The organism is Pseudoalteromonas sp. SR43-2, assembly GCF_014163885.1.
Lineage (GTDB): Bacteria > Pseudomonadota > Gammaproteobacteria > Enterobacterales > Alteromonadaceae > Pseudoalteromonas > Pseudoalteromonas distincta.
In genome coordinates, this window is the sequence record NZ_JACJED010000017.1 from 1 (window position 1) to 57,671 (window position 57,671).

Here is a 57,671-nt window from a genome sequence, read left to right on the forward strand (position 1 = left end):
ACTGTAAGTCGGGCCTTGCTGGTATCAGCCAGTGCCTCATCTCCCCAGTTTGGTGCCAACGGTTTAACAGGCCTAAAGAATAATATCCTTTATCAAACATAGTCAGTGAATTATCTGGTGTACGTCCAATTAAACGCTCAGCTAATTTCAACTCGTTGGTTTTATAGTTATCAAACTCGCTACTGAGCAGTTGATGGCTGGTCAATTCCATATGACAGACCATGCGTATTTGAGGAAAGGCTGTATCACCGTATTGGTTGCTACCAGAAGAGAAGGCTTTACGATTATCGGGCGTGTCGGCTGTTCGCCACACAACACCGTCAACAGCTAATAGGTTCAAACCATTCCATGTTTCGAATGACTGTTGCTTATACATTGATTGAGCAGACTTATTGAAAACGTGTTTAACGGGATCATCACCTAACCTTTGTCTCGCCTGTACCATCGCACTTGGAGCAACGAGTGGGTTCTTGCCTGGTAACATGATATCTAGCTTATTAGCGATATTCCAAACTGATAATGCCATGCCAATAACTGACCACAAAACGGCTTCAAGCGGTAATCTTCGCTTACGGACGGTTGCAATCCCTGCTTGTTGAAAACCTTGTTCAATGATTTCAGGGCCAAGAATTTCTGATAATTTTTCAAAGGTATGGTATCGGCTGCTTTCTTCAAGTGTTGCTTGCAGTGCTTGTTCTATATTCACAAAAGAATCCGTAGTTAGTTTCCTAGCTACGGATTTTGCATGATCGTTTGGATGGGTCATTTTCTTAACTGATCGGCATTAGGCCAGCGCCTTCTTTACAAAAGAAATAAAGTAAAATTTAATTAAAAAACAGTCTATTCAGTTCCCTGTGACATTGCTTTGTCGCATGATGCAAGTAAGCAAATCAGATTATTATGACTGGCTAAAATGCCCACCAGTAATAATCAGCATTGATGCGCTAAAGCTGTACCGACGTATCCGCCAGCTTTTTGAAAAGAGCGGAGGGAGTTTAGGTAACCGAGAAATGGTGAAGAGACTTTGCAAGGAAGGCTATCAAGTTGGTCGGTACCTTGTTCGTAAGATTGTACGCCGTGTATGTTTAAAAGTTACACAGCACTAGGCATAAACACTCAGACTCTGTTTCAGCTAACTTACTTAACCAGAACTTCAATCCAATGGGTGCTAATCAAATTTAGGCTGGTGATGTGACTTATTTAAAAACAGGTGAAGGCTGGATGTATTTGGCTGTAGTGATGGATTTATATTCACGCTGAATCGTAGGATGGCATATCGATAAATGTATAACAACGGGCTTAATAAGTAAGGCGTTATCAAAGCCTAAAATTTGCGACAGCCGCCGATTGGGCTCGTTATCCACACCGAGCGAGGTTCACAATATACAAGTTTACAATATAGTAAACTGCTCGCTAGTTATAGCATAAGAGCAAGTATAGGGGATGTGGGAGCTTGCTGGGATAATGCTGTCGTTGAGCACTTTTTTAGTAGTTTAAAGCATGATTGGTTATTCAAAGTAAACCAGCCAATGAGAGTATTTATGAAAAAATAAGTGGTTGTATACATTAAATATTACAACTTAGAGCGTCTGCATTCAGCGAATAATGATTTATCGTCTGTGGAGTTTGAAAATTATCAAATTAAAGTGTCTAGTTTTAATTGACCAGAACAATATATGGTACTACTGCTAGAAAGGGGAGATTAAGTTGGGAAATATTATTAAATATTCATGTGATAAAACGTATTTATATTATTCGTAGGCAAGTCTAATTTTAACAATATGCCTTTTCCACAATGTGGAAAAGGCATCTAAAATAAAGGTTATGTTGGTAAAACTAAGAGTTAAAGCTGGTTAAAAGCATTTCTAATATATCTGGACTTATCTTAGATTCATCTATAGAAATATTTACACCATTTTTTGTCGTCGTAAATTTTACACCACTTACGTTGCTTTTAATAAGCTCTTTGAACTTACCGTCATAAGCAGTTTTATCTTGAGCTTTGTCATTTTTAATTTTATTTAAAATATCACGTTGTAACTTTTTAGATTCCTTTTCTAAAAATTCGTCTATTTCTAATAATTCTTCTTTAGACTCTTTACCAGTAAGCTGTGATGTTTCGATCGCTTTAAAATGTGAAGCTAAATTATCGAGATAATTATCTTTATTATATTTAACTAATTCTCGTAGAAATGGAGTAGATATAAATTTTAGGGCAGGGAACAGCTTTATAATATCGTTAGGTATATTTGAAAAGCTTAACGCGTAGTAGACGTTGCTTTTTTTCATCCCCAAAATTTCACAAAGTTTTGTCCCTGTTAGCTCCATACCATTTCTTTTTTCCAGTTTATCCTTTAACTCACTAATGGAGCGTGCTTTATCCATATAGCTAGGCTCTGAGTATTCATCCATTACTAAGGCGAAATGAGCGCGTTCTTCTTCCGTTAAATCTTTGGCAACAACTAAGGTTAATTTTGTATCTGGTAAAAGAGAAACAGTGTAAGCACGACGAAGACCACCTAGGATTTCATACTTTCCATCAACAAGTTCGGCTCTAACGGCTTCAGTATTACCACCTGTAGATTTTATTGAATGATAAATATCGAGCACAGATGCTAAAGACAAATCTTTAAAAGATCGCTTATTATAAATCGACTTTATACATTCATTTAAAACATCCTGACTTTCAATTTCAACGCGTTCCCATTCAATGTCTCGTTCAGAAATAGGTGAACGTTCAACTATATTATTTCCACTATTTTTTGTAATAAGCTCATCAAGATTAGTAGTTGTAATTTTACGTCCGATCACGGCTCTTTTTTTGGTATTCATAGTGGTCTAGCCTTTGTTTTTTCTATTAAACGTAATTGTGTCAAATACTGAACGTGTGAATTCTTCAGCTTTTAGACGCGCTTTTTTTAAAGCATCTCTATCACCAGGATAAAATTTTGGATTAGTTGAAAAAACAGTCCCAAAACTCTCACCACAACGTTCAAATGCTGTTGATAACGGTAAAGACGTATCTAGCATATCTGCACCACAGACCTCCCGAAGTAGGCTTTGGGCATCAGCATGATCAGACTTCCTCGCAATCTTAGCCATATATCCGAATATTGAACTAAGTTTAATTTCGCTGCCTGCCGTTTCGGTCATATCGAAAAGTTCAGGAAGTCTTTGCATAAATTTTAGAGTCGAATGAAAATCAACTTGAGCAGGGGGGACTGGTATTAAAAATGTATCGGCTGCAACAAAAGAGTTTAATAGAAATGCATCCAAATGAGGCCCTGAATCAATAAAAATAAAATCATAATCATGTTTTAGCTTATCAATTATATTTTCTTGCAGGACATCATATATATTTTGTCCAGGTAAATGCTCATTTGCTAACTTTTCGAATTGAGAGGCTATAAATGCGTCTTCAATAGAGGCAGGTATAATATCTACTCCAGATACGTTCGTTGGTTTTACGAACTCATCCAATAATTCTTCGCGACTTACATTCTGTAGCATTGCCTGGGCAACAGTTTCATCTACAACGCCAATAGAAAGATCGTGTTTCATAAACATTGTTGCACTTGCCTGTGGGTCTAGGTCGAGCACTAGGATTCTCAAATCATGGTGAAGTAGGGCAGGGGTGCACCTTAAGCCGTGAGCGAGAGTCACGCTGGAGACCGTCTTCGCAACGCCGCCTTTAAGGTTTGTAAGAAAAATTGTATGGGCTTCTTTAAATTTATCACGGTATTTAGGAACACCTCTGTGTTCATAAATCGCAGTAATATCTTTATGTCCCATGCTATAAACATTATTTAATCCGGCCTGCTTTTTTTGGAACTGATATCCCTCCTGCTCCATCTCAGCTACAGCTTTATCTACTTTTGCCTTAGCTAATTCTGGTAAACTTGCGACTGCAGACTTTGAGTATGTAGGTTCATACTTTTCAGCATTAAATTCTATCTGAGAATTAGTAATTTTCTCTGACAATGCCTCCAGGGTTAGTTTCGCCCTAGTGGCTATTTTTAGTATTCTGTCATCCATCAGCTTACCTTGAAATATGCAGCATTTTATAAAGTTAACATATAATGCTGCATATTAATGAGTTTGTAAACACTAAATGGAATAATTAGTTTCTTGTTTAATTGCTATGTATTTCAATGTTATGCACTTATACACAGATACTATAAATTATATTATTTCTATTAAGGAATATAGAGACTATTAATATATAGACTTCTTATCTAATTGAAAAATAACGATTTTTAACTTGTTTTAGATCAGTTTAATGGTGTTTATGATCACTTTAATGGTATAGATGATCATATTGATGGTATTAGTGATCACTAAAATGGTATTGCTGATCATATAACTGGTATTGTGATTACACATTTATGGTGTGTTTAGTAGTCGATATCTTTTGTTAACTCTATTAAAGAATTAACTTCATCCCTTAGCTGTTTCTCTTTTTCATTTACTGTATTTTTATTTAGAGCCATGCTTCTATTTAGAGCTTTTTCAACTTTATCCGCCTCATCATCTTGGCCAAGGTAACGATAAGCAAACATTAGCTGTGTTAGTTCTGCAGGAGATAGCTTTTCCTTTTGAATTAATTGTTTAGAAATTAATTCTTTCACTGTATTTAGCGCATCATGAGTATTTAATTCTTCTGTAGTACCTTTATTTAGCCATCTAATAAGAAATTTTATTTCAGAAATTTTCTTACCTTGTGTTTTTAATTCATAACCAATGTCGTTATTTTCGCTTTCTAGAAATAAAAACTCCTTACGAGCAATAGGGTGTTCACGTAAGATTTCGATGCTATCTCTAACGCAGCGTTTCATGAATACGCCGTTGTTTTTAAATGAACTTTTATTTTTTTTCAGTCGCCCACTTTCATCGAGTAAACCAAAAAGTCCCTTAAGCTCTTCAATTGCAATATAATGCATTTCATAACCGTCTTTTTTGAATCGACTTAAAATTTCGTACAACCTTTTTGCGTATTCTTGTTTTATATCTAAATATGTTCTTGTTGTTATTAATGCAAACCCTTGTTTATATTCAATATATTCACTTTCGAGCATATCATTTGGCACCATTGTTAACACGCCTCGTTTATACTTAATATTTTTAAATAGAGGTTTGTAATCAAATTCAAAGTCGCCGGAGGTTCCTTCAACTTTTATACCTATTTTGTAGCTTGCAAGTCGTTCAGCAGCAGGAGATAAAATACTGCCAACATGCTTAGAGCTGATATTCAGCCATTCTGATAGCTGGCTTGCTGTATATGTATACTGTGGTGTGCTTTTTTCCCAGTCGGAATCTTTCATCTGCGCCATCATCAGTGCAAACAGGTCCGCTTCTCTTTGCGACAAGTCCTTGCGGCTGAATACAAGTTTATGCCCTTGTTTTATATGTTTAGGTAAATTTGAACGAGAAATTGGGTTTGGGTTTAGTTTTTTTTCCATTTGCACACCAGAAAACTGTAATCAATAAGCTTAAAATACACAATACTGGTCAACAACACCAGTTTTGTGTATTCGAAACGATTGTTTTACATAAAGCTGGTGTTTTTTACCAGTTACATGTAATCAATAAAATTCATTTTTTATTAAAAGTAACTAAATTTCAATGTTTTGTCTTTTTTTGGTTTTTATAAATAACAAAATAATGGTGTTGATATGCCACTATTGTGTTATCTAACATTATAAAACACCATTTATCTGTATCTAACATGAGTCATTTGATGAAAAATACCATAATTGTGTTATCTCAATTTGTTTATTAAGCCTTTAAACTAAGTCTTACTTGAATATAGAGTACAAAATAGTGGTGTTTTTAGTGTAATTACCATAATTATGTAAAGTTAATAGCTAAAATAACACATTTATGGTGTGTTTAAGGAGGTATTCGATATTGAATACACAATTCTGGTGTATTTAACCAGAATTATGTATTGTTAACCCTGTTTCCACAATGTGGAACGCATTTCTATATCTACTATTTATATGGGAGGCGGCTTTGAGCTATAACCGGTCAGTGAGGTGAGTCTTCATTAGTTTGGTAAGAATAAGAAGAAACATTCCTCTTTTTTACATGTTTAAATGAGTTACAGAAAGCATAATATTTATAGCTGGCAATCACTTACACTATTTGCTATTAATGTAGGTTCACAAAATAAGGACGTCTTCGCGCTAAAATAGGGAAAGTGTCCTCTGGTAAAGTTGTTAGGCTTCTCAAGGATGCAGTGCATGGAATCTATTATCGAGTTAATTTCTAAAGTTCCAAACGTTGTTTGGAGTGGCGTCGTTGCTTCTTGCCTAACTTTCTTGGGTGTTTTGTGGACAAATAAAGGCAATGAAAAAAGACAGACAGCGCTGCTTGAACATGAAAAACAAAAATACCAATCCGAACAAAAACTAGCATTAAAGAAGGAGGTCTTTTTAAACGTAGCTAGCTCTTTCGCCGATGTATTAGAATTAGTTCCCAAATTAATGAACTTAGATTTCACGCAAAAAGGTATTGAAACTCAAATGGCTGGCCATAGTGGGATTGTTGCCAAATCCTACCTTGCAGCCAAAGAAGACTCCGTAGCTGCTATTTTAAATTATTCAGCCGAAACGGCTGAATCTATGATTAAATTAATGAAAGATAGAGCTGTAGTTTTAGATCACAAGGAAGCTATTGAAATATTCCAGTCGACAATAGACTCTGCTAACGATGAGAAAGATCGTATCATTTCAATTATGAAAGAATTAAACCTTCAAGGGCACAATAATCAGGCTACATTTGATTATTTAAATAAAAATTATGAGATTCAAGAGGATATTGTTAAACGGAGTAAAGTGAGTTTAGAAGAACAGCAGTCAATCTTAGACCCTTTATTTCAGACTTTTGCAAAAAAATGTTTGAGTGAACATAGTCGCCTTTTATCATTATTACCACCTATGGCTATCGCTTTACGTAGTGAGCTTGAAAATGATCAAAATTCTCAAATATTTGTTGATGCTTTAAATGAAAATATTGAAAGGATGAATTTAGCATTTAATAGTCTATTCGAACGCAAAGAAGCCTAACAAAGGTTTTCAAGTCGGACTCGTAACAGCTTGCTCGGTTCCACTTCGTTTCACATTTTAGCAAGCTACTACTCGCCGCTTAAAACGGCGTTAGGTGTATATGATAATCGACAAGCTCGCAGGATTTAACAACCCATACAGCCTGATGGCAGAAAGAGATGTTAGAGCGTCCGCGTGGGTTTACCTAAAAAGAAGTACAATTACCGAAGTAGGAGCGCTGCTTTTATGGTGGCGTTTCCAATACGAAATTACTTTAGATTTCATCAACAAAGGACGACAATTTTACGACACCTCATCATTTAATGGTGGAGAATTAGTCTCATTTAAAGAAAGGCTTAAGCTTTATCGTGAAAGTGGTGAAAAGCATCCTGTTGAATTACCTTTGCATTACAGCTCGTACTGGCAAGACAATCACCTTTAATTCACTTAACAAGGTTGTAACCGGCGTTACGAACGTCCGGAAATGGCACACAAGAGCCGTTCGCTAGTAAAACTTGAAAGGCAGCAATCCGCGGTAATAATTACCAATCGGTAAAAGCTCTTAGTGCGCTCCAAAAGTAGACGGTGCGCTGTCTCAGTAGACACTCTGGAAACTATCAACCTAGATACTCTTTACTTAGTAAGTTAGTTCAATGATCTTCCTCAGAATAACTAATCTAACTCTCACTTCAAAGCACTTACTTTAATAGACGTTTCAAACAATTTCTCGTTGTGTTTGAAATTTATCTAATAAAAAAACATAATTATTTTTAGAGCGTAATTACGATAATAGATTTCAATATGGGCGCTATATTTAATCATAACTCAATAGCTTATCAATGTTTTGGGGATTCTCAATTTAAGTAAGTGGTACTGTTCAAGTAAAGGCTACAAAGACAATAAATTTAACTGTCTTTATCGTGTGTGAGAACAAGTTTTATCAAAATTAGTGTCAATACTATCGCTGGTATTAGCCAAATAAAATCAGTCATATTGTTCTGCCTTAAAGTTGGGTGTTCTTTTTCAACCTTAATGATTTTTATTATTTTTGCAAATTTAGCCAACAAAACGCAATTCTTCATTTTTACCCATCGCATGGCCCTAGTTAATTTCAGGACAATTAACGAGGACAAATCATGAAAAGTACTAAATCTCAATTTATTCGCCAATACGTTCGAGCCAGTAAATCGCCTTGGGATGACTGCTCTACAATTTTATTGCTAGCAGATGTAGTTGACGAACAAAGTTTGGAGTTAAATTTCAATAATTACATATATTTACATAGAGATAGCGTTGGAAAAATACTTGGGATTAGCATTTCAAATAGTATGTTAGAAAAAAATCCGAGTTTCGAGAATCGATATTTAGAGGGAGTAGATATGACGCTTTTTTTACTTATCTACATAGAGCAAATAACGCAGTTTTGTGAGTTTTTCTCTGAGGAGTTTCAGCAAATATTTATGCAAACGCCAACTACATTTTTTGCAGCAGCAGAGAGTGATTGGGTCGATATTATCGACAATGCATAACCCCCTAAGCGAACATTTGTTCGCTTTTTTTTATAATTTTTTTCGTAAATAGATTTAAATTCCCATGCCTGATTATTACCTAATAATGAGTTATCGATTTTGATAACAAATCATACAAGGAAAGTTAAGTATGGAAAGCACATACGTATCAACATTGGATTTTTTAAAATTATTACAGACATTTAGTCGAGTAATCACCGCGAATGACCACCAAATAAACCTATTAGAATTACGCAGTGATAATTTTAATTTACATGAGCTCTGGGAGGTCATTGGCCCTGAAATTACAGCGAATAAAGCACTAAATGAGTTTGCCATGCGAAAGTTTACTTACGAGCTTATGCATGCTCTGATTAGCGACCCAATAGAGCGTGTGGAGCTGCCATGTGACTTCGAGGATGATGTTTTTTCTTAGGGTTAAATTGGAAATAATTGGCGATTGAAACTGAGGTCATAATAGTTATTTTCAAAATCAAAGTAACAGCCTGATCATGTCTCCCAAAATATGCCGTGAATCATTATTTGCTGATTCGCTGCCCTAACTGCAATAGCGTTTAATAGGGCATTTTACTCAGTTACTGAGTATCAAACCTGGGAGGAGGTCCTGCGCAAATACAGGATTTCGTTACGGTGGCTCAAAAGCGCAGTCATTGTAATCATGTTTGGCAGGGCGCATAGGTCAAATGCAAAGGGGAGGTAGATACGTCTACCTCCCTTTTGCGTATTTCAGTTAGTTCACTCAGTAGCCTCATTACAAATCATAGTGGCGTGGTAAAAAAATAAAAAATAATTAATTTATTTTTTAACCGTCAGAAATGAATTAATAAATTTATAAAAGTGGCAAATGCGCCTGTATTTTTATTTTTTCTATTTTAATACTTTTAGAGGGGGTTATCTTATTGAAATTAAATAAAATATTTACTGTTTTGGTGGGCAATTTATATGTTTATTGTGGCATTTTATACGAAATGAGTGGGCAATTTATACGGTTTAGGAGGACACTTTACCGTGAATAAATAAAAATTTTATTTACCAAAAAACTTACCGAAATTTCTTTTATTGGTTGAGCCGCGGTTAGCATAACTGCATCAACTAGAAATAAGGTAGTGACATGAGCAGTAAAAATTCTCCAAAAATTGTTTTCGCCAATAAGCTATTACATGCGGGATATTCGCTAGAGATTAATGAGCAGCGATTAATAAATCTCGCGCTGTCTAAGGTTAATTCAAAAAAACCTAACCCAGGAAAAATCGTGATTTATCCAACGGAATATGCCAAGTGTTTCGGCCTCAATAAAAGCAGTGTCTATGAGCAGCTGAGCGCAGCTGCAGAGTCACTAAGAGATAAATTTGTCACTATTTTAGATGATAAAGATGAAGCGTTTTCAATCCCTTGGGTGAGCAATACCACATACGAAAAGCTGAAAAACCAAGGGTCGTTTATTACACTGGAGTTTTCAGAAGCCATCGAGCCGTATATTTTTAATATAAAGGGTGATTTCACAGAGTTATTTTTTCATAACACAGTAAAATTAAACAACCTAGCATCATTTCGGCTCTACGCACTTCTAAATAGGGTGCGAAATTATAAAAATTACAAACGGAAGGGCGAGGTAGTTGTGAATTTTCAGTTGCCAGAGATGAAACAGAAATTATTTTTATCCGAATCATATGGAGCATGGCGGGATTTTAAAAATCGCGTACTGCTACCTGCTATTGAAAAAATCAATGCCCACACAGATATATGCGTAAAGTTTAAGCCAAAAAAAATGGGCAATTGTATTACTGCGATTGAGTTTGCGTACAGCACTCAATGCCCTAGTAAAAGTGAACATATAGCAAGGCCGAATCTATTTCGCCGCCCTAAAGTCAAAAAAGGGTCAGCTAAAGAGGGCGAGTGGGCTCGTGAAAACCTCACGTTATTACGAACCTATGAGATGTTAAAACAGAATCAAAATCCTACTTTTAAGCTGAAAAAAGCAGATGTAAGGCGTTGCGTGGAATATGCAAAAATACTTGGTGACGATGAATCTAAGATTTTTTACTCTAAACAATTGAATGAAAAAAAACCATAACGCCTTAATGTTTATACTACTGCATTACGAGTAAAACATTTTTTCAATTTCAGAGCATAGTTTAGTTCGGTATATTATTGAGGCACGCAGCAGCTCAGCATCGCTCTCACTGAGAAGTGGTGCTCGTGTTCTTTTGTCGTAACGTTCAGGTAACTCCGTAAATAGCTGCTCATGTAAACGTTTAATGTCATCAAAAATTTTGACCGACTGAGAGAATAAAAAAATCTTACTGTAATCGTTATTTTTTAACGAGGCCAAATATTTTAGTAAAATAGCCTGCCGTGCCGTTTTATTTTTAAATGAGTGCTCAATTTCAACTGCTGCAATAGAGCCATCTAAGAGTCGCACAGCACCATCCACAGTTCGTGTATCAGATAGGCCGTTAATACGTTTAAATTCAGGCTCAGTAATAAGCCCATTCCACATGGGTGCGTATGTTTCATCACTGTGATAATTATGTATACCGCGCAACATTACAAATGCGTTTATAAGATTATGTACTACATTATTTTGGTTGAACTGCAGAGCAGGGTTTTTATTACTCCTAAAATACACGTCGATGCCCATTAATTCCTCGGCAAATTTGGCAGCAGTATAGGTAGGAACATAGACGCGTCCGTCTGGACTGCGGTGTGTTTTTACCACACGCAGTAAACCATCTTTTTCTAGCCGGTTTAAATGCTCTAATGCTAACCGATGATTGATGGAATATAGCCAACGAATAATCCCTGGTGTAACAATAGAAAACCGAATTGCAATAAGAACCGAGAGCTTGGTCCTGTTAACCCCTTTTTGATGGTTATTTGCGCCTGCACAATACCGCATATCAATATCAAAATAGCGGGGGTAGTGAGTATGAAGAGTGTTTTTCGTTTCTAAATTTTTTGATGGCTGCTGAGTCAATTCAAAAATCCTTTTGATGAGTTAATTAGTAAAATTAACTAGCATCGCAACACAAAAATTATCATCATTTTATAAATGTATTTCCGTTTTTCATTCCGAGATACTCTGACAGCATGCACGGAATCATTGTCGCGATAATTATCGCAACAAAAAGCAGCTTTCAGCTGATGGCTTCTCAACTTCGTTGTTCAACCATAGGGCCTAAAACGCCCGCCAGCTCTGGTGTTGCTCCGCAACGAGCTGGCTCAACGCGCTATCGCGCTAGCGTTGTAGACCCTGCGCGAATGTACCGTGCTCCGCCCTGTACCAACCGCCATACTGCCGCTACAGACAATGCGATGGGTGCCCCATTATCCGCATTTTTCTTCGCTTTTATTTTCTACGAAAATAGATGGTTCGATATCAATTTTTGCAAAATTTTAATCGAATTTCGCTGATGCGAAACACTATCGCGGTTGGTACAGGCCAGCCTGTACATTCGCGCAACTCCATGTGTCTGCGGCTTCGCCTACAACACATTACGCGCTTGTTGGTCTCATTCTGAGACGCTATTTTTGCAGTTTGTCGTGCCGAAAAATGCGTTTTAAAAAACCTGTCTTGCAGACAAAAGCCGCCTCCAAATTAAACTAATTAATGTGTTTTTTTAGAAAAGAATAAAAGGTTTTTACTTAATAAAATTAGGTGGAGTAAGGGAAGGGCTAATTGCTTAATTCAAACTGTTTGTTGCTGAGCTGCGCAGTCAAACGAGTTTGATTTTTATCACGAAATTATTAAATTTGAAAGCATAAATTAATAATTAAGAAGGTTTAAAAAATGAAAAATAATGACGCTAATGATATTGCTATTAATCCCTCAACAGGATTACCTATCACAAATGCGAGCGCTAGCATCGTTGATGTTGGCGGCAATGTAGTGGGCCAATCTAATCGAGTAATGACCGTTTATGAAATTGAAGAGTCGATAGGAGACTCTATAGAGCACGATTGTTTTGATGCTTTTGACTCGTTTGATGACGGCTTTTAATGCCCAAAATTTTGAAAGCTATTAGTCGATATCGAATAGAAATTATCTATTCGACTATTGCTTTTAGTGGCTCAGGGTTACTGTTTTTACAGTACCAATCAACTCAAAATTTTGCCTGGTTTATTACGCTGACCTTATTCTGTACCAAGATGGCTATTGGCATAATCAACTACGAGAAATATTGCCAAAGTAATAAGCATAGTATGAAAGCTATGCTGCTATATTTGTTATTTAAATTTGTATAACCCTCGTTTATTTGTCCTAAACGCAAAGCGCCCTGATTTTTAGGGCGCTTTTTTTGTTGAAAGCATTAATTAGACTGTCACCATATAAAAAAGATTAAGGTGTATATAAAAATGAGTTTTTAAAACTATTAAATACGACTGAATAGGAGGAAGTAACTTAGAGGTAGATGGTTCAATGAGTCGATAGATATGTAAAAATACATACCTACCAACCACAAGGAATATACAAATTAGTTTTCATATACCTCTGCTTACGCAAAGGGTAAAAATTAGTAGTTACAATTGCTAACTAAATTTTTTTGCTACAGCGTTTTGCCGTTCACCCCCGCCAAAGCGGGGAACCCAACTTAGTAGCACAACAGGCTGACTAATTTTTTATGAACTAATTGTATCTTTTGATTCTTCTACATTTACCACGGAGATTGCAGAGGAATAACATTGCTAACCAATAGCTTATTTTTGAGTGTCCCACATTAAAATCTGGCTTAATTTTTGACTTGCTTTAGCCGGTTGGTTAAGAGCCTATTAGCTTGATGAAATGATTAAACTTTTGCATGCTGGTTAAGTAAAACAGCTCAGCCTTGATCATGATTTAGGAAATGATAATAAGGCTATGACGTTTTACTCTAGATTGAGCGGGCAGTGTTTATTGATGGCTTTTACCACCAACAATAGCCGTTTACTCGGCGAATAGCTCGGCACGAACTAAAATTGAAGGCGCAATTACACAAATTAATTTACTGGCTAGGCATTATTACTTAGTGATACCCAAAGTAAGCCAAGCTTTATCGTAGTTGTTATTAAGCCAAAAGCTTCTGATATTTTTGAAATTCCTACCTTTATAAAAAATCAATCCACGCCATCTTGTAAAAGCTCTTTATAGATTTTGTAAGTAAAGACAAAACTGTATAGCTATATGTAAATGCTACCCTAGTATTTGTAAAGGGCGACTACTTTCTAAGTAGTAAAATTAAAATTATTAATATTTATAGCCGCTTAAAAAAATAAATCTCGTTTTATTCCACCATAAAAACAAAGTTTCATTCAAACAACTAGGATGGGTTCTGACTCTTATTGATAACTTGGTGATTGAAAATGATTTAAAATGCTTGACTGTGTTTGTTCTGTCTGTAGTATTACGTGCAATGTATTTAAAAGTTATTAAAAACTAATTAACAGCTGGAGTTGAACGGAAGATGCCAAGCAAACTAGACGAATATAAACACGTAAATTATAGCTGGGATGACTCTGTTGCAGATGAGTTAACCCCAATTGATAGTTTGGTTTACCGCTCGAATATTTTAGGCGCTGACCAACGCATTACTAATACAGGTGGTGGTAACACTTCTGCAAAATTAATTGAAACCGATCCACTAACCGGTGAAGAAGTCGAAGTGCTGTGGGTTAAAGGCTCAGGCGGAGACTTACGAACAGCTAAAAAAGAAAATTTTTCATCATTATATCAAGGTAAATTAAACGCACTTGATGCTACATACCAAGCGCGTGATGATAAAGGTTATAAACAAGCTGGTGAAGATGCAATGATTGGCATGTACAAGCATTGTAATTTCTGTTTGAACCCACGAGCTTCTTCAATTGACACGCCATTACACTCAATGATTAATGAAAAGCATGTTGACCATTTACACCCAAATGCAGTCATCGCAGTTGCTTCTTGTAAAGATCAGAAAGAGCTTACAGAAGTTATTTGGGGCGGAAAAATGGCTTACGTCCCTTGGATGCGTCCAGGTTGGGAAGCAGCTAAGGTATGTGAAGAAGCATATGCAGAGAAACCTGATAGTGTAGGTATTTTGTTAGGCCAGCACGGCCATACTAACTGGGACAGTGAAAGTAAGAGCTGTTATGAAACATCGTTATGGGTAATAGAAACTGCTGCTCGTTATATTGAAGAGCATGATAAAGGTGAGATGACTTTCGGTGGAGCGAAATATAATAGCTTATCTGAAGAGGACAGAAACGATTTATTAGCTAAGTTTTTGCCTGTTGCACGTGGTCTTTTATCAAATAAAGTGAAGTTTATCTCGACAGTGCAAACTGATGAAACAGCCCTTCGCTTTGTAAATAGTGTTGATGCACCTCGATTAGCAAAACTTGGTACTTCTTGTCCAGATCACTTCTTACGTACAAAAATTCAACCTCTTTATGTTGATTTCAATCCTCAAGAAGATGGTTTTGACACCTTAGTTGAAAAATTAAATGAAGGTATAGAGCAGTACCGTGTAGATTACGCTGAGTATTACAATAATTGTAAACGAGATGACTCTCCTGCAATGCGAGATCCAAGCCCGACAGTTATTTTAATACCGGGTGTAGGTATTATTGGCTGGGGTAAAAACAAGAGTGAGTCTCGGGTTACTACTGAATTTTACAATTGTGCCATTGAGGTTATGCGTGGTGCTGAAGCGATCAGTGAGTACACAGCACTGCCTCAACAAGAAGCATTTGATATTGAGTACTGGGCTTTAGAAGAAGCTAAGTTACAACGTATGCCAAAAGAAGCACCACTAGCACGTGATGTAGTAGTTGTAATTGGCGCTGGTGATGGCATTGGTAAAGAAACAGCATTTAGAGTAGCTAGAGAAGGTGCCCATGTTGTATGCGCTGACTTACGTGAAGAAGCTGCTCAAAAAACAGCTGATGAATTGACAGCTATTTATGGCCAAGGCATTGGTGTAGCCGGTACGGGTATTTCAAGCTGTGGTCCAGCTATTGCTCAAGGTGTTGATATTACTGACCGCGAAAGCGTTAAGAAAATGTTCAAAGAAGTCACGTTGGCTTATGGTGGCATTGATAAAGTAATAGTAACTGCAGGCGTGTTCTTAGCACCTGGCCAACCAGGTATGACGAATGATCAACAATTTGATGTTAGCTTTGCCGTTAATGTTAAAGGTGGTTATATAGTAGGTACTGAGGCCAATGAAATCTGGAAAGCACAAGGCCTTAAAGGCTCTCTTGTTCTTACTACAAGTGTAAATGCTGCGGTATCGAAGAAAGGCTCATTAGCCTATGACACCTCAAAAGCCGCGGCAAATCACTTAGTTCGTGAATTAGCTGTTGAACTATCTCCACTTGTTAATGTGAATGGTTTAGCGCCTGCAACAGTTGTTAAAGGTAGTACTATGTTCCCGCGTGACCGTGTAATAGCATCTTTAACTAAATATAAAGTTGAATTTACAGAGTCGGATTCTGATGATGAACTTCGCGATAAACTCGCTAATTTCTATGCTCAGAGAACGCTCACTAAACAACCTATCACGCCAGAAGATCAAGCAGAAGCTGCTTACTTAATGGTGTCAGGACAGTTGAGCAAAACAACTGGTCAGATTATTAGTGTTGATGGTGGTCTGCACGAAGCCTTCTTACGCTAGAACTGCACTTTTTAGAGCGCTTTTTTAAAAGCGCTCAATTATAGACTGATAAAATACACAAAATAAGAATTAGGAATAAGTTATGACACAACGTATTGATAAATCACTGATAGCTGATGAAAATGCTCAGTTATTGAGCGACTTAAATGAAGATTACCAAGCATTAGGTAATAAACTTGCGCGTAATGATATTAATATCGAAGATATTACAGAGAAAGCTCAGGCTTTCCAAATCGCAGTGCCATCTTGGGGTACTGGTACCGGTGGTACTCGTTTTGCACGTTTTCCTGGTGAAGGCGAGCCTCGTAATATCTGGGAAAAATTAGAAGATAGCGCGGTTATTAATGATTTATCTCAGTGTACAGAGCGTGTTTCACCTCACTTCCCTTGGGATAAAGTAGATGATTTTACTGAGTTAAAACAATTCTCAGATGAGTTAAACCTAAGCTGGGATTCGATCAACTCAAATACATTCCAAGATCAACCAGGCCAAGAGCATAGCTTTAAATACGGTTCTTTAAGTAATACAAGTGCTGAATCACGCGACCTTGCAATTGCACACAATCTTGATTGTATTGAATGGGGCAAAGCGCTGGGTTCTAAAACATTAACAGTTTGGGTTGGCGATGGCTCTAACCATCCAGGTCAACAACATTTTCAAAGTGCTTTTGAGCGTTATTTAGAAAGCATGAAAACAATTTATGCTGGTCTTCCAAGTGATTGGGAACTACATATTGAGCACAAAATGTTCGAACCTGCATTTTACTCAACCATAATTCAGGACTGGGGCAGTAATATCCTTGCGGCTATGGAGCTTGGTCCTCAAGCTAAGTCATTAGTTGATTTAGGGCACCACGCACCAAACGTGAATATTGAAATGATTGTATCTCGTCTAATTCAATTTAAAAAATTGGGTGGTTTTCATTTTAATGATAGTAAATATGGTGATGATGATCTTGATAGTGGCAGCTTACACCCTTATCAGCAGTTCTTAATTTTTAATGAGTTAGTTGATGCGCAATATCGAAATCAAGAAGGCTTTAACCCTAACTACATGTTAGATCAATCACATAACGTAACCGATCCAATTGAAAGCTTAATGAACTCTGCTGCAAGTGTTCAGCGCTCTTTTGTATCAGCTTTGTTAGTTGATCGTGAAAAGTTATCGCAATACCAGCAAGATAATGATGCATTGATGGCTAGTAACACACTGAAAAATGCATTTAATACAGATGTTAGCCCTATCTTAGCGATGGCTCGTTTACGTAAAGGTGGTGCAATTGACCCAATAGCGACTTATCGTAAAGCGAACTATCGTTCATCAGTTGCATCTAAACGTCCATCAAGCGGCGGAAATGGTTCTGGCATTGTCTAAAAACTCGCCTTAATAAAAAATATAAACATGCAGAGGTATTTAATCGTCTCTGCATGTTTATTGGTTAACACACACTTACACACATAAGAATAAAGAACGTCGATTCATTTGTCATAATAAGAACAAAAATTGGCGCAATGGAGGCAGTATGTCGACAGCAGAAGAATTTGAAACACAACCCGTTTCCCCTAATAAATTACAATCAGCCAATACGTTTGCGGGCAGTTATGCTGGTGAGCACGTAGCAGGAACTGAATTTGTAATAGGTGCATTATTTGTATCATGGGGGGTAGGGGCCAGTGATATATTATTAGGTTTACTACTGGGTAACCTATTAGCCGTTTTAACTTGGGGTTTGATCACCGCGCCAATAGCCACCGATACGCGATTAACTCTCTACGCCTACCTTGAAAAAATAGCAGGGCCGGGCACTATAAAACTCTACAGTGTGATAAATGGCATATTATTTTGTGTGCTTGCTGGTGCAATGATTACAGTTTCAGCATCAGCTGTTCGTGTTCTTTTTGATATTCCACCGCAAGTAGATTGGTATCCGACAGATTTGAGGTTTGTGCTAGTAGCACTTGGCGTAGGTGCTGTAGTTGTTTTTATGGCCGTAAAAGGTTTTGAAAAATTAGCTGCGTTTGCTGAAATCTGTGCTCCTTGGATGATTCTAATGTTTATTGTAGGCGCCTTAGTACTTTTGCCAACAATTGTATCAGCTACCAACGGTGTTAATTCAATTAGTAGCTTTACCGACTTTTTAAATATTGCTAGTCAATCAATTTGGGTTGATACAGATAGTGGAATAGGCTTTTGGCATGTAGCTGCTTTTGCTTGGGTTGCTAACTTAGCAATGCACGGTGGGATGGGAGATATGACGCTATTACGTTTTGCCCGTTATTCTCGCTATGGTTATTTCTCGGCATTGGGTATGTTTATCGGTCACTATTTAGCGTGGATTTGTGCCGGTATTATGGGTGCAGGCGCAGCTATTTTACTTAATACAACTATTGTTGCGTTAGACCCTGGTTCAGTTGCGTTTCAAGCACTGGGAACTTGCGGGATTATTGCTGTTATCATTGCCGGTTGGACAACCTCAAACCCTACCATTTATCGTGCAGGCCTTGCGTTTAGTTCAGTTAATCATAAATGGGGCCGCACAAAAGTGACCGTTGTTGTGGGTATTGTTACCACTATTATTGCGTGTTTCCCGTTTGTATTTTCTCAATTGTTAGGCTTTGTTGGGATCATGGGTTTAATGATGGCTCCTGTAGGTGCGGTTATTGTAGCTGAGCACTGGCTTTTCCCACGTATTGGTTTCACTCGTTATTGGTCAAAATACAAGGGTAATACTACAAATTACGCTGCTATTATCACGTGGTTAAGTTCTCTAGCAGTGAGTTACTTACTTGAAACATCTGGTACCTTACACCTTTTCTTCATCTTAATTCCTATTTGGATTTTCGCGACGTTATTGTATTGCGGATTAGCTTATGCAATGGGAGCAAAGAAAACATATTCAGAGCAAGCTATTGCAGAAAAAGCAGAAGCTCAACGTAAAGCGATTGAATCTGACTATTTGAAGGATTTTGAAAGTAATAAAGGGTCACAACAAAAGGAATCTTTACCCTTTATTATTCGTACAGCGTCAGTAGTGTCTTACTTATCGTTAATTGTGTGTGCGAGTTTAGGCTTGGTTTCTTATCTCACACAAGATATTGAGCTTGTGAGAACGTGGCTACTATTGCCTACGCTTGTTTACTTTGTAACTGCGACTTATGCATATTTACAAAAAGCAAAAATAGGTGAATCGCTAGAATCGACAGACCATATAGAACAAGATTTGGCTGCTGTTAAATAAAGCCACCAATTTTGATTTCGTAAGGATAACTAAGCTACTCAGGTAATAACACTATGTTCTGAGTAGCTTTTTTACGGCTAAAGATAAATTATATAGTTAATAAATAGGAGTTTTAATGACTGATTTACGTGACCTAATACCTGTAGGTGTTGTTAATGCAAACCAAATGAAGGTCTTATTCGACTATGCTAGAGAGAATAGCTTTGCATACCCTGCAGTTAACGTTGTTAGCACTAACTCAATAAATGCAGCACTTGAATCAGCAAAAGAATGTAGTTCTCCTATTATTATCCAACTTTCTTACAGTGGTTCAGCATTTTTCATAGGTAAAGGGGCGGGTATATCTGGGCATGAAGCATCAATTGCAGGGGCCACTGCTGCTGCTCATTACGTACATGCTGCGGCAAAGGTTTATGGCGTTCCAGTTATTTTACATACCGACCATGCTTCTAAAAAGCTACTTCCGTGGATTGATGGCCTATTAGACGAAGGCGAGTCGTATTATAACGCCACTGGAAAGCCGTTGTTTAGTTCACACATGCTTGATTTATCAGAAGAGAGCCTAGAAGAGAACACCGCAACGTGTAAAGAATACTTAGCACGAATGATTAAGCTGGATATGGGTATTGAAATAGAGCTTGGTTGCACTGGTGGTGAAGAAGATGGCGTTGATAACTCAGGCATTGATAGTTCGCTACTATACACACAACCAGAAGATGTTGCTTATGCTTATGAACATCTAATTGAAGTGAGTGATGCCTTCACGATTGCTGCGTCGTTTGGTAATGTGCACGGGGTATATAAGCCAGGAAATGTTAAACTAACGCCTCTCATTCTTAAAAACTCACAGGCATATGTTCAAGATAAGTATGAACTTGCACATAATAGCTTAAACTTTGTTTTTCATGGTGGCTCAGGGTCTTCAGCAGAAGAAATTAAAGAAGCCATCAGTTACGGCGTCATAAAAATGAATATAGATACCGATACTCAATGGGCTTGCTGGCAAGGCGTACATAAGTACTATGAGGACAACGGCGACTATTTGCAAACTCAGATTGGCTCACCGAATGATCCTGATTCACCAAATAAAAAATACTATGACCCTCGAGTATGGCTGCGCCAAATAGAGCTATCTATGGCCAAAAGACTTTGCCTAACCTTTAAAGAGCTCAACTGTATCAATAGATACTGATAATAAAAAGAGCCTGAGCATCCTCGGTGATGTTCAAGCTTCCCCACACACTCTGAACTTCATCCCACTTAACACAATATAGAGATTGATTATGGATAATATAAAAAGTCATTTCAAAGTTTTATTTTATACTTTGTTTTTGTCGTTTGTTATAAGCCCTGTCTACGCAGATGAATCCCCCCCTAATATTGTGCTGATCCTATCAGACGATCATGCTTGGTATGATTATGGATTTATGGGTCACCCTGTTGTCAATACGCCTACACTCGATAAATTAGCCCGAGATGGTCTGACATTTAAAGCTGGATATGTACCCACTGCATTATGCAGACCTTCTTTGGCTACAATAGCCACCGGATATTACGCGTCAACAATCGGGATCACCGGTAACACACCTGCCTTCGATGTGTATGGCAAGAAAGGATCAGCAGAACATAACTTACATCGTGAGAAGTTAATTTCTAAAATTGACAATGTTGATACATTACCTCAGCTTTTAAAGTCAAAGGGTTATGTATCTTTTCAGTCAGGTAAATGGTGGGAAGGAAGTTATAAGCGAGGCGGTTTTGATGAAGGAATGACCCGTGGTTTTCCTGAACCAGGCGGTCGTCATGGTGATGATGGGCTTAAAATTGGCCGTGAAGGTATGGAGCCTGTGACCTCATTCATAGACAAAGCGGTTAAAGACAAAAAACCTTTCTTGGTATGGTATGCACCTTACATGCCGCACTCACCTCATAATCCCGTTGATAGAATTTATAAAAAATACAAGTCGTTAGACTTGCCCGAGTCAGTAAAAAAATACTATGCGATGATAGAGTGGTTTGATGAAACAAATGCCACGCTAATAAACCACCTCGAGGAGAAAGAAGTTAAAGATAATACTATCATCGTGTATGTCTCTGATAATGGTTGGATATCAAACCCTGATAGGTTAAACAGCTTTTTACCGCGCTCAAAACAAAGCCCGAGTGAGGCGGGAGTGCGAACACCTATTATTTTTTCATGGCCAGATAAGCTTAAGCCGCAATCACGACATGACTTAATCAGTAGTATTGATATAGTCCCGACATTACTTGGGGCGGTAGGCTTACCTATTCCAAAAGATATGCCTGGTTTGAATTTGATGGATAATATGCTGTCTGAAACCCCTATTGCTCGCAAAGCTATTTTTGGGGAAGGTTTTGCACATGATATTGCTGATTTAGATGACCCTGAAGGTTCACTCATGTACAGGTGGGTTATTGATGGCGATTGGAAGTTAATATTAAGCTACGATGGAAAAACTGATAAATATCGTAAACGTCATACCACATTAACGAGCCCGCAGTTGTTTCACCTTGCGACGGATGAGCATGAGCAACATAACTTATTTGAGCAGTACCCTGAGGTGGCTGCGAGGCTTGCGAAAAAAATTGAGCAATGGTATCCATTAAAAAAACGTAAAATCATTCAATAGACTCCCAAAATTTGTGACATCAATTTGGTTAAATCTACTTTAGGCATTAGTCACAGAGTATCTTCCTTTAATAAAAGCCTCCAATGAGGCTTTTATTGATATCGGTAGTATCATTTTAATAGCAAAGCCTTATCCGATTTGAATCGATGTTTCGGGAAATTTAAGTGGCTGTAATTTAGGCTGAGTAAAACAATATGCAAAAGTAAAAAGTTAACCCTGCTAACCCGGCACATATTCTAACTGAACCTGCAGTGGGGTATAGATTAGTAGAGTGAAAATTTTTAAATATAAAGTGTATGAAATAACATCGTGGTTTAATAAAAGTTAAGTTATTAGTCGCATTTAAGAAACAGTCTTTTTTATTATTGCTAATATACAGGCAATATTAAGTGGCGTATATTTATCCAATACACAATAACTATATGTTCTATTGGAAGTAAAATGATTATTTCAGCCTCTACAGATTACCGCAAAGCTGCTAAAGCTAAACTACCTCCTTTTTTATTTCATTATATTGATGGAGGCTCATACAAAGAACATACACTAAATAGAAATGTACAAGATTTATCTGATGTAGCCTTAAGGCAGCGTGTTTTAAAAGATATGTCTGACTTAGATTTAAGTGCGGAGCTATTTGGGGAGAAGTTAGACCTACCTTTAATTTTGGCGCCTGTAGGCTTAACAGGCATGTATGCACGGCGTGGGGAAGTACAAGCTGCTAAGGCTGCTGAAAATAAAGGGATCCCTTTTACAATGTCTACCGTGTCAGTGTGTCCAATAGAAGAAGTTACTCCTAACATTGACCGCGCAATGTGGTTTCAGTTGTATGTTTTGAAAGACCGAGGCTTTATGAAAAATGCGCTAGAAAGAGCAAAGGCTTCTGGTGTAAAAACCCTTGTATTTACAGTAGATATGCCTGTACCAGGTGCGCGATACCGAGATATGCATTCTGGCATGAGTGGCCCATTCGCAGCGTCGAAACGAATATTACAAGCTATGACACATCCTCGCTGGGCTATGGATGTGGGTTTAATGGGTAAACCTCACGATCTTGGAAATATTTCTGCATATCGTAACGAAAAAACGTCTTTAGCCGATTATATTGGTTGGCTTGGTAACAACTTTGACCCATCGATTAGCTGGAAAGATCTTGAATGGATAAGAGATTTTTGGGATGGTCCAATGATCATTAAGGGTATTTTAGATGAAGAAGACGCGAGAGATGCCGTCCGATTCGGTGCTGATGGTATTGTAGTCTCTAATCATGGTGGTAGGCAATTAGATGGAGTTATGTCGTCAGTAAGAGCATTACCTAAGATTGCTGATGCGGTCAAAGGAGATATTAAAATTCTCGTAGACTCAGGTATCAGAAATGGACTTGATGTAGTAAGAATGCTGGCTTTAGGCGCTGATTCAGCAATGCTAGGCCGCTCTTATATATACGCCTTAGCAACGAATGGCCAAAAAGGCGTTGAGCATTTGCTAGACCTGTATGAAAAAGAGATGAGAGTAGCGATGACTTTGACTGGCGCAAAGTCAATAAATGATTTGGGTCCGCAATCTTTGGTTTCATATTAATAGTTGTTCTAAGTTATAGGAAAACCTATTTATTGGGGGTCTTATTAGTTATATGGAAAACTAAATGCGCTCATTACACCATATTTTTTATTAAATATGGTTCACGCTATCCTAGGTATTTCTTTTTGCACTGAATAATTCAATGAAGACGTTCAAACATAGAACTCTTTAACCAAACACGAATACTGTCTAGTAGACCAAGCATGAATCAGACATATTATTTTTTTGTAATTGAAGCTTAGAAAATTATTAGACCTTTCACCTTATGTGAAAGGTCTAATAATGAACACGCTATTCATTGTATTAAAGCTTATTACAATATGCTTTTCATGACGTGCCTATTAGGAATCGCTTATAAATCACTGCTAATACATTTGTATACCTATATTTTTCAGTAAAAAGCCACAATTTATATTGTGTCAGTTTCGGGAACGATTTTCCTTGTTAAATATTTCCTAATTTTGTAATATTCATTATCACTCTTATTTAATCATATCACTCAATATTCGGTCACTATTAATCAAGTTATGCAAGGTATAAAAATGAAAAAAACAAAACTCTTTGGACTTTTTAGTATTGCTCTAGCGCTGTCAGCAACATCGGGTTTAGCTCAAGCTGTGCAAAATAGTTGCAGTAAAAAGCCATTTAATCCCGCCAGCGGAAATTATTCACAACTTGTTGAGGCGCTGCAAAGAGCCACTAATACCGGTGTTCCTGTTACAATCACTGGTGATTTTACTATATCTAAACCTATTACGATCGTTGTCAGAAAAGATTTAACGGTAAATGCATCAGGAGCTACCTTTACTTCGGCTACAGGGCTTGATGGTGACATGTTTAGTATTGATGCAGTGAAAAGTGCTTCTGATCAATGCCGTTATTCTAATAAGCGAAACGCAAATGTAAGTTGGAAAGGAGGGTATTTTGAATTTTCAAAATCTGATAACTCAGCCGTTGTACCAATTCAAAGCCTTGTACCATCTTCTAGGCAAGGAGTTCAGAAAACAGGTGATGCATTATCTATAAGAGGTGCATGGACAAATGGGCCGCAGCGAATAGATAACGCACTTGTTGATGGTGTGCTCATGCGCGGAACGTTAGGCTCTGATAAGGTTTTTTCGGACGCGGGCGGTGACAGTGGTGTATTTATGAGCTCCGTAAAACGTGGTGAAGTTAGAAACAGTGAGTTCTATGGTATTCGCGATGCGGGTATTTATGTTTCTGCTAATGGTCAAAATGCGAATATGCGAAGTGAGTACCACTTAATAAATAATGTTATTAAGCGTGCATTTGACGGTATATCATCTAAACGTGGTGCTGATGGCATAGTGATGAGCGGTAACGAGATTGTAGACACTGCAGTTGGGCTTAGCATCAAGCAAAACTTGCCTGGGCGTGTAGCGTCAAATATCACAATTGAAAATAACGAAATCAATCGCTCTGTAAGAGCGATATTATTAGAAAATACGCGTAACTCAAAAGTAAACAACAACGCCATTGTAAATTTAGGTGGTAAGGTTGCTGGTTCAGAGAGTGCGTTAGGCGGAGGCGGTAAATATAGAGGTGTAACTTTTGAGAACCTCGATGGTACTTTAAACCAAATGAAGAATAATAATTTCAGTGCTGATGGTTCAACTTCGCAAAGACGTAATAAAACAGTGATTGCATTGTCCAAGCAAGGTAACGCACCTATTAGTATCACAGGGAATACTTATAATAATTATATTGATATTCGTTCTGTAAACGAATAATGGTTTCCTATTGGTGTTAATAATAACATTACGTAAAGTTACACTTTTAATCGGTGTAACTTTATTTGTATTACTCTGCGTGCAGCAAATACTGCTATTAGAAGATGATACTCCAGATGCTTTGAAAAGACTGAGTGATGATGACTCAAAAAGCACCTTTCCAAAAAAAGAGGAATTGGTAGAAAAAGACTTTACTATTTCCTCGCCTCTTTCACATAAACAAAATCCCAGAATTAACAGACATACTAAAGATATACATAGCTGGATAGAAAGGTTAGGTCACCCCATGTCAAATGACGATATTATTTCATCGTCAGAAGCCATGCTAAACAAAGTTGCTCAACTAGCATCATCTGATTCAGTTATTTATTATCAATTGCTTAGTACCTTTGCCGATTTAGCGCATGGTGAGCAACGTATCTATCTGCGAAGAATTTTAGCCCTTGGATCAACATCACAAATAAAAGCGGCAATAGATGAGCTGTTGTATCATCATGACCTCGAAAATCGTATCGATGCGATAAAACTAATATTTTCGCTAGAGGATAAGTCTACACAGGTAGAAACTATAGATACTATTTTTAATTTATACCTATCAGAGTATGAATATGCGGTATTACTTAATTTTCTAGCTGATGAAGATCAGTATGAATTAGCCAATTTATATCAGACTCCTATTCATTTGATATACCAGTACTCGTCGGATAAAAACGTTAAAGCATTAGCTTTAGATGTGCTCTTGTCAAATACCACTTATAGAGGTGTTTCGATTTATAAATTGTTAGAGGAAGCCGACGAGGATAATAAAGAAGATGTTCTCAAACTATTACGAAATTTAGTAATATCTAAACGGTCAAAATTAGGAAATGTCTCAGCCTTAGTAAGGTTACTCGTTTATATGAAGGAGGATCCAACTGAAACTGTCGAAAACAAAATGATTATCTCGGATATTCTTACTTCATTAGTAGCTGAATAAGTGTCTTATTCCAATGAACTGAGATATCTCAATAGTTTACTACGTACAAGGAAAAGTGCTTCACAATTACTTCAGCTTGCTGAGGATTACTCAGATGTTTGGTGCAACATCTAAGTAATCAACACTCTCGCCTTACGTTTGAATAAGCTCATTAATCTACAAAATTATTACTATTTCATTATTGACTTATTTAACTCTCTAAGTATGCAAAAAATAAGCTGCCTTACTTAGAAAGTGTTTGTATAACAAGAATATATTTAAGCAGCACACTTTTATAAAGCCTCAATATTCCAAGTACCACCTGTTACTTTAAATTTTAAGTATTTTTTATCAGCTTCTATAAATGTTACCCCTTCAATCTTTTTTGGTTTAGACCAAAATGAGGTGTCTTTAAGCCACGCTTTATCGCCATTAAAACTGACGCTTTCTATATTAAAAAACTCTCTAGGAATGCCGACTATTGCGTTGGTATTTTGTGGGGACTTAAGAGATATGTTGATCGAATTATCATTACGATTTATTTCATAATCGATATCGCCTCTGACTGAAGGTACCCTTTGTTTAATATTCTTTAAATGGACCATATTTGGTAGTACGTTGAATGATTCCCATGCAACAGAAGTGGGTTCAATACCTGCTATATACTGGCTTAAGACTGTACTGGGGGCATTCCATGCGTGGTTTTCTGTGCCGCCACTTGGTAGGTATTCAGCAAGTGTTGAAAGGGCAGGGTTGTTCACTTGTTTGGCATAGCGCTGTTTCATTCTTGCTAGAGCGTCCTCATAGCGGCCAGCTTTAGCCATAGCGTTATACACCATCCATTCAAAGTGAGGGCTTGCGAATTGATTAGGGATCAAAACATTATCTACAATTTGCTGATACTGAGATGGCTTAGCTAAGTTAAACAAGATTGCAATTGCATTAGCGCGATCATCTTTAAACTTGTTGGGATCACTGCTGTAAAAACCATCTTGCCAATAAAGTTTTTGATAAGCATTTTTTATGGATTCTATGCGAGTATCGTAATAATCAAGATGCTGCTTATTGTTAAGTGCAATAGCCATCTTTTTCGCCGCGACTAATGCGCTGTAATATAAAGCACTTTGGATCGCGCCATAATCTATCGTTTCTTGTGGACCCCAATCAGTCCATTTCCATGCACCACTTCTGAATGTGGGCAGTCCATTATCTTTAATTTCCCATAGGGTCAGGTAGCGGTGAACATAAGGGTAAGCATAGTCGAGTGTTTCTTTATCACCGGTATTGTAATAGTAGTGCCAAATTGCTTGATCAATAAATTGAAGGCTTTGTGCGGGTAGCTCACGAAAACGTCCAGGTCCTAAACCTGCAAAGATACCTGACTCGCTATCACTAAAAGCCATTGTTACTTTTATTGCTTTTTTTAGCAGGTCGCGTCCGGGTTTATCCATTGAATAGAACAGGTAGCTCGCTTGGTCTGCAACATCACCAATCCATAACCCTCGCTCGCGGTCTGGGGTATCCATGAAGTTATCTCGTGCGCATATATATAGCGTGTTTTCAGCCATTTGCCATATACGTGTTAGCCATGTATCGTCCGATTCAAAGTGACCGGGGGTACTACCAATACCCGTCCAACGGTATTTTAAGCCGTGTACAATGGCACCTTTGGGTATGGTGTATTCAATAAAGCGGCCATTCGTCCATGAGAATGACTCAAACTGCTGACGACCTTGTTTTGTGGTATAAAACGTTTCGATGGTACTAAGTCGCATATTTGATTTCACATGGACTTGTTGGCCAGCCTCAGTTTCAATATCAAAAAAAGGCGTAAAGTTTTTATTAAAATCTAAATGGCACTTTATTTTTTTGCCGTCGCTAACGAATGGAAAGTCGGACTCATTAAAGTTTGTACAATTTGATAACCCATTGTTTTTTATGATAGGGATTTCACTTGGATACAACTTATAAAAAGGAGCAGCCGGTGGGCTACGCATACTTTTAGCAGACTGCCAAGATGAGTCATCATAATTGGGCAAATACCACGCATGTTCCCCCCAGTCATCTAAATCCTTGTTGGCATCATAGTTAATATTCCAAGCTGCCACTCTGTAAGGGGAATCTTTAAAGGTTGGTTGGTAGGCTTTATGATCTTTAGCTTTCCACGTGTCGTCTGAAGTAATAACGGTGTCGCCAATATGTGCTTGAAAAATAAAACCGGCCTTTGAGGCTGAAATATGAGTGCCTTTCTTGCCGTTATCTCCGTAGTACCAAGCTAAAGCCGCAATGGTATTATTCCCTTTTTTTAAGTATTTTTTAATATCGACAGTGTCGTAGTACTTATTTGATGCTATTGCAAAGTCATCAACTCTAGGGGCGCTTTTGACCGGTGAAGGCCCCCCAGTGTAGCTGCCCTCAAAAACAACCATCTCACCATTGATCCAAAGCCAGTATTTAGTATCGGCGCTGATATACGCGGTGGCTGATTGGTTAATATCATCAAGGGTGACTTCTTTGCGCAAGGCGACCCACGTATTTGGGTTACCAGCTCGTTGCTTAGTCCAGATCCACTCTGCTTCCCAATCTAGAGCAAATAAATTAAAGGAGCTCGCGGCTATTATTAATGCAATAATTTTAGTGAGGTGTGCTATTTTCATTTTTTTACTCATAATGTTGTCAAGTTAAAAGCTTGGTTGAATTATTCGAACAGGGCCTATTAACCCTGAACTCTGTAACGTTCTATTTTTTTCTTTTGCAAAAAAGTTATAACCTGTGAAAGTCACACGCTCACTCTTTGGCGGTGGTTCATTGGCATTAAGCCAATGAACCGTTTTCCCCGTCATTCTATAACCACTGGTATCTGGGAGGGCTTCGTCTCCAATTAATCGATTAACCCATGTATTGGTAATTTTTATTTCTAATAGGTTACGACCTGCTTTGAGCGCATTACTGATATCTAATGCGAATGGTGGCTTCCATAAGGTAGCTAAACTCTTACCATTGAGCGTGATTTCTGCGACTTGCTGTACTTCACCTAAATCAAGATAAATAGGGGCTTGTTTTTTGACTTGCTGTTCAGTGATAGAGAACGTTTTAGAGTATTGAGCGGTGCCAGAATAATGCTTAATACCTTCTTCTGGGCGTGTGCTCCAGTCTTGCAATTTATTAAAAGTAACTAAGCCGGGGCCAGCCCAATCTTGATCAAATTCTACGCTCCAAGGCCCTGTTAACTCTTTGAGTTTCGCGCCTTGTTTAGCATTTAGATAGACATCTTCCACAAGTTGAGAGTGGGTCCCTGTGTATTTTGGTGGGTTGTTGTCACGACGGAGCAAAATAAACCGGCTAGCGTAAGGCTCAAGTGCTAAGTCAATGATGATTCGGTTTCCATTTCTGCGGTAATTTTGTACTGGCTCGATTGTGCCATCGGTATTGTTCCAGATCTCTGGTATACCATCGCCATCACGGATATCGATACTGATTTGTTGAAACGTTGGCTGTTCGCTATGAAAAAAGTATAAGTCGTTTCCATTGATACGGCGCTTAGCAAACACTTTTACAGGCTCATTGTTTATCAAAAGATCAGGCTGGAACTTAAGCTGCTTAATGGTCTCTTCAAGGCTTAAATTACTCACACGTCCTTTGTGATAAGCTTTTATGGTGTTTGAGCTGTCAGCCCAAAGCTCATCAGCAATGTGTTTAAACTCTGCTTTATTTTGCCACTCACTAAACCCTATTACTTCTTTTGGTTTATTACCGATAATCGTCGCACCTGCGGCTACTAAGGCTTGTATACGTTTTAATGTTTTCACGTGGAGATAATCAGTTTTGGTTAAGTATAAGGCTTTATATCGAGTGCCTTCAGGCAGTACCAACCAGCCGTCTTTTACGCTGACACGATTTAGCAAAACATCGGTGTTGGTGAAGTCATAACCAAAACCGGCAGGTATCTCAACTTTGCTGTTGCCACGCACTGGCGCAACATCACCTAAATGCACTAAAAAGTCAGCGTCTGGCACTCCTTGTTGTAAAAGGTATGAACCTCGGGCTAAATATTTAAACCAGTGTGTGCCGCCATTATTCCACCATGTTTGTGTGCGATCGATATGAGACCCAATTGAGTCCATAGTCATCCCAGGTTTAATGTGATTATTTGGTTGATGAGCAAAGCGGTGAAACATGGTTTCGTTAATACCTCTTGCCCACATATGATCACCATGATGTTTGTAATAATATGGGTGACCTTTCCAGTTTACGGTCGTAGAGGTAAAAGATTCTGCGGAAATGATATTCTTACCGTAGATATGACCTGATGAAATTGCAGCGCTAGTTCGCCCATGATAAACCTTGTCTTTGCCCGGGAATGATTTCACCCAAAATTCACCCATTAAACGGTCTGCTTTACCGCCAGAGGCTAATTCATCAAATGGACCCCAGCCATAAGGTTCAATGTACGACTCTAAACCATATTGGTGAGATAAACGGGTAAACTCACCAAAGTAATTCTCTACCATGAGATCAGATAAGTGCTGTCGATATTCCTGTAAAATTGCACCTGTGTGTTCAGGTGACTCTATTACCCTACCTGTTAAGAGGGGCAGCCACTTGATAAAGTCGTAACCAAACTTTTCTTGAAAGGTGTGCTCTATCCCTGAGGTCCAGTTTTGTCCTCCCACTTCATAACTATCAATTTCAGTGGTTTTAAGAGATTTAATGCCTTTCGCTTGGACTTTCTTTAGTAACTTACCTACAAAGGCATCAAAGTGGAACTGTAGCGCCTTGGCATCAAACTTATCGACTTCTAAGCCTTCACCCTCAACAGTCGCGGGGACGTTATAGGCGCCTGTACTAGTGTAACCAAAACGCAATATACGCCAGTTACCTTCGGGTAGTTTTATGCCATCTTTGGGTAATTTACCACGGTTCAGTACTAAAACATCTTTTGCTTTAGTAATTGCATCCGAGTTAATTTGGGGTGTTAAACTTACCTGACCTCGCTCCATTGAGTTCATTGAAAACCAATCATCAATTCTTGGCACCGACCACAAGTCAAAACGCTTAAGAGTGATTGGTTTGTCAAACACTAAACGGAAAAATTTGGCTTTGTAACCATCAGTTTGTTCACTGACAAGCTGCGGACTAAAGGCCCATAATCTAGCTCCTGGTCGAGGCCGGCGAAGCTTTTCAACAACGGTGGTGAAATTAACTCCATCAGAGGAGATTTGTAATGCGGCATCACCATGCCGATTAGGCGTTTCAATATGTAAACTACGCAACGTAGTCGGCTCATCAACTTCAACTTGTACCCAGTAGTTGTTGGCTTTATTTTTGTTGAACGTTAATGTGCTATCCCAGTCATTGTCAGTGAGAAGTGCTGCATTTAAGGTTGGATCTGAGGCCGTTACTTTCGCATTGCTAAACGCGTTGCTTTGATTGTATTTATTTGCTGGTAGCGCAATCACTGCAACATCACGATAAAATTGTTCGTAGTAACCAGGCTGTGGTGGCAAAAGCGTCTTGTTATTATGATTATTGGGGGTTACCTGCACATACTGCTCTGACCAAGTGATCCTTTTCATTGACATTTCGGGCGTAACCCAAGGGCCACCACTTGAAGTCCAGCCGTCGGCGTTATGAATGCCAAACTCTATATCATTTTTGTCGGCTTGTTCGGCAGCATGAACAAGGTGTTCGTAAAATTCTTCAGTGCCAAAGCGGATGGGGCCTTCTGAAGAATAAGGTTTATTACGACGATGTACATGAAAGAAAATGGCTCCTCCGATCCCTGCTTCTTTCATGGCTTTAAAGTCCTCAGTAAAACCTGGTTTACTGAGGTTGCCGTTCATTGCATGCATCCAGGTTTTAGGTAAATACTTTTTTTCTGGGTTTTGAAACCCTTCAGGAGCGAACTGCTTGGCAGATGTTGTTCCAGATATAATTGCCAGTGAAACTAATAACGTTTTGCATAGTGTTAATTTCATAAGGTATCTCAATATTTATCGTGTTTATATTTAAGTATTTACTTATAAAACCTAAACAGAGTAAGGCTTTAGCTAAGTATTATCTGTCTATCATGGTGCGACATTTGAATAGGTAATATCAGTTCCCTCAGCTTGCCTAACGTCATCTAAATACATGATCACGTTTTGGTCACGATTGACATATTCTCCCCATAAATACCAACCAAAAGAGGGATAAACGCCTTGCTTGTCGTTGTAACCTAACTGTATGTTTTGAATATCTGCGGCTTGCTTACCGTCGATCCATAAAGTAATACCGCCTTTTTCTTGAAAAGGGTTGGTGTTAACTTTTAAAACAAAATCGACCCAGCGATCTTGATATTCAGCAAGGTTAGCGGGGATCATTAAGGTATCATTGCCTTCACCTTGGGTGCTGGTACTGATTTGTTTGCTATCCCATGAATAGCCTAAACTAAAGCCCTGCTTTTTAAGGTTAAGAGCAACCGGTGGGATGCGGTTTGGTTCACTTTGACCATCTCGAGCGCCGTGTATTTGAAAAAATAGTGCGCCTTGATTTTGTGTAAACTGTGTATGTTCACTCGGAAAGTAAGCACTAAATCCATACCATACGGTTGAGATATTACTTTGCGCTTTTTTACCATGAAACATGGCTTTACGGTCCGTGTTATCTAGCTTTTGCGGATCGCCGTTCCATTGTGATGGGTTATTTGCTTTCCATAGTAATTTTGCACTGTAGTTGCCTGAGCGTGCTTTAGATTCATCAATACTGAAAGAGTGGGGGCCCTGTAGCTGAGCAAATAAGAAATTCATCGGCAGGGATGGATCTAGCCCAGGTTGGTGGGTACTTATTGGTAAAGTTGTATTCTCAGCATTCCAGCCGCCTTGCTCAAACGATTCGTGAATAATAGGCTTACTTGATGTATCGCTGTTATTTGTGTCGTTTTGACTGCAGCCAAGTAGAGAGGTTAACAGCAGCAATGCAAATGGTGTTTTTATCGTTGTCATTTGTTGTCATTCCGAAAGTTTAATTAATCTGTTACCAGCGAATCTGGTAACTTTGTACAGCAAAAGAGGGCAGAGTCTTTTTTATCTGTACGTGCGAATGCGCTGGGTTACTGTCTGCGATAGTCTTCCCCTGTTGCCATTCGCCCCAGTTGAGTTTGTTGATTTTCCCATATTTGGATAGGCTTTCTTTGTAAACTTTGAGCCCTGTTTCGTTTAATGCATTTGTAGCTGATGCAGTTGGATGGGCGTCGTTTTTACGCCAGCCCCCTTGGCTTTGTGGGAGCATGGCTTTCGGGTGATCTGCAAAAAACAGTTGATCGAAATTGCTTGTATTATCAATTTGCGCAACCCGATACTTAAACTGTGTACCAGCTGGTTTATCAACACGTAATGAAAGCTGTATTGGCTCGGGTTTTTGATATTCCATATTGTCTTTATTAAAGCTAAACATAAGAATATCAATGTCTTGGTTGTTTGGTTTTTGAGAAAATATACCATCGATATAATTTCCTCTTTCTGAGCGAGTTTCACTGCGTGTATTGCGGTAAAAACGATTGCCGACCATGTCATTGAGGGCTAGTTGTGTCATGGCCTCGGGACTATAAGAGCCTCTTCTGGCATTTCCCCATTGGTATACATCTTTGATGTTTTTTTCTAGCATCATTTTTGACAGCATGGCAAAAAATGCAGAATTATGTGACGTTGCCACACTGACGAAACCCGCTCGTTTCATTTTTACGATAAATTTATACTCATGGATTTCAAAGCGAGCGTCAGCGTTATAATCAGGATGCTCTAAAATGGGGGCTATTTGCTTTTGGTAAACTTCATCCATATCCATCTCATGAGGGTGAGTGATATGCGGATAATAAGAAATGGCTAAGAAGTCATAGGGAACATTATTTTGTTTTGCCCAACTAACAAAGTGTGGAGCATACGCATCTTCAGTGTTACCTGTGTAATCAATGTACTTACTTTTGTGGGTCGCTTCGCGAAAATGAGTGCCTATAACTGCTTTTGGCAGTACAGATTTTACTGCTAAAACGGTATTTTGATAGTGTTCAAAAAATTCTTGTCGTGTAGCGGCCCAATGCTGTGGGCGAGTATCAATTTCTGAACCAACTCTAAATCGCCAACTTAATACCTGCTTCTCTCCGTATGTGTCGACTAAGTGGGAGATAAAGGCGCGAATGTAGTTATGCCAGGCTTTAGCGTCTTTTGGTGGTAAACCGTTGCCATATACGCCGACTCGGTCTTTGGCTAAATAATGTATGCCATCAGGTTTTTCGACAAAAGTATAGCCACGTTGGAATGCCCAAGGTGGGTTATCCAGCACTATCTGGAATATATCCCAATCATTTTCAAGCCAACTATCAATGCGATCAGTTGCTGCTTTGAAATTATAAACGTATTTTTCACCGTCCCAAATATATGTATCACCAGTAAGATCTTGGTTATACCATCCGCCTAGCATACGTACTGTATTTACTTTAGCTTTACGGCCAAAGGTTGCGGGTTTAGATTTTGGGTTTCCGCCCTCTGTTCTGACTGCAACGTCAAAAAAATCATAAATTTCACCATGTTTTTCTTGCTCAGTGGTGAAGTCAGCAGTGAATGTGTGTGCTGTTTCAACCACCTTGTCATTGTGTGATGGTGTCGTAGACGATTGGCAGCCTGTCATACCAATACAGAGTGTGAGTAGAGTGAGCTTGAGTAATTTCATTGTTGTTTCTTAATTATTTATTACGTGACGTTTTTCATAAAACGATGGGGCGTCTTGAGGAAACTTTTCATGCAGAAGCGCTTTGAGTCGTTCTTTAATTTCTGCGTATTGTTTGTCATCAGCTACATTGGCGGTTGCTACATTGCTAGTGGTGTGATTGTAAAGCTCAGTATTTTTAATCTCCTGCGTTTTAGCATCTCGCCACTCGGTATAGCGCCATAGGCCATCTGTTACTGTTACTCCCATGATCTTTCCGCGATTAAATAAGCTATAAGCAGCTTTTTTAAATGGCATCTCAGGGTGATCAGTGACTGTTAATAAACTTTTACCATCTATATTGGGAGTCGGGAGCCCGGCTGCTTGTGTTACAGATGGGAATATATCGATGTTTTCAACCAGGGCCTCCGACGTTTTACCTGTTTGGCGATTGTCATGGGATAGTTCTCGGCTGATGATCAGAGGCACTTTTGTATCTAATTCCATATTAGTGTGTTTATTCCATGCACCATACTCGCCTAACTTATAGCCGTGGTCGCTCATAAAAACGATCATGGTATTGTCCCGTAAGCCCATTTCATCTACCGCATCCATGACACGCCCCACTTGTGCATCCATATAACTTACCGAGGCATAGTAAGCGTGAATAAGTGTTTTAGTTAGCTCATCATCAACATCTCCCTTTTGTGGGATACCTCCATACATACGAAGCTCCCCCCATTTGGTGAGAGCTAGTCGGTACATATTGTCTGGCTTGTCTCTACTAGGAACACTAAACTGTTCGCGGTCATAAAGGTCCCAATATTTCTTTGGGGCATTAAAAGGAAGGTGCGGCTTACTAAAGCCTACAAACATTAGAAACTTATCATCTTTAAGTTGCTTTAAAGTATTGATTGCATCTGCTGCAACTTTGCCATCTTTATAAAAGTTGTCATCAACATCACCCGCTTCATAAGCGAAACGGGTTTTTGCGTTTTCAGCATTGGCGTAAAAATTATCAAGCTTTTTAATATGCGTTGACCAGTTTTCTTGATCATCCGTTACACTATGGTAGACCTTGCCAATACTGATAGTTTTATAGCCGTTTTCTTTAAAAAGTTGTGGCATTGAAACAACATCAGGCTGATTAGGTCGTAGGCGACCATCCCTACGAATTGTATATAGTCCAGTCGTTTCAGGGCGTAACCCTGTCATAATGCTCACTCGAGAAGGCCCGCAAATTGCTTGCTGCGCATAAGCGTTGCTAAATTTTACCCCTTCAGCTGCTAGCTTATCTATGCTGGGACTTTTAACATGTTTATGGCCGTAAACACCCAGATCACTTCGTAAATCGTCGACTAAAAAAATCAACACATTAACGGGCTCTTTAGTTTGTGTAGCGCTTAAATCTGCCTTTACTTTGCTTGAGCTACAGGCCGTCAGCACCAGCATTGATAATGCAGCTATATAATTAAATTTTGCCATGAATCAGGTACTCACCAGGGGTTAATTTTTTCTGACCTGTAACTGGTTTACCGTGTTGTAAAATCGTTACGTTAGTTAAATGATCCAAGTCTAATATTGCTGCGGAGTTCTTTGGTACTGTGAGAGAAATGGATGCTGTATCCCCCTCTAGTGACCAATCAAGCTCAATAGCACCATTAGTTGTTTGTACTGTTCCACCGACTTGATTTAAATGATAAGAAAACTGTGGTGATACTTTAAATTCTCTGAACCCGGCTTTTATAGGCGTTATGCCTAATATACCTTCATAAAACCATCTTGAAATAGTGCCGTATGCATAGTGGTTTAATGAGTTCATTCCTTGCGGGTTGAAGCCATCTTCTAGTGAATAAGAGTTCCAGCGTTCCCATGTTGTTGTTGCGCCATTGTTGATAGAGTAAAACCATGATGGGTAGCTTTCTTTAAATAGCAATTGGTAGACTAAATCGCTGCGACCTGCTTCTTGCAGCGCCGATGCTAGTAACGGTGTGCCCAAGAAACCAGTGCGAAGATGGTTGTCTGCTTCTTCAATAAGTTCAATGAGAAGGTGCTGTGCTTTTTTAGACTCAGCAGGTTCAAGTAAATTGAACTCTAAAGCGAGTAAGTAAGCTGTTTGTGTGGGCTTGCCTTTTTTGGGTATTAAGTTTTTATCAAAAAAAGTATCTCTAAAAGCCGTTTTAATTTGTTGGTGTAATTTAGTTAGTTGCTCTATATCTGCATGCTGGTTAAGTACTTTAGCTGTGTTAAGTGTTAACTCTACAGAACGAGCATAGAACGCCGTACCAATTAAACTAAAATCTGTATCACCTCGGTTTGCTTTTTTTCCTTTAGCCTCAGGGTAAGGTTGCAACCAATCACCAAATGTTTGCATATTTGAAATGTGATTATTGCTTTGACTCTCGTGATAATTTAGCCAGTTCTTCATCATGGCGTAGTTATCAGATAAAACCGACTCATCTCCCGTCATTATGTATAATTCCCAAGGGATAATTGTGGCTGCATCTCCCCAACCAGAAGAGGTCCATTTAATCCATTCGACATATGGGATATATAATGGGATTTTGCCATTATCAGTTTGCTCTTCGCGCATACTTTCTAACCACGCAGACCAAAATCCATACGCGTCGGCCATGTACATTGACGGTGTCACAAACGCATTGGCGTCACCGGTCCATCCGAGTCTTTCGTCTCGCTGTGGGCAGTCTAGTGGGACATCATAAAAGTTACTTTTAAGTCCCCAGTTAATATTACTAAACAGTTGATTTAGCTTAGTATGAGAAGAGTTAAAGTTATCGTATAGCTTGATATCAGAATGTTGAACCAATGCTTTAACCCAATCTTTAGAGGGTTTTTTTGATGAATCAAAGCCTGATAGTTTGATATATCGGTAACCATGAAATGTAAAAGTAGGTTTATATTTAATACGTTCTGATTTTGATGGTGTGAAATAATTGGTTGATATTGCACTACGATAGTTATCAGTATAAAACTCACCCATATGTAGTGCCTCAGCAAATTCTATTTTGATTTTTTGGTTTGCAACCGCCGGAACTATTATTTCTGGCACCCCAACCATATTTTGGCCAAAATCAAACACCACACTCTCTTTTGAAATATTTATTATTTTAATAGGTGAAAGTTCACTAATGACTCTTATTGGCGCGTGTCTTTTAGGGCTGAGCTTAATTGCAGGATCAATCTTTTGTGTATAAGCGTTCTGCCATGTAGCACTGTTAAAATTATTCATATTCCAATTAGGTTGTTCTAGTGCTTGTGAATAATGCTCTCCATCGTAATTGCTGGCAAAGCGAATAGGACCCTTTTGTGTTACTTTCCAAGATTGATCTGTCGCTACGACTTGAGAAGAGCCATCTGTAAAGTGTATTTCAAGCTGAGCAAGTAGAAGCGGGGAGTGGACATGATCGGTATCTTTTAAGTCGGCAATCCTCGCTGAGAACCATCCGCCTGCTAATATTGATGCTAGGGTGTTCTCACCTTTTGTAAGCTTATCGGTTAGATCGTATGTGAGTGTTTCTATTCTTTTATTATACGGAGTCCAGCCAGGGGTCATTACATCAATTTTTGATACTTCTTCTCCGTTAATGTAAGGCTTAAAGACGCCCTTAGAAGTGATATATAGGCGAGCTTTTTCTATGTCTTTGTTGATATTAAATGACTTTCTAAAATACTGAGGAGTCGCGATAGTAGTTTTTGACGGCTGATTAGCTTGTTTTGTATCAGGATGTCCTATCCATTTTGCCTGCCAGTCTTTATTTGTTAATAGGCCAAGCTCAATGCTTTGCGGATCACTCCAGTTTGAGGTTTGGTTTTCTTCATCCCAAACTCTAACGCGCCAATATACTTTTTGTCTTGAGGTAAGAGGTTCACCTTGGTATTTAACCCAGCTAGTACTTGATGAGTTAACTTTTTTACTGTCCCATAAGTCGGGCTGTTCTTTGAGTAAGTTAAGAGTTGTAGCTACTTGAACTTGATAAGCTGATTGGAAGTTTGAATGAGCTGTTTCACCTATTTGCCATGAGAATTTAGGTTCACTTTCATAGTATCCTATAGAAGATTTAAAGCCTTCACCCACTTTTAAATCAGCAGGAGCGGCAATTAATTCAGAGGTTTGCTTTGGATTTTCTGCTTCCCTTTCGTTGCTGCATGCTGCGTTAAAGCACATGATTGATGTAAGAATTAATGCCTTAACAAATGTCTTATTAGATAAACTGTAATGTTTTGATAAATTCATTTTATGTGTGTGTATGTTAATCAGTTATTTTTTACAGTAACATTTAAACTGTCATTTTCAAGCTAAATAAGTCACTATTGTGATTGATTTTGATTTTTTTGCTCTGTGTAGTGATGTAATTTATTGGATGGATAGAATGAAAATATATTTGAACACACTGTTTTTGATAACTTTAATTACCATAGGGTTTAACTCTTATGGTACTGAACGAGAGGATATTAAAAAAACGACTAATGAACGTCCTAATATTCTTTTTATTCTTGCCGATGATCATCGATGGGATTTGCTAGGTAAAAATCACCCTATTATAAAAACACCTAACTTAGATGCATTAGCAAATCAGGGGGTGAGCTTTTCTAATTCATTTGTTACTACACCTATTTGTGCGTCAAGCCGTGTTAGTATATTGACTGGGCTAACAGAGCGAACTCACGACTTCACTTTTAGCCGACCGGCAACCGGTGTTACTGAATCTGACAATATTTATCCAAAAAAATTAAAAGATAGTGGTTATACGTCTGGGTTTGTTGGTAAGTATGAAATTAAGCTCTCAGGCGATGATTCCGATAGGTTTGACTATTTTGAGCCGTTACTACATTCCAAAACAAACACTTACAAAGGTAGCGAAATCCCTCAAACTCATTATATTGCGCAAAGAGCTAAAGACTTTATTGTAAATATGGAGGGCTCTTCTAAGCCTTGGGTGCTCAATGTTAACTTTTGGAACCCGCATGCACTCGACAGTGACAAAGAGGATCAATACCATTACCCATCAAAATTCGAAGATTTATATAGTGATATTACAATTCCTCCAGCAAAGTTATCAGATGATGAAACATTTGCAGCGTTGCCAGAGTTCTTAAAGAACTCTATTGGTCGGGTACGTTGGGAATATAGGTATGCAAATAACGCAATGTATCAAAAAATGATTAAGCGTCATTATCGTGCAATCAGTGCGGTTGACGAAGGCGTGGGTCAAATTATCGCTCAACTTGAAAAACTTGGGATGTTACAAAATACGATTGTAATTTACACTGGAGATAACGGATACAGCTTAAATGAACGTCAATTAGCCGGTAAGTGGTTTGGTTGGGAGGAAGACCTTAGAGTGCCTTTAATCATTTATGACCCTCGTAATACTAAGCAAGGAGTTACTATTGATAAGGCGGCGCTTAACATTGATATAGCCCCTACAATTTTAGATTATGCAAATGTTGCAATTCCTAAAATGTATCAAGGAAACAGTCTAGTTGGGTTGGTTAAAGGTGAAGAAATACCTTCGTGGAGAGATGAATTTTTCTTTGAGCATATGTATCAGCCAAAGAGGGTATCGATACCTCCTATGGTTGGTATGCGGACAGGCAACTGGAAGTTTGTTGATTTTTATAAAAATAACTATTTACAACTTTATAATTTAATTGAAGATCCTCAAGAAAAATTTAATCTAGCACTACTACCTCAGTATAAATCTAAAGTTGAATATTTTCGTAAGCGCACAGGTGAATATATTAAAGCATATGAAGATCAAAGAACCATAGAGGTTAAAGAAAGAACTCACTTTTTAAATAGTACAGAGTAAACATAGATCATCAGCGGCTTCTTTTAACTAAGAGGCCGCTAGATTTTTTTAATACAAATAAGTGCTTTAACTGAAAATATGCTTTAGGGAAAGGTAGGCTTGTTTTATATCATCGATAAGTAATGTAATCTTCTCTGGTTTATGGCGTGTATAAGGGTATACGGCAAAAACACCTAAAGAACGTGTTTCATAGTTTTTTAAAACTTGTACCAATTTACCGCTTTTTAGTTCTTCATAGACGCTACACTTAGGCACGTATATTAAGCCTACGTTATTAAGAGCTGCTTTTTTTAATGATAATGCATTATTAGATGACATACTGCCATTTACTATTATTGAAGTTAGGCCTTCATTTAGAGTAAAGCGCCATTCATTACTCCCGTTAGCTTGTAAGTCATAACATAAGCAATTGTGTTTTTTTAAGCTGTTTATATCGACGATAGCTTCAGCGTCGGCTAAATACTTTGGAGATGCACAAACAACCCAATTTGACTCTAACAAAGGCACTGCTATTAATGATGAGTCTGTTAAAACTGCAGTTCTTATTGCTAAATCAACGCCTTCATCAACTAGGTCGACGAGTTTGTTTTCTAAGCGTAATTCTATAGTGACTTTAGGGTACTTTTTACAAAATTTTGCAACTAAATCGGCCAGTAATAGCTCTCCGGATATAGTCGGTACTGACATCACAATATGCCCCGAAACTTCTAAAGAAAGCTCATTTACTGCATTAAATGCATCATTCGCTTGCTGATTAATTCCTTTTGCATGTTCAAAAAGTAGTTTACCTGCATCTGTTAAGCTCAGCTTCCTTGTTGTTCTGTAGAGTAACTGAGTATTTAGTTTACTTTCCAAAGCAGATACTTTTTTGCTCACAGCTGTTTTTGATAGCCCCATTTTTAATGCGGCTTGACTAAATGAGTTTTCCTCAACAACTATAGCAAAAATAGCTAATTCTGAAGCCCCTACCATAAACCCTCTTTATTATGACATTAATGGAAACAGTTTATAACTTTATTGTGAATATACACATAAAAGGATGGGTAGTATATTGTCATCTTTAATTATCAACAGCTAGTTACATAGAATAGGAAGTAATAAAGCTATTTATGCTTTTGATTTTTATTGTCAGTAACTGGGTAATATTTAAGATATGAAAAGTATTTAAAATTGACAACTAAATTTTTCATAGCTGCTTTAAGTTTAGTAAAATACAAAGGGTGAAAAATTGGAAAGGTTAATACCAGCTCTAAAAAAAGACAACGTTAACATTGAACTAATTATGTTAATTAGAACAATTCTAGCAGCTTCTAAAGAGATCTCCTTTAGAGTTAGTCAAGGTGCGCTTGCTGGTGTACTTGGCTCAACCTTAGATGAGAATATTCAGGGAGAAGTGCAAAAAAAATTGGACGTTATTGCAAACCAGCTACTCAAAGATATGCTGCTAAATGACGACTCTGTTCGCGCCATTGCCTCAGAAGAAGAAGACTTTGTCGTTGCTGCTACACCAAAGGCACCTTATATCGTTGCATTCGACCCATTAGACGGCTCGTCTAATGTTGATATTAATGGGCAAATAGGCACTATTTTTACAATATACAAAGCAAAAGATGATGTACCTGATGATAGCGAGCTACAATTTGCTCAAAAAGGTGAAGAGCAGGTGTGTGCCGGATATGTCCTCTACGGTGCTTCAACTCTACTTGTTATGACGACAGGAGGCCCAACGCGTTGTTACACACTAGACTCTACTCATGGAGGCTACCTGTTAACAGAAAATAACTTCGATATTCCGGGAAAAACTAAAGAATTCGCAGTGAATATTGCAAACTATCGCTACTGGCCAGAAAAGGTTCAGTGTTATTTTGATGAGGTTTTATATCAAAGTGATGCATTTTCAGGTTCTTCCATGAGATGGAATGCGGCTATGGTAGGTGATGTTCACCGCATTATTAGCCGTGGTGGATTATTCTTGTACCCACAAGATACTAGAAGCGGGAATAGTAATGGCAAAATCAGGCTGCTATATGAAGCTAACCCACTTGCTTTACTTATAGAAAAAAGTGGGGGCTTAGCAACAAGCTTAGGCCAGTCAATTTTAACTATTGAGCCGACTTCCCTTCATCAGCGAGTGCCCGTAGCTATAGGCTCTAAAGAGCAGGTTGAATATTATAATAAGTCTACTATTTAGCGTTAAATACAAAAATTACTCGTCAAGCTACCTATAAGCCTCAGCTGCAGTAGGTGCCTTTTGCAGGGTTATTTAGGTTAAACGGAAATCGTTGATATACGGTAAATGATTGGAACTTGTTTTGTTTATGAATTTGAAAAGGCTGAAAATAATGCCGATTTATATATTGTATTTAAACTGGAGTGTATAGAGTTTGCGTACTCACATATTTGATATTGATGGTACTTTAACTAAAAGTGGCAATGATTTATGGTTCTTAGTTATGCAAGAGCTATGTGAACCAGCGGGTTTCAAAGCGATGGTTTTAGCGTGGGAAGCAAAAAGTAAAACGTATGAAAACTCGCATACTCTACTTGTAGGTGCACTTGGTTTACTCCGGGGTGTTGAAAATGCACAAGAGAAGATTTTTAATACAGCTAAAAGGCTAACCCTAGACTTAATAGATAAGGATTTTGTACCAAAACAAGCCATTATTGCACTCAGGCAAAGTATACACATCTGCGATTTGATTGTATTAAGCACAGCCAACTTTATTGAGGCAGCAAGAGGTTTTACAGCAGCTTTAGTGGAGCGAAACCTAATTACTCAGTTTGAATATAATAGGCTTGTTATATTAGCAACTAATACTAATTGGGAAAAATTTTCCGTAGAGTGTTTTAATATGGGCGATGTGAAAATACATAGTTTTTACAGATATTTACAACAAAAGAACTATCCTCTCAAGGTACCTGACAAAGTGTTTATCGATGACCCTCAGTTTAATGATGCGTCATTAGCGAATGAATCTTTAGAAGTCGTAGTAGTAGATAACCCTAAGAACAGAGATTACATAAGAAATACAGGATTTGAGCGAGTATACTGGTAATAAACATAGAAGAAGCCCCAGAAAAAAGGGCTTCTGTTTCGAGATTACGGTGTGGCGCAGGGTACAATAACTACCTCTATACCCTGACTTTCAAAGTCCTTGATTAGTTTTTTATCTGCATTCGAGTCAGTAATTAGAATGTCGACTTCAGACAGCGGGCAAAAAATAAAATTACTATGCTGACCCAGCTTAGTACTGTCAGCTAAAATAACCAATTTCTCAGTTTGTTTTTTTAATTTTTGTTCTGATCTAATGAGCAAGGGGTCTGACTCCATGACTCCAAATTCCCCTATCCCTGGCGTGCCCATAAACATCATAGTAGCCCGATAATTTTCGGTGGTATCACTTTCATATGAGCTGAGAATAATGCCTTGATCTCTATAAATTTCGCCACCAGGTAACGAAACTTGGTTATCACTATTTTCCGTAATGTAGTTAGCTAATACAAAAGAGTTTGTAAGTATATTTAACTGTAACTTAGCAAGGTATTCGCCCATCATAAAAGTCGAGCTACCACCATTGATTATAATGGAGTCACCATCAGAACATAACTCAACCGCACGTTTTGCAATAAGCTTTTTTGTATTAGCTTGCTTTGTCTTGTCTACAACAAATGAAGAGCTAGAGATATTTTTTTTCTTCTTCTCTCCTGTTATAGATTCTGCACCTCCTCTAATTTTAGTTATTTCACCACGTTTAGACATTTTAGTAATGTCACGTCTGATAGTAGCTTCTGAAGCATTTAGCAACTGAGTTAGATTACGCACACTCGCAAACTGGCGTTGCTCTAAAATGTCTATGATTAATTGTTGCCTATGCTTTTCTAGCATAGGTAATGATTGTTCATTGGTGACAATACTTACAGAAGATTTATTCATATTAAATAGAAATTAACCATTAAAAAATTAGTCATATAACTATATCACACCTGACCATAAAAGACATTTTTTGACATTATTTGATTTTTTTATGCAGCCTCTAACTTTTTTAGTATTAACCATTAGGTGAGTGGGCGTTTTAGCAGATAAAAACACTTAATATAATATTTACGAGTTTGACAAAAATATTACGTTCAGTCATTATCGCTCAATATAATCATTTACAATCACATAACCTGCAGTTAGAATCATTCAGCTAAATACTTCTTGAACAATAAGAATACTAAAGCAGTGAATTATCGATAGTGGCTTATGTAGATTTAATCTAAGGATGTAATTGTGAAAGTAGCTGTACTAGGTGAATGCATGATTGAATTGAGTCAACAAAGTGATGACCAATTTAAAATGGGCTTCGGCGGAGATACTTTAAACACTGCTATTTATTTATGTCGATGCAATGGCGAAGCCGATTACTTTTCAGTATTAGGTGATGATCCCTACAGCCAAAATATGCTGGACGCTTGGCGCAGTGAAGGTGTGGGTATTAACCATGTAAGAATTAAAAACAGTAAATTGCCTGGCCTATATATTATTAATAATGATGAAAATGGCGAGCGTTACTTTAACTATTGGAGACAAAACTCTCCTGTCCGCACAATGCTTTCTGATTATCCTGTCATATTAGATGAAATCAAATCTTATGAAATGATATTCCTAAGCGGAATAACTCTTTCCCTTTACCCTCAAGATGATTTAGTTGCGCTATTTAATTGCCTATCGCAATACCGTAAAGAAGGCGGAATAGTAATATTTGATAATAATTACCGGATAAATAATTGGATGAGTACTCATGATGCAATAGAAGTTTTTACGAAGATGATGTCGTTAACTGATATTGCATTACTGAGCTTTGATGATGAAAAAGCTTTATATGGAACCCACTCAATAGAAGATTGTATTACTCGTTGGGTGGATTCAGGCACTTCTGAAGTTGTTGTGAAGAATGGTCACCGCGGTTGTCATTTTTATAAAGATAAAGCATGTACATTTTATCCATTAGAAACAGTACTAACTCCGGTTGATACAACAGCCGCAGGTGATTCATTCAATGGAGCATATATAGCTGCTAAGTTACAAGGTCGAAACGACGAAGCTTGTATTAAGGCTGGGCAGCAATGTGCTAGTACGGTCATCATGTATAAAGGTGCCATCATAAATCGCGATATATGTTTATTAGGTGGTGATTTATGAAATTTTTTAGATTTGCTTCTACTATTTTTGTTCTTTTTCTTTTATCTGCGTGCGGTAGTAAGGATGATAGTCAAACTTCAATTCGCTTAGCCCATCATTTAGATACTAAACATCCAGTCCATAAGTCACTTGTTTATATGAATGAAGTGCTGCAAGAGTTATCAGGGGGCACTATGCGCCTGATTATCTATCCGTCAGCTCAAGTGGGTACTGAGCGTGAGGTTCTTGAGCTCCTCCAAATTGGTAGTATGGGAATGACGAAAGTTTCTGCGAGCTCGCTTGAAGCTTTTGTACCACAAATGAAAGTTTTTAGCCTCCCCTATTTATTTAACGACCATGAACATTATTGGAAAACTTTAGATAGTGAACTTGGCCAAGACTTACTTGATGCCGGTACTCCCTTTTTGATTAAGGGCTTAGGGTACTTTGATGCAGGTAGTCGTAGTTTTTACTCTACAAAGCGTAAAATAGAGAAGCCTGAAGATCTTCAGGGGCTAAAAATAAGAGTTATGAATAGTAAAACAGCTGTAAGTATGGTTAACACTATGGGCGGTGCGGCAACGACTGTTAGTTGGGGGGAGTTATATACAGCACTTCAACAAGGAATCGTCGGTGGTGCAGAAAATAATCCGCCTAGCTTTTATTTCTCGAAGCACTATGAGGTTAGTAAATACTACTTATTAGACGAGCATACTTCAATTCCTGACGTAATTGTTATCGGTACTAAAGTGTGGAATAAGCTTAAGCCTCAAGAGCAACAATGGTTAAATCAGGCAATGATAGAAGCGACTCAGTATCAAAAATCACTTTGGGCAGATTCGACATTAATGTCACTACAAAAAGTAAAAGAGGCTGGTGTTGAAATAATTATTGCAGATAAAAAGCCTTTTCAGGAAAGCGTGCGCCCAATCTATGATTCACTACAAGGAACTTTACTTGAGCCGTTGGTAGAAAGCATTAAAGAAATCGGAGAGCAAAAATGAAAATTTATGAACAATTTCTGTTAACGATTGACTGCTATTTACGCGTTTTACTCACTATCATGATGGTGCTACTTGTTATTGATGTGACGTGGCAAGTACTCACTAGGTTTATCTTACCTCAACCGAGTTCATTTACTGAAGAAGTTGCTCGATTTTTACTTATTTGGATTAGTTTACTTGGTGGAGCTTATGCCTATCGAGAGCATAGTCACTTAGGTTTCGATTTGATTGTAAGAAATTTATCTGCAGCGAAAGCCAAAATTATTTTTAAGCTATGTTGTTTATTAGTCGCTATATTTGCAATCTCTGTATTGATTATCGGTGGGTTTAACTTAGTCCACTTAACTTGGACACTCGGTCAGCACTCTGCTGTTCTAAATGTGCCGATGGCTGGTGTCTATATGGTATTACCCTTCAGCGGATTACTATTTTTATTGTATAGCACTTACTTCTTCTTTAATGCCCAAAATTACTCAATTGAGCAGGAGAAGAATTTATGACAAGCATGATTTTGTTTGGTGTATTCGTATTATTATTGTTAGTTAATTTGCCAATAGCATTAGCTATTATATTTGCAACATTAGTTACTATGTTAGCGACAATAGATGCATTACCTGCTCTTACAACAATAGCTCAAAGATTAACAGCTGGTATTGATAGTTTTGCATTACTGGCTATTCCTTACTTTATTTTATCTGGGTACATCATGGGCCAAGGTGGCATTGCATTAAGGTTGATTGAATTTGCAAAAGTATTAGTGGGACGCCTTCCCGGTGGCTTAGCATTCGTAAATGTAATTTCATGTGCACTTTTTGGCTCTATTTCTGGATCTGCAGTGGCCGCGACTTCAGCTATTGGTGGGTTCATGATTCCTGCAATGCAAAAAGAAGGATATGACAAGCCTTTTAGTACTGCTGTAACTGTAACTGCTGCTACAACAGGTATGTTAATACCTCCAAGTAATATATTAATAATCTATTCGCTGGCCAGTGGTGGTGTATCAATAGCTGCATTGTTTATCGCAGGTTACTTACCTGGTTTATTAGTTACGCTTTTGTTGATTGGGGGAGCGGCTCTGTATGTTAAACGTAAAAATATTCAACCTTTATCAAATGAGTCTATAGGGCCTTTCTGGCCATCTCTTTTTGGTGCTGTTCCAAGTCTATTTTTAATTTTTTTGATAATTGGTGGCATTATTGGTGGATTTTTTACACCTACCGAAGCCGGTGCTATTGCCGTTTTATACTCACTAATTGTGTCTTTAGTTTTTTATAAAGAGCTTAGCTATAAAGACCTTTATCCTATTTTATTAAAATCTGTTAATACAACTGCAATTGTAATGCTATTGATTGGTGCCTCTTCGGCAATGTCGTGGTTAATGTCTTATGAGTTAATTCCACAAACAATTAGCCAAACTTTGTTGGCATTATCTGATAACCCATTAATGATTCTTTTAATTATTAATATTACTCTATTACTAATTGGAACGTTTATGGATATGACACCTGCGGTCCTTATTTTTACGCCTATCTTTTTACCCGTCGCTGAGTCGTTAGGTATTTCACCTCTACACTTTGGCATTATGATGATCTTAAATTTATCAATTGGATTATGTACACCACCGGTGGGAAGCGTGTTATTCGTTGGATGTAGTATTGGTAAAGTGTCTATTAGTGACATAGTTAAACCAATACTGCCGTTGTATGTAGCAATGGTGGTTGCGCTTATTTTAGTGACAATCTTCCCGTCGATTAGTGAATTTTTACCTCAACTTTTAGATTTAATTTAAGCTATTTATATAGGAATTTAATAATGAACACATATTTAAAGCAACAGTTCGGCTTAGAGAATAAAGTTGCAGTTATTACTGGCGCAAGCCGTGGGTTAGGCCAAGCAATGGCAATTGCATTAGGTGAAGCTGGTGCAACGGTTGTAGCAATTGGCTCAAAGGTTGAAAATGTTGCAAGTACAATCTCTCTATTAAAAGAAAAAGGTGTTACCTGTTTGGCTCTTGGTTGCGATCAAGGGGAGGGTGAGCAAATTAACAAGGCCATTGCCGATACAATCAGTGAGTTTGGCCGAATCGACATTCTGGTTAACAATGCAGGTACTATAAAACGTTCACCTGCACATGAGTTTTCAGATGACGACTGGAATGAGGTTATTAATACCAATTTAAATGGTGTGTTTAAATTTTGCCGTGAAGCGGGTAAGCATATGCTTAAGCAAGGCTCTGGTAAAATCATTAATATCGCTTCGTTGTTAAGTTTTTCTGGTGGTATCACTGTGCCAGCCTATGCCGCAAGCAAAGGTGGCGTTGCGCAGTTAACAAAAGCATTAGCGAATGAATGGGCTGCCAATAATATTCAAGTAAACGCGATAGCACCTGGTTATTTCGAAACTGATAACACATATAACCTTCGTCAAGACAAAGAGCGTCATCAAAGTATAACAGCTCGCATTCCAAGTGGTGTATGGGGTAAGCCAGAAGATTTAGCTGGTGCTACTGTTTTCTTATCAAGTAGTGCAGCGAATTATGTAAACGGTCATGTAATGTTAGTTGATGGCGGTTGGATGGCGCGTTAAGTCATTAACAAATTTAAATTTTAAAATGTATAAATTACTTATACAAAAGGGGTCTTTATGAACTTTATGTTCTCAGCTGATATTAGAAGTTATAAAACAATGTGTAATGATGAATTGCGTGATGCTTTTGTGACCGCACCATTGTTCGAAGCAGGTAAAATCAATTTAACTTACACTGATGTTGATCGCGCAGTGATTGGTGGTATTACACCTGTTGCTGACTCAATTATTCTGCCTACTCATAAAGAGTTAGCAGCTGACTACTTTTGTCAACGTCGTGAAGTGGGGATTATAAATATTGGCGGTGAGGGTGCAATTGTTGTTGATGGTACATTATATCAAATGAATAATCGCGACAGTTTGTATATTGCTAAAGAAAGCAAAACTGTAGAGTTTTCATCTAATGATGCGAATAGCCCTGCTAAATTTTATTTAGCTTCTTATCCTGCACATCGTGTAACAAAAACCGTTCACGTACCAAAAAGTAAGGCGAAGTTTATTGAGCTAGGCTCGCAAGAGACCTCAAACGAGCGCACTATATTTCAATCTATCCGCCCGGGTATTGTTGACAGCTGTCAATTAGTAATGGGTATTACTGAACTCAAAAAGGGGAGTGTTTGGAATACTAAGCCACCACATACCCACTTTAGACGAACAGAGGTTTACATGTATTTTGACTTACCAAAAGATGAAAAAGTATTTCATCTTATGGGAGAACCGTCTGAAGTACGTACACTACCAATAGAAAGTGAAGTGGCTATAGCATCGCCTAACTGGTCTATTCATAGTGGCGTTGGAACATCAAATTATACATTCATTTGGGCAATGGGTGGAGAGAATCAAGAGTTTGATGACATGGATCATATTGAGGTAAATGCATTACGTTAACTAACTATGCATTTTAATTAAGCGATCGTCTTACCTCTGTGTTGGCGTTCGCCAACCCGATAATACCCAAACAGTTTTTATAAAGTAACCACTTTCGCTTTAGCTGTTTGGGCTTATTCAAATTTATCCACTTAGTGGATATTAAAATCGTGTCCACCAATATTTTTTGGAGGATTAACTGCACCTTAAATTTAGGAATGAGGAAAATTTATGGCCAAAATAGTTTGTTTAAAAGAAAAGGGTAACCGCGAGCGGCGGTGTGGCTTATTACCCGTAAATGTTAAATCTTATATATTGCTAGGCGCTGATGTAATTGTTGAATCAGGTTTAGGTGAAAGCATTTTTATAACTGATGAAGAATACACTAACGCTGGTGCAACTGTATTGAGCAATCGAGCTGAAATATTAGCTCAAGCTGATGTTATTTTATCTGTAGATAAACTCCCTGTAGAGGATGTCGCGCATGCAAAGGGGAAAACAGTTATTAGTTTTTTAGACCCTTTTAATAGCCATGATTACGTAGACTTGCTGTGTCAGCATCAAGTAACTAGTTTAAGTGTGGAAATGATACCTCGTAGTACACGCTGTCAAAAAATGGATGCATTAAGTTCGCAGGCAAGCCTGGCGGGCTATGTCATGGTAACCAAAGCAATAGCAGAGCTTTCCAGTATCCTACCCATGATGATGACCGCTGCAGGGACTATCAAACCAGCAAAAGTATTTATTATTGGTGCTGGGGTCGCGGGGTTACAAGCTATTGCTACGGCTAAACGATTAGGGGCTGCTGTGACGGCATTTGATACAAGATCGGTTGTAGCAGAACAAGTACGTTCGTTAGGTGCTAAATTTTTAGATATCGATCTAGGTGAAACAGGCCAAACAGCACAGGGATATGCGCAAGCTCTTAATGAAAGCCAAATTGCTAAGCAGCAAGCAGCTCAGGCCCAATGTATTGCCCAGTCAGACATTGTGATCACAACAGCGCAATTGTTTGGCCGAAAACCACCAGTATTAATCAATCATGACACGATAAAACTAATGAAAGCGGGCTCGGTGATTGTTGATATGGCAGCTGAAAGTGGTGGTAATGTTGCAGGTTCGGTATCGGGTGAAACCACGATCATTGAAGGTGTTAAAGTGATAGGTACCGGTAATTGGCCAAGTGAAGTTGCGCTAAATGCATCACAAATGTATGCCAATAATCTGCTTAATCTTGTTAGTGAATTTTGGGGAAAAGACACTAAGTGTTTTTCTATAGATCTCGATGACGATATTCAAAAAAGTGCTGTAATTACCCATCAAGGCAATATTACAAATAAAACGATTAGCGATTTAAGAACGCAAGCGATGGAGCAAGCATCATGACAGGTATATATCTTTTATTTATTCTAATGCTGGCTATATTTGTAGGCTTTGAGCTTATACGTAAAGTTCCTGCGACTCTACATACACCACTTATGTCAGGTGCCAATGCAATCTCAGGTATCACGGTTATCGGTGCATTGAGTTTAGCCGGTGGTGAATCTGATCAATTAGCAACATGGCTCGGTGCTGCAGCGGTTATGTTAGCAACTGTAAATGTGGTTGGAGGTTACCTAGTAACTGACCGCATGCTTGCAATGTTTAAAAAGCGCTAGGAGAAAGAGATGTCGGATTATTCAATATTCATAAATGCTGTGTATGTGTTGTGCGCATTACTCTTTATTTTTGGTTTAAAGCTTTTAAGCCATCCCTCTACTGCACGTAAAGGAAACCTGCTATCAAGTCTTGCGATGTTAATTGCTGTTGTGGTTACGTTATTAGATAAACAAATTATCTCTTTTGAATTTATTGTCACAGCAATAATTCTTGGGTCTGCAATAGGTATATTTGCAGCCAAAAAAATTGAAATGACTTCAATGCCTGAACTTGTTTCGCTATTTAATGGTGTAGGTGGCTTAGCGAGTTTAGCTGTTGCATATGCAGCAATAGTTAGCGATGCTTCATCTAGAGTGTTTGTATTAGTAGTAAGCTTTTTAGCGCTGTTAATTGGTGCTGTTACTTTTTCGGGCAGTATAGTTGCGTGGGCTAAACTAAGCGAGCGCATTGTGGGTCGCCCTGTTGTATTTAAAGGTCAGGCCATCGCGAATGTATTGCTAATTTTTGCAATAGCTACATCAGGATATTTATTAGTGACACAACCAGAGGTTACTACATGGCATTATATTGCAATTGGTTTGGCCTTGTTAATGGGGGTGATGTTGGTATTACCTATCGGTGGTGCCGATATGCCGGTAGTAATTTCATTACTAAATAGTTACTCTGGCTTAGCAGCATGTGCAGCGGGGTTCGCTCTAGAAAATAATTTGCTTATTGTTGCTGGCGCGCTAGTTGGCGCAAGTGGCATAATTTTAACAAACATTATGTGTAAAGCGATGAACCGCTCTTTAGTCAATGTGTTAACGTCAGGCTTTCAAAAAGTTCACACAAGTGAAATGAAGATAGAGGGCGAAATAAAACCATTAAGCCCAGATGATGCATTTTATGTATTGGAAGCAGCGCAGTCGGTACTGGTCATTCCTGGATATGGTATGGCAGTAGCACAGGCGCAACATACGATGAAAGAATTGCAAACTCTGCTAGAGAACAATGGTGCAGAAGTAGCATATGCGATTCACCCGGTAGCAGGCAGAATGCCTGGTCATATGAACGTGTTACTTGCCGAAGCGGATGTCTCTTACGAGCAATTGTTCGAAATGGATGAAATTAACCCTCGTATTGAAGGTTTTGATGTTGCAATAGTTATTGGCGCAAATGATGTAGTTAACCCAGCAGCACGAGAGATGGTAGGTAGTCCAATTTATGGTATGCCTGTGATCAATGCCGATTTAGCTAAAAATGTATTTGTGCTCAAACGAGGCATGGCAACTGGTTTCGCAGGAGTGGATAATCCATTGTTTTTCAAACCGAACTGTAGAATGATTTTTGGAGATGCAAAAGAAACACTCAATAGTTTAGTACGCCAATTTGCTGATTGAGTAATAAAAAATCAAGAGTGCCCTCATAATGAAGGCACTTCTTATATCATAAACTTAAATTCTTAAGCTATTACTCGGCTTCCACAATGTGGAATTCCTATATAGAAATGTACTAATGAAATTTTGAAATAGTCAAGATGTCAGGCTTTAGAGTTTATTAATTATTTAAATACGTGAATTAAATAAGTGGTAAACAAAGTTACCCTCCGGTTTAGTCATCTAGTGACTCAACAATAATGACTTCGATATTCTTACTTTTCAAGTACTTAATCATTTCTTTATCCGCTTTTGAATCAGTTATGAGCACATCAACTTCTTCTAAAGGGCAGAAAACAAAATTACTTCGCTTGCCTAGCTTTGTGCTATCGGCGAGTATAATTAATTTATCCGTTTGTTTTTTTAGTTTTTGTTCTGAGAGTATTAGTAATGGATCTGACTCCATTACACCGAATGTACCTACCCCTGGCGTGCCCATAAACATCATCGAACTTCGATAATGTTCAGTATTATCTTTTTCGTAAGAGCTTAGTATAATCCCTTGCTCACGATAAATCTCTCCTCCAGGCAGTGATACTAAATTGTCACTGCTTTCGGAAAGGTAGTGAGCCAAAACAAAAGAATTTGTTAGGATGTTCAATTTCTTGTCGGTTAAGTACTCTCCCATCATATATGTAGAGCTGCCACCGTTAATAATAATAGAATCATTATCTTCACATAACTCTACAGCTTTCTTTGCTATTAATTTTTTTGTATCTGTTCGCTTAGTCTTATCAATCTCAAATGTTGAACTTTGAATGTTCTTTTTCTTATTAGAATTTGATTGAGCCCCTCCCCTAATCTTAACAATCTCTCCTCGTTCAGACATTTTCGTTAAGTCTCGGCGAATAGTTGCTTCAGATGAAGATAATTTATCAGTTAAAATTTTTACACTAACAAAACTTTCGCGATCTACAATTTCTTTAATCAGCTGCTGTCTATGTTTTTCTAACATTTATAACTATTCCATTTACCAAAAAGGGCTATATGTATTTCATAATACATATACAGTATTAAAAGTTTATCACTATATAAGTTAAAAAGGAAAAAAATAGGTTTTACGGATAGTTATATGCTTAAACTTCCAATGTAGTAAATGAATTACATTATTTAGCGCAACGGCTATTTTTAAAATACATTCTTTCAAAAAATCAATTTGCTCAAATTCAATCTTAACTAATCATTTGCAATCACTTTCTTTATGTGTAAACTAAGATACATATAATACCTTGTCTTAGTTATGCTAACGCGTTTTGGACTAAAATTAGTTGATAAAAGCATTGGTAAAGATGGGTTGTGTTTCTATTTACATTAATAATAAGTAATAAAAATGACTGAAATGACGATGTATTCTTTGGTAATAGATATAGGTAAAACACATGTAAAACTGCATGTGTTAGATAATAAATATAATTCTGTATTTTCCAAACAAATGAAAAATACAGTAGTAAAGGAAGGACATTTCCCTAGTATTAATACAAGCGAGATTTGGGGTTGGCTGATTGCAGGTATTAAAGAGATCACACCAATATACAGGATCAATGCGATTAATATAACAACGCATGGAGCTACGGCGGCGTTGATTGATCGTAAAGCGATAGGTACCGATGGACTTGTACTCCCTATTCTAGATTATGAATACCCAGGTGTTTATGAGCAAAGCCCTGAATATGAAAGTATTAGGCCTTCGTTCAATGATACTTTTTCACCGTCATTGCCAGCTGGATTAAATTTAGGTCGTCAATTATATTGGCTTAAAGCAAAATTCCCTAATGACTTTGAAAAGGTCACGGATATACTTATGTATCCTCAATATTGGGTGTGGCGCTTTACCGGACAAAGAGTAAATGAAATAACATCCTTGGGTTGCCATACAGATCTATGGTCAATTAAGACTAATACCTACTCCTCTTTGGTTGATCATTTAGGGTGTGAGAAATTACTACCTGATATCAAACCTGCTTGGTTTAATTGTGGCAAAGTATCATCTTCACTTATAGTTGAGCTTGGACTTGACCCACAATGCCACTTTTTTAACGGTATTCATGATAGTAATGCGAGTTTTTTAAGATATAAACTGACCCAAAATAAAGCACCTTTCACCGTAATATCGACTGGAACTTGGACTATTTTGATGTCATCTCAGGTCCCACTCAGTAACCTTGATGCTGATAAAGATATGCTTGCTAATATTGATGCTATGCAGGAGGCGATTGCTTGTGCTCGCTTCATGGGCGGCAGAGAATTTGAAGCTATTTGTGAGAAAGCAGGCTCCTGGCTTGGCGAGCAATTTAATGTTGACGACATTCAAAATGTTATTGATCAACAAGTGTTTGCATTGCCTGACTTCAGTAATGGAAGTGGCCCATTTGGAGGTGCTATGTGTGGTTTTACTACCAATACAGATAAAGTAAGTGGTATCGCATTAGCAACGATATATAGTGCTTTAATGATAGATTACCAACTGGATATGTTGGGCGCCAAAGGTGACATTTTTATCGAAGGAGCTTTTTTGAAGAATCCTTTATTATGCGCTGTTTTGAATCAGTTAAGAGACAATAATAAGGTGATTTTATCAAAAGACTCTACAGGGACAGTACAAGGTGCTGGTTATTTATCTGATTGGGGCAATGTTCAGTGTGAAATTGAATGTGAACCCTCGTCAACTACTGAGCTTAGTAACCTTTCAGGGTATAAGAAACAGTGGCGAGAATATGCTGAATCTAGATCTACTGTATTGTAGGGATCAGCTTTTAATCTACTGAGGCCCATTTATTATTATTTTTAGGCTTAATTTAGGCGGGTAAATGCTATTAATGGTTTATAATGTGTATCAACATCAAAATGTAAGCAATTATTAAGATAAGTTAGTAAAATTCTGCTTTGTAATTACTGGACTTCTCAGCTTTGCTCTCTACTTTTATAAGTAGAGTTTTTATACAGTTTAATGTTTTTAAGTTAATTTGATAGCAAGGTGTCTACCACTAGTTTAAAAGGTTAGTAAAATATCGAAATAAAAAAATATTAGGTTTAAGCAGTTTGACTGAGGCTTTTTTAAGCGAGCCAACTTCTTTCGTGTAATCCCTATTCTTGGGTAATTCATACCCCATGCAACTCCAATTAACTTAGTAAAAATTTGTAATGGCAAAGATCGCTTTTCTTTTTATATTTTATTTATTCTGTGACTGAGTTATTCAGTTACTTTGAGAGAGACGGTAATTGCTTTTATTTATTAACATAATATACCTCCGTGCCCTACTTTGATTATTTAAAGGCGTTTTTTGAATTAAAATACATTAGGAATTGTGAGTAAAAAAATGCATAACACTCAATTTAACATAATGTATTAAGTGGTGTAAATAGACATTTACACAAGTAATATTTAGGTGTATAAATATGTAGAATAATATGTCTAGGAAGTTGTGCGCATTATGAAAAGTAGGTTAAAAAAAATTATGGACCATGATGTTAAGCAATTACCAGCAACAAAACAGAATTTAATACATACTGTACGTGTTGATAATAAATGTCCGATATTTAACTACATACATTCATTAAATGCTGATACCTCAAAACAAACAGCGATACGTTGCTTACAAGCAATAGCAAAACACAATAACTATTCATCTTTTTACGATATTAATTGGCGTGAAATAACTTCTGTAGATATAAATAGTTTAATTAATACACTAAAAGATAAGAACCTTTCACCAAAATCCATTTCACTTTACGTTTCTATAGCCAAAAGCGTATGCGAACACGCATATTTACTTGGCCAAATATCTCGCCTACAGCTAGATGGGGTTTTAAAAGTTAAAGGTTCTACCGGTTCACGTATAAAAAAGCATAAAGTAATTGATCGAAATGAATTTCAAGCTTTACTTCTACGCATTGAAACTAGCAACCCATTCAATAAAGTAAAACTGATAAGAGATAAAGCTATCTTTCACCTACTGATAGGTACTGGGCTCAGAAGAAATGAACTGGCAAATATTCAACTCTCCTCATTAAATATCGAAATAAGCAAACGACGTACTATTTTTATTAGCTCTCAATACATTAAGGTAATTGGTAAAG

At 37.8% G+C, this 57,671-nt stretch carries 42 protein-coding genes and 1 pseudogene (1 of these 43 running past the window's edge); 29 read left to right on the plus strand and 14 right to left on the minus strand.

Going from position 1 to position 57,671, the window contains the following annotated elements; genetic code table 11:
- Window positions 1-706, minus strand: a 706-nt coding sequence (locus H5120_RS14275) for an IS4 family transposase (RefSeq protein WP_182675141.1), incomplete at its 3' end; no start/stop codon positions are given.
- Window positions 707-787: 81 nt separating this feature from the next.
- On the opposite strand from H5120_RS14275, the pseudogene H5120_RS14280 reads away from it, so the two are divergent.
- Window positions 788-1,664 (plus strand): annotated as a pseudogene (locus H5120_RS14280) (IS3 family transposase); the annotation flags it as partial.
- A 172-nt stretch (window positions 1,665-1,836) separates the two neighbouring features.
- On the opposite strand, the gene H5120_RS14285 reads toward H5120_RS14280, so the two are convergent.
- The 3 genes from H5120_RS14285 to H5120_RS14295 all read right to left on the minus strand — a co-directional run bounded on the left by H5120_RS14285 (window position 1,837) and on the right by H5120_RS14295 (window position 5,459).
- On the minus strand, window positions 1,837-2,832 hold the full coding sequence (locus H5120_RS14285; protein ID WP_182675143.1) for a hypothetical protein: 996 nt from the start codon (window positions 2,830-2,832) through the stop codon (window positions 1,837-1,839).
- Window positions 2,833-2,838: 6 nt separating this feature from the next.
- Window positions 2,839-4,035: an AAA family ATPase gene (locus H5120_RS14290; RefSeq protein WP_182675144.1), complete on the minus strand. Its 1,197-nt coding sequence runs from the start codon at window positions 4,033-4,035 to the stop codon at window positions 2,839-2,841.
- Between the two features lie 359 nt (window positions 4,036-4,394).
- Window positions 4,395-5,459, minus strand: coding sequence for a replication initiation protein (locus tag H5120_RS14295; RefSeq protein WP_182675146.1), 1,065 nt, complete (start codon window positions 5,457-5,459; stop codon window positions 4,395-4,397).
- Between the two features lie 783 nt (window positions 5,460-6,242).
- Between H5120_RS14295 and H5120_RS14300 the strand changes: the two genes are divergently transcribed.
- The 5 genes from H5120_RS14300 (at window position 6,243) to H5120_RS14320 (ending at window position 10,649) form a co-directional block, all read left to right on the plus strand.
- Window positions 6,243-7,067: a chromosome partitioning protein ParA gene (locus H5120_RS14300; protein ID WP_182675148.1), complete on the plus strand. Its 825-nt coding sequence runs from the start codon at window positions 6,243-6,245 to the stop codon at window positions 7,065-7,067.
- A gap of 100 nt (window positions 7,068-7,167) precedes the next feature.
- The gene (locus H5120_RS14305; protein ID WP_101163373.1) at window positions 7,168-7,488 is read left to right on the plus strand and encodes a hypothetical protein; all 321 of its coding nucleotides are present in this window, start codon (window positions 7,168-7,170) and stop codon (window positions 7,486-7,488) included.
- A 694-nt stretch (window positions 7,489-8,182) separates the two neighbouring features.
- A complete protein-coding gene (locus tag H5120_RS14310) occupies window positions 8,183-8,575 on the plus strand; it encodes a hypothetical protein (RefSeq protein WP_149602687.1) in 393 nt (130 codons plus the stop codon).
- A gap of 130 nt (window positions 8,576-8,705) precedes the next feature.
- On the plus strand, window positions 8,706-8,990 hold the full coding sequence (locus H5120_RS14315; RefSeq protein ID WP_149602688.1) for a hypothetical protein: 285 nt from the start codon (window positions 8,706-8,708) through the stop codon (window positions 8,988-8,990).
- Window positions 8,991-9,686: 696 nt separating this feature from the next.
- Window positions 9,687-10,649: a replication initiation protein gene (locus H5120_RS14320; RefSeq protein ID WP_182675150.1), complete on the plus strand. Its 963-nt coding sequence runs from the start codon at window positions 9,687-9,689 to the stop codon at window positions 10,647-10,649.
- Between the two features lie 24 nt (window positions 10,650-10,673).
- On the opposite strand, the gene H5120_RS14325 is transcribed toward H5120_RS14320, so the two are convergent.
- The gene (locus tag H5120_RS14325; protein ID WP_182675152.1) at window positions 10,674-11,552 is read right to left on the minus strand and encodes a hypothetical protein; all 879 of its coding nucleotides are present in this window, start codon (window positions 11,550-11,552) and stop codon (window positions 10,674-10,676) included.
- Window positions 11,553-12,365: 813 nt separating this feature from the next.
- On the opposite strand from H5120_RS14325, the gene H5120_RS14330 reads away from it, so the two are divergent.
- From H5120_RS14330 to H5120_RS14370, 9 genes are all read left to right on the plus strand, one after another.
- A complete protein-coding gene (locus tag H5120_RS14330; protein ID WP_182675154.1) occupies window positions 12,366-12,575 on the plus strand; it encodes a hypothetical protein in 210 nt (69 codons plus the stop codon).
- A 1,441-nt stretch (window positions 12,576-14,016) separates the two neighbouring features.
- Complete coding sequence (locus H5120_RS14335) at window positions 14,017-16,209, plus strand: bifunctional rhamnulose-1-phosphate aldolase/short-chain dehydrogenase (protein WP_182675156.1); 2,193 nt, start codon at window positions 14,017-14,019, stop codon at window positions 16,207-16,209.
- A gap of 82 nt (window positions 16,210-16,291) precedes the next feature.
- Entirely contained in the window at window positions 16,292-17,584 is a 1,293-nt protein-coding gene (gene rhaI / locus H5120_RS14340) for an L-rhamnose catabolism isomerase (protein WP_182675158.1), read from the plus strand.
- A 148-nt stretch (window positions 17,585-17,732) separates the two neighbouring features.
- Window positions 17,733-19,448, plus strand: a complete 1,716-nt coding sequence (locus H5120_RS14345; RefSeq protein ID WP_182675160.1) for a nucleoside transporter — start codon at window positions 17,733-17,735, stop codon at window positions 19,446-19,448.
- Window positions 19,449-19,563: 115 nt separating this feature from the next.
- Window positions 19,564-20,640 carry a class II fructose-bisphosphate aldolase gene (fbaA, locus tag H5120_RS14350; RefSeq protein ID WP_182675161.1) on the plus strand — a complete coding sequence of 359 codons (1,077 nt, stop codon included), beginning with the start codon at window positions 19,564-19,566 and terminating at the stop codon, window positions 20,638-20,640.
- 91 nt (window positions 20,641-20,731) lie between these two features.
- Entirely contained in the window at window positions 20,732-22,099 is a 1,368-nt protein-coding gene (locus H5120_RS14355) for a sulfatase (protein ID WP_182675163.1), read from the plus strand.
- 441 nt (window positions 22,100-22,540) lie between these two features.
- Window positions 22,541-23,677: an FMN-dependent L-lactate dehydrogenase LldD gene (gene lldD, locus H5120_RS14360; protein WP_182675165.1), complete on the plus strand. Its 1,137-nt coding sequence runs from the start codon at window positions 22,541-22,543 to the stop codon at window positions 23,675-23,677.
- A gap of 542 nt (window positions 23,678-24,219) precedes the next feature.
- Window positions 24,220-25,428, plus strand: a complete 1,209-nt coding sequence (locus tag H5120_RS14365) for a right-handed parallel beta-helix repeat-containing protein (RefSeq protein WP_182675167.1) — start codon at window positions 24,220-24,222, stop codon at window positions 25,426-25,428.
- A gap of 13 nt (window positions 25,429-25,441) precedes the next feature.
- Window positions 25,442-26,404: a hypothetical protein gene (locus tag H5120_RS14370; protein ID WP_182675169.1), complete on the plus strand. Its 963-nt coding sequence runs from the start codon at window positions 25,442-25,444 to the stop codon at window positions 26,402-26,404.
- Window positions 26,405-26,676: 272 nt separating this feature from the next.
- On the opposite strand, the gene H5120_RS14375 is transcribed toward H5120_RS14370, so the two are convergent.
- The 6 genes from H5120_RS14375 to H5120_RS14400 form a co-directional block, all read right to left on the minus strand.
- Window positions 26,677-29,040: an alpha-L-rhamnosidase N-terminal domain-containing protein gene (locus H5120_RS14375; protein ID WP_182675171.1), complete on the minus strand. Its 2,364-nt coding sequence runs from the start codon at window positions 29,038-29,040 to the stop codon at window positions 26,677-26,679.
- 24 nt (window positions 29,041-29,064) lie between these two features.
- Window positions 29,065-32,361 (minus strand): glycosyl hydrolase, encoded by a 3,297-nt coding sequence (locus H5120_RS14380; RefSeq protein WP_182675173.1) that lies wholly within the window; start codon window positions 32,359-32,361, stop codon window positions 29,065-29,067.
- A 90-nt stretch (window positions 32,362-32,451) separates the two neighbouring features.
- Window positions 32,452-33,366, minus strand: a complete 915-nt coding sequence (locus tag H5120_RS14385; protein ID WP_182675175.1) for a heparin lyase I family protein — start codon at window positions 33,364-33,366, stop codon at window positions 32,452-32,454.
- A 31-nt stretch (window positions 33,367-33,397) separates the two neighbouring features.
- Window positions 33,398-35,089: a GH39 family glycosyl hydrolase gene (locus H5120_RS14390; protein WP_182675177.1), complete on the minus strand. Its 1,692-nt coding sequence runs from the start codon at window positions 35,087-35,089 to the stop codon at window positions 33,398-33,400.
- Window positions 35,090-35,098: 9 nt separating this feature from the next.
- Window positions 35,099-36,550 (minus strand): sulfatase, encoded by a 1,452-nt coding sequence (locus H5120_RS14395; RefSeq protein ID WP_182675179.1) that lies wholly within the window; start codon window positions 36,548-36,550, stop codon window positions 35,099-35,101.
- The gene (locus H5120_RS14400) at window positions 36,537-39,320 is read right to left on the minus strand and encodes an alpha-L-rhamnosidase (protein ID WP_182675181.1); all 2,784 of its coding nucleotides are present in this window, start codon (window positions 39,318-39,320) and stop codon (window positions 36,537-36,539) included. The genes H5120_RS14395 and H5120_RS14400 overlap by 14 nt, the downstream gene beginning before the upstream one ends.
- A gap of 79 nt (window positions 39,321-39,399) precedes the next feature.
- On the opposite strand from H5120_RS14400, the gene H5120_RS14405 reads away from it, so the two are divergent.
- Complete coding sequence (locus H5120_RS14405; protein WP_310735980.1) at window positions 39,400-40,899, plus strand: sulfatase-like hydrolase/transferase; 1,500 nt, start codon at window positions 39,400-39,402, stop codon at window positions 40,897-40,899.
- Between the two features lie 66 nt (window positions 40,900-40,965).
- Here the strand turns inward: H5120_RS14405 and H5120_RS14410 are convergent, their stop codons facing one another.
- Entirely contained in the window at window positions 40,966-41,871 is a 906-nt protein-coding gene (locus tag H5120_RS14410; RefSeq protein ID WP_182675184.1) for a LysR family transcriptional regulator, read from the minus strand.
- Between the two features lie 256 nt (window positions 41,872-42,127).
- On the opposite strand from H5120_RS14410, the gene H5120_RS14415 reads away from it, so the two are divergent.
- Window positions 42,128-43,090 carry a class 1 fructose-bisphosphatase gene (locus tag H5120_RS14415; RefSeq protein ID WP_182675186.1) on the plus strand — a complete coding sequence of 321 codons (963 nt, stop codon included), beginning with the start codon at window positions 42,128-42,130 and terminating at the stop codon, window positions 43,088-43,090.
- 262 nt (window positions 43,091-43,352) lie between these two features.
- Window positions 43,353-43,955, plus strand: coding sequence for a hypothetical protein (locus tag H5120_RS14420; RefSeq protein WP_182675188.1), 603 nt, complete (start codon window positions 43,353-43,355; stop codon window positions 43,953-43,955).
- A gap of 44 nt (window positions 43,956-43,999) precedes the next feature.
- Here the strand turns inward: H5120_RS14420 and H5120_RS14425 are convergent, their stop codons facing one another.
- Window positions 44,000-44,833, minus strand: a complete 834-nt coding sequence (locus H5120_RS14425; protein WP_259397841.1) for a DeoR/GlpR family DNA-binding transcription regulator — start codon at window positions 44,831-44,833, stop codon at window positions 44,000-44,002.
- A gap of 339 nt (window positions 44,834-45,172) precedes the next feature.
- Between H5120_RS14425 and H5120_RS14430 the strand changes: the two genes are divergently transcribed.
- From H5120_RS14430 to H5120_RS14470, 9 genes are all read left to right on the plus strand, one after another.
- Window positions 45,173-46,084, plus strand: a complete 912-nt coding sequence (locus H5120_RS14430; protein WP_182675190.1) for a sugar kinase — start codon at window positions 45,173-45,175, stop codon at window positions 46,082-46,084.
- Window positions 46,081-47,067, plus strand: coding sequence for a TRAP transporter substrate-binding protein (locus H5120_RS14435; RefSeq protein WP_182675192.1), 987 nt, complete (start codon window positions 46,081-46,083; stop codon window positions 47,065-47,067). Before H5120_RS14430 ends, H5120_RS14435 begins: the two co-directional genes overlap by 4 nt.
- Window positions 47,064-47,567 (plus strand): TRAP transporter small permease, encoded by a 504-nt coding sequence (locus tag H5120_RS14440; RefSeq protein WP_182675194.1) that lies wholly within the window; start codon window positions 47,064-47,066, stop codon window positions 47,565-47,567. The genes H5120_RS14435 and H5120_RS14440 overlap by 4 nt, the downstream gene beginning before the upstream one ends.
- Window positions 47,564-48,856 carry a TRAP transporter large permease gene (locus H5120_RS14445; protein ID WP_182675196.1) on the plus strand — a complete coding sequence of 431 codons (1,293 nt, stop codon included), beginning with the start codon at window positions 47,564-47,566 and terminating at the stop codon, window positions 48,854-48,856. The genes H5120_RS14440 and H5120_RS14445 overlap by 4 nt, the downstream gene beginning before the upstream one ends.
- Window positions 48,857-48,879: 23 nt before the next feature.
- On the plus strand, window positions 48,880-49,653 hold the full coding sequence (locus H5120_RS14450) for a glucose 1-dehydrogenase (RefSeq protein WP_182675199.1): 774 nt from the start codon (window positions 48,880-48,882) through the stop codon (window positions 49,651-49,653).
- A gap of 57 nt (window positions 49,654-49,710) precedes the next feature.
- Window positions 49,711-50,541, plus strand: a complete 831-nt coding sequence (gene kduI, locus H5120_RS14455; RefSeq protein ID WP_182675201.1) for a 5-dehydro-4-deoxy-D-glucuronate isomerase — start codon at window positions 49,711-49,713, stop codon at window positions 50,539-50,541.
- A 210-nt stretch (window positions 50,542-50,751) separates the two neighbouring features.
- The gene (locus H5120_RS14460; RefSeq protein WP_182675202.1) at window positions 50,752-51,906 is read left to right on the plus strand and encodes an NAD(P) transhydrogenase subunit alpha; all 1,155 of its coding nucleotides are present in this window, start codon (window positions 50,752-50,754) and stop codon (window positions 51,904-51,906) included.
- Entirely contained in the window at window positions 51,903-52,178 is a 276-nt protein-coding gene (locus H5120_RS14465) for an NAD(P) transhydrogenase subunit alpha (RefSeq protein ID WP_182675204.1), read from the plus strand. Before H5120_RS14460 ends, H5120_RS14465 begins: the two co-directional genes overlap by 4 nt.
- A gap of 9 nt (window positions 52,179-52,187) precedes the next feature.
- Window positions 52,188-53,558, plus strand: coding sequence for an NAD(P)(+) transhydrogenase (Re/Si-specific) subunit beta (locus H5120_RS14470; RefSeq protein WP_182675206.1), 1,371 nt, complete (start codon window positions 52,188-52,190; stop codon window positions 53,556-53,558).
- Between the two features lie 211 nt (window positions 53,559-53,769).
- Here the strand turns inward: H5120_RS14470 and H5120_RS14475 are convergent, their stop codons facing one another.
- Entirely contained in the window at window positions 53,770-54,549 is a 780-nt protein-coding gene (locus H5120_RS14475; RefSeq protein WP_182675207.1) for a DeoR/GlpR family DNA-binding transcription regulator, read from the minus strand.
- A 375-nt stretch (window positions 54,550-54,924) separates the two neighbouring features.
- Between H5120_RS14475 and H5120_RS14480 the strand changes: the two genes are divergently transcribed.
- A complete protein-coding gene (locus H5120_RS14480) occupies window positions 54,925-56,337 on the plus strand; it encodes an FGGY-family carbohydrate kinase (protein WP_182675209.1) in 1,413 nt (470 codons plus the stop codon).
- Window positions 56,338-57,025: 688 nt separating this feature from the next.
- On the plus strand, window positions 57,026-57,671 hold the 5' portion of the coding sequence (locus H5120_RS14485; RefSeq protein WP_182675211.1) for a site-specific integrase. Its footprint extends 359 nt past the window's final position; the window shows 646 of its 1,005 coding nt (coding positions 1-646); its start codon is at window positions 57,026-57,028; its stop codon lies off the right edge, out of view.

What these genes read in the sequence shown, in the direction of transcription:
- H5120_RS14285 (WP_182675143.1), bottom strand. Translation starts at nt 2,832, where the DNA reads ATGAATACCAAAAAAAGAGCCGTGATCGGACGTAAAATTACAACTACT.
- H5120_RS14290 (WP_182675144.1), bottom strand. Translation starts at nt 4,035, where the DNA reads ATGGATGACAGAATACTAAAAATAGCCACTAGGGCGAAACTAACCCTG.
- H5120_RS14295 (WP_182675146.1), bottom strand. Translation starts at nt 5,459, where the DNA reads ATGGAAAAAAAACTAAACCCAAACCCAATTTCTCGTTCAAATTTACCT.
- H5120_RS14300 (WP_182675148.1), top strand. Translation starts at nt 6,243, where the DNA reads ATGGAATCTATTATCGAGTTAATTTCTAAAGTTCCAAACGTTGTTTGG.
- H5120_RS14305 (WP_101163373.1), top strand. Translation starts at nt 7,168, where the DNA reads ATGATAATCGACAAGCTCGCAGGATTTAACAACCCATACAGCCTGATG.
- H5120_RS14310 (WP_149602687.1), top strand. Translation starts at nt 8,183, where the DNA reads ATGAAAAGTACTAAATCTCAATTTATTCGCCAATACGTTCGAGCCAGT.
- H5120_RS14315 (WP_149602688.1), top strand. Translation starts at nt 8,706, where the DNA reads ATGGAAAGCACATACGTATCAACATTGGATTTTTTAAAATTATTACAG.
- H5120_RS14320 (WP_182675150.1), top strand. Translation starts at nt 9,687, where the DNA reads ATGAGCAGTAAAAATTCTCCAAAAATTGTTTTCGCCAATAAGCTATTA.
- H5120_RS14330 (WP_182675154.1), top strand. Translation starts at nt 12,366, where the DNA reads ATGAAAAATAATGACGCTAATGATATTGCTATTAATCCCTCAACAGGA.
- H5120_RS14335 (WP_182675156.1), top strand. Translation starts at nt 14,017, where the DNA reads ATGCCAAGCAAACTAGACGAATATAAACACGTAAATTATAGCTGGGAT.
- rhaI (WP_182675158.1), top strand. Translation starts at nt 16,292, where the DNA reads ATGACACAACGTATTGATAAATCACTGATAGCTGATGAAAATGCTCAG.
- H5120_RS14345 (WP_182675160.1), top strand. Translation starts at nt 17,733, where the DNA reads ATGTCGACAGCAGAAGAATTTGAAACACAACCCGTTTCCCCTAATAAA.
- fbaA (WP_182675161.1), top strand. Translation starts at nt 19,564, where the DNA reads ATGACTGATTTACGTGACCTAATACCTGTAGGTGTTGTTAATGCAAAC.
- H5120_RS14355 (WP_182675163.1), top strand. Translation starts at nt 20,732, where the DNA reads ATGGATAATATAAAAAGTCATTTCAAAGTTTTATTTTATACTTTGTTT.
- lldD (WP_182675165.1), top strand. Translation starts at nt 22,541, where the DNA reads ATGATTATTTCAGCCTCTACAGATTACCGCAAAGCTGCTAAAGCTAAA.
- H5120_RS14365 (WP_182675167.1), top strand. Translation starts at nt 24,220, where the DNA reads ATGAAAAAAACAAAACTCTTTGGACTTTTTAGTATTGCTCTAGCGCTG.
- H5120_RS14375 (WP_182675171.1), bottom strand. Translation starts at nt 29,040, where the DNA reads ATGAAAATAGCACACCTCACTAAAATTATTGCATTAATAATAGCCGCG.
- H5120_RS14380 (WP_182675173.1), bottom strand. Translation starts at nt 32,361, where the DNA reads ATGAAATTAACACTATGCAAAACGTTATTAGTTTCACTGGCAATTATA.
- H5120_RS14385 (WP_182675175.1), bottom strand. Translation starts at nt 33,366, where the DNA reads ATGACAACGATAAAAACACCATTTGCATTGCTGCTGTTAACCTCTCTA.
- H5120_RS14390 (WP_182675177.1), bottom strand. Translation starts at nt 35,089, where the DNA reads ATGAAATTACTCAAGCTCACTCTACTCACACTCTGTATTGGTATGACA.
- H5120_RS14395 (WP_182675179.1), bottom strand. Translation starts at nt 36,550, where the DNA reads ATGGCAAAATTTAATTATATAGCTGCATTATCAATGCTGGTGCTGACG.
- H5120_RS14400 (WP_182675181.1), bottom strand. Translation starts at nt 39,320, where the DNA reads ATGAATTTATCAAAACATTACAGTTTATCTAATAAGACATTTGTTAAG.
- H5120_RS14410 (WP_182675184.1), bottom strand. Translation starts at nt 41,871, where the DNA reads ATGGTAGGGGCTTCAGAATTAGCTATTTTTGCTATAGTTGTTGAGGAA.
- H5120_RS14420 (WP_182675188.1), top strand. Translation starts at nt 43,353, where the DNA reads ATGCAAGAGCTATGTGAACCAGCGGGTTTCAAAGCGATGGTTTTAGCG.
- H5120_RS14425 (WP_259397841.1), bottom strand. Translation starts at nt 44,833, where the DNA reads ATGAATAAATCTTCTGTAAGTATTGTCACCAATGAACAATCATTACCT.
- H5120_RS14435 (WP_182675192.1), top strand. Translation starts at nt 46,081, where the DNA reads ATGAAATTTTTTAGATTTGCTTCTACTATTTTTGTTCTTTTTCTTTTA.
- H5120_RS14440 (WP_182675194.1), top strand. Translation starts at nt 47,064, where the DNA reads ATGAAAATTTATGAACAATTTCTGTTAACGATTGACTGCTATTTACGC.
- H5120_RS14445 (WP_182675196.1), top strand. Translation starts at nt 47,564, where the DNA reads ATGACAAGCATGATTTTGTTTGGTGTATTCGTATTATTATTGTTAGTT.
- H5120_RS14450 (WP_182675199.1), top strand. Translation starts at nt 48,880, where the DNA reads ATGAACACATATTTAAAGCAACAGTTCGGCTTAGAGAATAAAGTTGCA.
- kduI (WP_182675201.1), top strand. Translation starts at nt 49,711, where the DNA reads ATGAACTTTATGTTCTCAGCTGATATTAGAAGTTATAAAACAATGTGT.
- H5120_RS14460 (WP_182675202.1), top strand. Translation starts at nt 50,752, where the DNA reads ATGGCCAAAATAGTTTGTTTAAAAGAAAAGGGTAACCGCGAGCGGCGG.
- H5120_RS14465 (WP_182675204.1), top strand. Translation starts at nt 51,903, where the DNA reads ATGACAGGTATATATCTTTTATTTATTCTAATGCTGGCTATATTTGTA.
- H5120_RS14470 (WP_182675206.1), top strand. Translation starts at nt 52,188, where the DNA reads ATGTCGGATTATTCAATATTCATAAATGCTGTGTATGTGTTGTGCGCA.
- H5120_RS14475 (WP_182675207.1), bottom strand. Translation starts at nt 54,549, where the DNA reads ATGTTAGAAAAACATAGACAGCAGCTGATTAAAGAAATTGTAGATCGC.
- H5120_RS14480 (WP_182675209.1), top strand. Translation starts at nt 54,925, where the DNA reads ATGACTGAAATGACGATGTATTCTTTGGTAATAGATATAGGTAAAACA.